The organism is Pseudomonas sp. B707, from assembly GCF_022496685.1.
Classification (GTDB): Bacteria; Pseudomonadota; Gammaproteobacteria; order Pseudomonadales; family Pseudomonadaceae; genus Aquipseudomonas; species Aquipseudomonas paraglycinae.
This window is the reverse complement of record NZ_WTVE01000026.1, coordinates 115,344-173,014: the sequence shown is the minus strand read 5'-3', so window position 1 is coordinate 173,014 and position 57,671 is coordinate 115,344. Positions and strand designations below refer to the sequence as shown.

At 60.8% G+C, this 57,671-nt stretch carries 48 protein-coding genes and 1 pseudogene (2 of these 49 cut by a window edge); 28 read left to right on the top strand and 21 right to left on the bottom strand.

Annotated elements, in window-relative coordinates:
* Positions 1–391: the 5' end (the start) of a rod shape-determining protein MreC gene (gene mreC, locus GQX66_RS15635; RefSeq protein ID WP_346769680.1), read on the bottom strand. Its footprint begins 740 nt before the window's first position; the window shows 391 of its 1,131 coding nt (coding positions 1–391); the start codon lies at positions 389–391; its stop codon lies off the left edge, out of view.
* Between the two features lie 140 nt (positions 392–531).
* The gene (gene mreB / locus GQX66_RS15630; RefSeq protein WP_002555108.1) at positions 532–1,569 is read right to left on the bottom strand and encodes a rod shape-determining protein MreB; all 1,038 of its coding nucleotides are present in this window, start codon (positions 1,567–1,569) and stop codon (positions 532–534) included.
* Between the two features lie 211 nt (positions 1,570–1,780).
* Between mreB and gatC the strand changes: the two genes are divergently transcribed.
* From gatC to GQX66_RS15600, 6 genes are all read left to right on the top strand, one after another.
* Complete coding sequence (gene gatC, locus GQX66_RS15625; protein ID WP_085698446.1) at positions 1,781–2,068, top strand: Asp-tRNA(Asn)/Glu-tRNA(Gln) amidotransferase subunit GatC; 288 nt, start codon at positions 1,781–1,783, stop codon at positions 2,066–2,068.
* 16 nt (positions 2,069–2,084) lie between these two features.
* Positions 2,085–3,536 carry an Asp-tRNA(Asn)/Glu-tRNA(Gln) amidotransferase subunit GatA gene (gene gatA, locus GQX66_RS15620; protein ID WP_129972347.1) on the top strand — a complete coding sequence of 484 codons (1,452 nt, stop codon included), beginning with the start codon at positions 2,085–2,087 and terminating at the stop codon, positions 3,534–3,536.
* Between the two features lie 10 nt (positions 3,537–3,546).
* Positions 3,547–4,992 (top strand): Asp-tRNA(Asn)/Glu-tRNA(Gln) amidotransferase subunit GatB, encoded by a 1,446-nt coding sequence (gatB, locus tag GQX66_RS15615; protein ID WP_102686864.1) that lies wholly within the window; start codon positions 3,547–3,549, stop codon positions 4,990–4,992.
* 146 nt (positions 4,993–5,138) lie between these two features.
* Complete coding sequence (locus GQX66_RS15610) at positions 5,139–5,513, top strand: septal ring lytic transglycosylase RlpA family protein (RefSeq protein WP_011332454.1); 375 nt, start codon at positions 5,139–5,141, stop codon at positions 5,511–5,513.
* A 46-nt stretch (positions 5,514–5,559) separates the two neighbouring features.
* Entirely contained in the window at positions 5,560–6,621 is a 1,062-nt protein-coding gene (locus GQX66_RS15605) for a calcium/sodium antiporter (protein ID WP_085746915.1), read from the top strand.
* Positions 6,618–6,998 (top strand): carboxymuconolactone decarboxylase family protein, encoded by a 381-nt coding sequence (locus tag GQX66_RS15600; protein WP_011332452.1) that lies wholly within the window; start codon positions 6,618–6,620, stop codon positions 6,996–6,998. The genes GQX66_RS15605 and GQX66_RS15600 overlap by 4 nt, the downstream gene beginning before the upstream one ends.
* Positions 6,999–7,007: 9 nt before the next feature.
* Here GQX66_RS15600 and GQX66_RS15595 read toward each other — a convergent pair whose 3' ends face one another.
* The 5 genes from GQX66_RS15595 to kdgD all read right to left on the bottom strand — a co-directional run bounded on the left by GQX66_RS15595 (position 7,008) and on the right by kdgD (position 13,570).
* Complete coding sequence (locus tag GQX66_RS15595; RefSeq protein ID WP_085702465.1) at positions 7,008–7,949, bottom strand: AEC family transporter; 942 nt, start codon at positions 7,947–7,949, stop codon at positions 7,008–7,010.
* A 179-nt stretch (positions 7,950–8,128) separates the two neighbouring features.
* A complete protein-coding gene (garD, locus tag GQX66_RS15590; RefSeq protein ID WP_007953621.1) occupies positions 8,129–9,682 on the bottom strand; it encodes a galactarate dehydratase in 1,554 nt (517 codons plus the stop codon).
* Positions 9,683–9,693: 11 nt separating this feature from the next.
* Positions 9,694–11,058: an MFS transporter gene (locus GQX66_RS15585; RefSeq protein WP_085608178.1), complete on the bottom strand. Its 1,365-nt coding sequence runs from the start codon at positions 11,056–11,058 to the stop codon at positions 9,694–9,696.
* Between the two features lie 99 nt (positions 11,059–11,157).
* Complete coding sequence (locus GQX66_RS15580) at positions 11,158–12,597, bottom strand: aldehyde dehydrogenase family protein (RefSeq protein WP_085746913.1); 1,440 nt, start codon at positions 12,595–12,597, stop codon at positions 11,158–11,160.
* 61 nt (positions 12,598–12,658) lie between these two features.
* Positions 12,659–13,570, bottom strand: a complete 912-nt coding sequence (gene kdgD, locus GQX66_RS15575; protein WP_011332448.1) for a 5-dehydro-4-deoxyglucarate dehydratase — start codon at positions 13,568–13,570, stop codon at positions 12,659–12,661.
* 236 nt (positions 13,571–13,806) lie between these two features.
* Here kdgD and GQX66_RS15570 point away from each other — a divergent pair, with 236 nt between their 5' ends.
* From GQX66_RS15570 to GQX66_RS15555, 4 genes are all read left to right on the top strand, one after another.
* Entirely contained in the window at positions 13,807–15,105 is a 1,299-nt protein-coding gene (locus GQX66_RS15570; RefSeq protein ID WP_240869966.1) for a phospholipase, read from the top strand.
* An 11-nt stretch (positions 15,106–15,116) separates the two neighbouring features.
* Positions 15,117–15,308, top strand: a complete 192-nt coding sequence (locus tag GQX66_RS15565; protein ID WP_085746911.1) for a hypothetical protein — start codon at positions 15,117–15,119, stop codon at positions 15,306–15,308.
* A 102-nt stretch (positions 15,309–15,410) separates the two neighbouring features.
* Positions 15,411–15,785: a hypothetical protein gene (locus GQX66_RS15560; RefSeq protein ID WP_085746910.1), complete on the top strand. Its 375-nt coding sequence runs from the start codon at positions 15,411–15,413 to the stop codon at positions 15,783–15,785.
* A 134-nt stretch (positions 15,786–15,919) separates the two neighbouring features.
* Positions 15,920–16,267, top strand: coding sequence for a hypothetical protein (locus tag GQX66_RS15555; protein ID WP_085746909.1), 348 nt, complete (start codon positions 15,920–15,922; stop codon positions 16,265–16,267).
* Positions 16,268–16,289: 22 nt separating this feature from the next.
* Here GQX66_RS15555 and GQX66_RS15550 read toward each other — a convergent pair.
* Positions 16,290–16,553, bottom strand: a pseudogene (locus tag GQX66_RS15550) (FCD domain-containing protein); the annotation flags it as partial.
* Between the two features lie 248 nt (positions 16,554–16,801).
* Between GQX66_RS15550 and GQX66_RS15545 the strand changes: the two are divergent.
* On the top strand, positions 16,802–17,152 hold the full coding sequence (locus GQX66_RS15545) for a hypothetical protein (RefSeq protein ID WP_085746908.1): 351 nt from the start codon (positions 16,802–16,804) through the stop codon (positions 17,150–17,152).
* A 7-nt stretch (positions 17,153–17,159) separates the two neighbouring features.
* Here the strand turns inward: GQX66_RS15545 and GQX66_RS15540 are convergent, their stop codons facing one another.
* The 4 genes from GQX66_RS15540 to GQX66_RS15525 form a co-directional block, all read right to left on the bottom strand.
* The gene (locus tag GQX66_RS15540) at positions 17,160–17,906 is read right to left on the bottom strand and encodes a FadR/GntR family transcriptional regulator (RefSeq protein ID WP_134021858.1); all 747 of its coding nucleotides are present in this window, start codon (positions 17,904–17,906) and stop codon (positions 17,160–17,162) included.
* Positions 17,907–18,026: 120 nt separating this feature from the next.
* Positions 18,027–19,754, bottom strand: a complete 1,728-nt coding sequence (locus GQX66_RS15535) for an ABC transporter ATP-binding protein/permease (RefSeq protein ID WP_236187965.1) — start codon at positions 19,752–19,754, stop codon at positions 18,027–18,029.
* 96 nt (positions 19,755–19,850) lie between these two features.
* The gene (locus GQX66_RS15530; RefSeq protein ID WP_003221630.1) at positions 19,851–20,411 is read right to left on the bottom strand and encodes a response regulator transcription factor; all 561 of its coding nucleotides are present in this window, start codon (positions 20,409–20,411) and stop codon (positions 19,851–19,853) included.
* Positions 20,404–21,666 (bottom strand): ATP-binding protein, encoded by a 1,263-nt coding sequence (locus tag GQX66_RS15525; protein ID WP_064593366.1) that lies wholly within the window; start codon positions 21,664–21,666, stop codon positions 20,404–20,406. Before GQX66_RS15525 ends, GQX66_RS15530 begins: the two co-directional genes overlap by 8 nt.
* A 278-nt stretch (positions 21,667–21,944) precedes the next feature.
* Between GQX66_RS15525 and GQX66_RS15520 the strand changes: the two genes are divergently transcribed.
* Positions 21,945–22,661: an SIMPL domain-containing protein gene (locus tag GQX66_RS15520; protein WP_102686856.1), complete on the top strand. Its 717-nt coding sequence runs from the start codon at positions 21,945–21,947 to the stop codon at positions 22,659–22,661.
* Positions 22,662–22,734: 73 nt separating this feature from the next.
* Here GQX66_RS15520 and GQX66_RS15515 read toward each other — a convergent pair whose 3' ends face one another.
* Entirely contained in the window at positions 22,735–23,094 is a 360-nt protein-coding gene (locus GQX66_RS15515) for a DUF6124 family protein (RefSeq protein WP_240869964.1), read from the bottom strand.
* Between the two features lie 954 nt (positions 23,095–24,048).
* Here GQX66_RS15515 and GQX66_RS15510 point away from each other — a divergent pair.
* From GQX66_RS15510 to GQX66_RS15470, 9 genes are all read left to right on the top strand, one after another.
* Positions 24,049–25,650: an ABC transporter substrate-binding protein gene (locus GQX66_RS15510; protein ID WP_240869962.1), complete on the top strand. Its 1,602-nt coding sequence runs from the start codon at positions 24,049–24,051 to the stop codon at positions 25,648–25,650.
* A 260-nt stretch (positions 25,651–25,910) separates the two neighbouring features.
* Positions 25,911–27,536 carry an ABC transporter substrate-binding protein gene (locus GQX66_RS15505; RefSeq protein ID WP_085746903.1) on the top strand — a complete coding sequence of 542 codons (1,626 nt, stop codon included), beginning with the start codon at positions 25,911–25,913 and terminating at the stop codon, positions 27,534–27,536.
* 300 nt (positions 27,537–27,836) lie between these two features.
* Complete coding sequence (locus tag GQX66_RS15500; RefSeq protein ID WP_085746902.1) at positions 27,837–29,435, top strand: ABC transporter substrate-binding protein; 1,599 nt, start codon at positions 27,837–27,839, stop codon at positions 29,433–29,435.
* Between the two features lie 177 nt (positions 29,436–29,612).
* Positions 29,613–31,034 carry an OprD family porin gene (locus tag GQX66_RS15495; protein WP_038357507.1) on the top strand — a complete coding sequence of 474 codons (1,422 nt, stop codon included), beginning with the start codon at positions 29,613–29,615 and terminating at the stop codon, positions 31,032–31,034.
* Positions 31,035–31,113: 79 nt separating this feature from the next.
* Positions 31,114–32,709 carry an ABC transporter substrate-binding protein gene (locus GQX66_RS15490; RefSeq protein ID WP_240869959.1) on the top strand — a complete coding sequence of 532 codons (1,596 nt, stop codon included), beginning with the start codon at positions 31,114–31,116 and terminating at the stop codon, positions 32,707–32,709.
* Positions 32,710–32,782: 73 nt separating this feature from the next.
* Positions 32,783–33,793, top strand: coding sequence for an ABC transporter permease subunit (locus GQX66_RS15485; protein ID WP_007953665.1), 1,011 nt, complete (start codon positions 32,783–32,785; stop codon positions 33,791–33,793).
* A gap of 11 nt (positions 33,794–33,804) precedes the next feature.
* Complete coding sequence (locus GQX66_RS15480; protein ID WP_039769224.1) at positions 33,805–34,731, top strand: ABC transporter permease subunit; 927 nt, start codon at positions 33,805–33,807, stop codon at positions 34,729–34,731.
* Positions 34,732–34,741: 10 nt separating this feature from the next.
* Complete coding sequence (locus GQX66_RS15475) at positions 34,742–35,710, top strand: ABC transporter ATP-binding protein (protein WP_011332433.1); 969 nt, start codon at positions 34,742–34,744, stop codon at positions 35,708–35,710.
* The gene (locus tag GQX66_RS15470; RefSeq protein ID WP_085746899.1) at positions 35,710–36,690 is read left to right on the top strand and encodes a peptide ABC transporter ATP-binding protein; all 981 of its coding nucleotides are present in this window, start codon (positions 35,710–35,712) and stop codon (positions 36,688–36,690) included. The genes GQX66_RS15475 and GQX66_RS15470 overlap by 1 nt, the downstream gene beginning before the upstream one ends.
* A 107-nt stretch (positions 36,691–36,797) precedes the next feature.
* Here the strand turns inward: GQX66_RS15470 and GQX66_RS15465 are convergent, their stop codons facing one another.
* Entirely contained in the window at positions 36,798–37,058 is a 261-nt protein-coding gene (locus tag GQX66_RS15465; protein ID WP_064384136.1) for a hypothetical protein, read from the bottom strand.
* A gap of 336 nt (positions 37,059–37,394) precedes the next feature.
* Positions 37,395–38,978, bottom strand: a complete 1,584-nt coding sequence (locus GQX66_RS15460; RefSeq protein ID WP_102717839.1) for a peptide chain release factor 3 — start codon at positions 38,976–38,978, stop codon at positions 37,395–37,397.
* A 356-nt stretch (positions 38,979–39,334) separates the two neighbouring features.
* Between GQX66_RS15460 and GQX66_RS15455 the strand changes: the two genes are divergently transcribed.
* From GQX66_RS15455 to GQX66_RS15435, 5 genes are all read left to right on the top strand, one after another.
* Positions 39,335–40,024, top strand: coding sequence for an ABC transporter permease (locus GQX66_RS15455; protein ID WP_172667905.1), 690 nt, complete (start codon positions 39,335–39,337; stop codon positions 40,022–40,024).
* A gap of 20 nt (positions 40,025–40,044) precedes the next feature.
* Entirely contained in the window at positions 40,045–40,938 is an 894-nt protein-coding gene (locus GQX66_RS15450) for a glycine betaine ABC transporter substrate-binding protein (RefSeq protein WP_240869957.1), read from the top strand.
* 13 nt (positions 40,939–40,951) lie between these two features.
* The gene (locus tag GQX66_RS15445) at positions 40,952–41,605 is read left to right on the top strand and encodes an ABC transporter permease (RefSeq protein WP_007953690.1); all 654 of its coding nucleotides are present in this window, start codon (positions 40,952–40,954) and stop codon (positions 41,603–41,605) included.
* The gene (locus GQX66_RS15440) at positions 41,602–42,756 is read left to right on the top strand and encodes an ABC transporter ATP-binding protein (RefSeq protein WP_039769215.1); all 1,155 of its coding nucleotides are present in this window, start codon (positions 41,602–41,604) and stop codon (positions 42,754–42,756) included. The genes GQX66_RS15445 and GQX66_RS15440 overlap by 4 nt, the downstream gene beginning before the upstream one ends.
* An 858-nt stretch (positions 42,757–43,614) precedes the next feature.
* Complete coding sequence (locus tag GQX66_RS15435) at positions 43,615–44,778, top strand: type III PLP-dependent enzyme (protein ID WP_007953693.1); 1,164 nt, start codon at positions 43,615–43,617, stop codon at positions 44,776–44,778.
* A gap of 60 nt (positions 44,779–44,838) precedes the next feature.
* Here the strand turns inward: GQX66_RS15435 and GQX66_RS15430 are convergent, their stop codons facing one another.
* Complete coding sequence (locus GQX66_RS15430) at positions 44,839–45,597, bottom strand: sel1 repeat family protein (protein WP_240869955.1); 759 nt, start codon at positions 45,595–45,597, stop codon at positions 44,839–44,841.
* Positions 45,598–46,278, bottom strand: a complete 681-nt coding sequence (locus tag GQX66_RS15425; protein WP_085746897.1) for a Fe2+-dependent dioxygenase — start codon at positions 46,276–46,278, stop codon at positions 45,598–45,600.
* A 207-nt stretch (positions 46,279–46,485) separates the two neighbouring features.
* On the opposite strand from GQX66_RS15425, the gene GQX66_RS15420 reads away from it, so the two are divergent.
* Entirely contained in the window at positions 46,486–48,807 is a 2,322-nt protein-coding gene (locus tag GQX66_RS15420; protein WP_134021843.1) for a TonB-dependent siderophore receptor, read from the top strand.
* 132 nt (positions 48,808–48,939) lie between these two features.
* Positions 48,940–51,468, top strand: coding sequence for a sulfite reductase flavoprotein subunit alpha (locus GQX66_RS15415; RefSeq protein ID WP_240869953.1), 2,529 nt, complete (start codon positions 48,940–48,942; stop codon positions 51,466–51,468).
* A gap of 54 nt (positions 51,469–51,522) precedes the next feature.
* On the opposite strand, the gene GQX66_RS15410 is transcribed toward GQX66_RS15415, so the two are convergent.
* The 4 genes in view from GQX66_RS15410 to ptsP are tightly spaced (at most 59 nt apart) and all read right to left on the bottom strand, a layout consistent with a single transcriptional unit that may run on beyond the window.
* On the bottom strand, positions 51,523–53,064 hold the full coding sequence (locus tag GQX66_RS15410) for an alkaline phosphatase D family protein (protein WP_240869952.1): 1,542 nt from the start codon (positions 53,062–53,064) through the stop codon (positions 51,523–51,525).
* Positions 53,065–53,123: 59 nt separating this feature from the next.
* Entirely contained in the window at positions 53,124–54,857 is a 1,734-nt protein-coding gene (locus GQX66_RS15405) for a PTS fructose-like transporter subunit IIB (RefSeq protein ID WP_240869950.1), read from the bottom strand.
* An 11-nt stretch (positions 54,858–54,868) separates the two neighbouring features.
* Positions 54,869–55,810: a 1-phosphofructokinase gene (gene pfkB / locus GQX66_RS15400; protein ID WP_240869948.1), complete on the bottom strand. Its 942-nt coding sequence runs from the start codon at positions 55,808–55,810 to the stop codon at positions 54,869–54,871.
* Positions 55,810–57,671 carry the 3' portion of a phosphoenolpyruvate--protein phosphotransferase gene (gene ptsP / locus GQX66_RS15395; protein ID WP_240869946.1) on the bottom strand. The gene runs 1,000 nt beyond the window's last position, so only the last 1,862 of its 2,862 coding nucleotides appear in the window; the start codon falls outside the window, past its right edge; its stop codon occupies positions 55,810–55,812. The genes pfkB and ptsP overlap by 1 nt, the downstream gene beginning before the upstream one ends.

Below are 57,671 nucleotides of genomic sequence, written 5' to 3'. Positions count from 1 at the left end.
AAGGGTTGGGATCCATGCCGATCAGCTCGGCCACTTCGACCTTCTCGTTGACCAGCGCGGAGGAATTGAGCAACTCGCGCAGACGGACGTTCTGCTCGGTAAGGGCGGCAAGCTTCTGCATGCGACCCTGCAACAGCAGGTTTTCCGACTTGAGTTTTTCATTTTCGGCGACGAGCTCTGTGCGACTGCCGAACTGGCTGGCGATACCTTCCCACAACCGTCCGGGCAGGTCGGTAATCCAGTAGGCGTCCATCAGCACCAGCGAGGCCTGGCTGCGTACGGGTTTAAGCAGGCTGAAGCGCGCGTCAACGACCATCAGCGCGACCGACAGTACGGCCAGCACCAACAAGCGCACGCCCAGTGAGGGGCCCTTGGCGAAAAGCGGTTTAATAAGCCGCTCCTCCCAGGCAAATGTTCTGTTTATTCATACGGCATCAAACCGGCCTGGATGAAGACTGACAGAAGATAAACGCCAACAGGCAGCACTGCAAAGTGCTGCCTGTGCGCTCACCCACGTATTGCATCCGGCGATTATTCGCTGGAGAGCAGGTCCATGGTGTGCTTGTCCATCATTTCCAATGCACGGCCACCGCCGCGAGCGACGCAGGTCAGCGGATCTTCGGCAACGATCACCGGCAGACCGGTTTCCTGGGCCAGCAGCTTGTCGAGGTCACGCAGCAGCGCGCCACCACCGGTCAGCACCAGGCCACGCTCGGCGATGTCGGAAGCCAGTTCCGGCGGTGATTGCTCCAGAGCACTTTTCACGGCCTGAACGATGGTTGCCAGCGACTCTTGCAGAGCTTCCAGCACTTCATTGGAGTTCAGGGTGAATGCGCGTGGAACACCTTCGGCCAGGTTACGACCGCGAACGTCGACTTCGCGAACTTCGCCGCCCGGGTAGGCCGTACCGATTTCCTGCTTGATGCGCTCGGCGGTGGATTCACCGATCAGACTGCCATAGTTGCGGCGCACGTAGGTGATGATCGCTTCGTCGAAGCGGTCGCCGCCAACGCGTACGGATTCGGCATAGACCACACCGTTCAGGGAGATCAGCGCGATTTCGGTAGTACCACCACCGATATCCACGACCATCGAACCGCGTGCTTCTTCAACCGGCAGACCGGCACCGATCGCAGCGGCCATCGGCTCTTCGATCAGGAACACTTCACGGGCACCGGCGCCAAGGGCCGATTCACGGATGGCACGACGCTCAACCTGGGTGGATTTGCATGGAACGCAGATCAGCACACGAGGGCTGGGCTGCAGAAAGCTGTTTTCGTGAACCTTGTTAATAAAGTATTGCAGCATCTTTTCGCAGACGCTGAAGTCGGCGATCACGCCGTCCTTCATCGGACGAATGGCAGCAATGTTGCCCGGCGTACGGCCGAGCATGCGCTTGGCCTCGGTGCCGACAGCGACGACACTTTTCTGGTTACCGTGTGTCCGAATGGCCACAACCGATGGCTCATTCAGGACGATACCGCGCTCGCGCACGTAAATAAGGGTGTTGGCAGTGCCCAGGTCAATGGAAAGATCGCTGGAAAACATGCCACGCAGTTTCTTGAACATGGGAAAGGGACCCTAGGCAACGCGTGGGTAAAAAAGTGCGGCAAACTCTAACAACGACAGGGATTTTGGGCAAGGCGCCAATATGTTAAATTGGCCGCTTTTCTGTGCACCAAGCCCCACAATCGCGGCCTTATGACCGTAGAAGTGCGGTAGTGTTCCGACAATCTAACACACGGACGCCGTCCGTCCTGTTTTCCACTGGAGAAACCCGATGGCGCTAGAACGCTCCGACGTGGAAAAAATCGCTCATCTGGCCAGCCTTGGCCTTAATGACGCCGATCTTCCACACATCACTTCGGCCCTCAACAGCATTCTCGGGCTGGTCGACGAAATGCAGGCGGTCGATACCGACGGTATCGAGCCGCTGGCCCACCCGCTGGAAGCCAGTCAGCGCCTGCGCGCCGACGTCGTGACCGAAAGCAATAACCGCGAGGCTTATCAGTCCATCGCACCAGCGGTCGAAAACGGCCTGTACCTGGTTCCGAAAGTCATCGACTAAAGGGAAAGAGCCTGCAATGCATCAATTGACTCTGGCCGAGATCGCCCGCGGTCTCGCCGATAAAAAGTTTTCTTCCGAAGAGCTGACCAAAGTCCTGCTGGCGCGCATTACCCAGCTCGATCCGCAGCTCAACAGTTTCATCAGCCTCACCGAAGAGCTGGCCCTCGAGCAGGCGAAAGCCGCCGACGCGCGCCGGGCCAATGGTGAGAGTGGCGCCCTGCTCGGTGCGCCGATCGCCCACAAGGATCTGTTCTGCACCCAGGGCATCCGCACCAGCTGCGGCTCGAAGATGCTCGACAACTTCAAGGCTCCATACGACGCCACCGTGGTGTCGAAGCTGGCCGCCGCCGGCACCGTGACTCTGGGCAAGACCAACATGGACGAATTCGCCATGGGTTCGGCCAACGAGTCGAGCTGGTACGGCGCGGTGAAAAACCCGTGGAACCTGGAACACGTACCGGGCGGTTCGTCCGGTGGTTCGGCGGCGGCGGTTGCCGCTCGTCTGTTGCCTGCTGCGACGGCCACCGACACCGGCGGTTCGATTCGTCAGCCAGCTGCATTCACCAACCTCACCGGCCTGAAACCGACCTACGGTCGCGTGTCGCGCTGGGGCATGATCGCTTACGCCTCCAGCCTCGATCAGGGCGGCCCATTGGCTCGCACTGCCGAAGACTGCGCGATTTTGTTGCAAGGTATGGCCGGCTTCGATCCGAACGACTCCACCAGCATCGATGAGCCAGTGCCAGACTACGCCGCTGGTCTGAACGGTTCGCTGCAAGGCCTGCGCATCGGCGTGCCAAAGGAATACTTCGGCGCCGGTCTCGACCCGCGCATCGCCGACCTGATCCAGAACAGCATCAAAGAGCTGCAGAAGCTCGGTGCCGTGATCAAGGAAATCAGCCTGCCGAACATGCAGCACGCGATTCCTGCGTACTACGTGATCGCCCCGGCAGAAGCCTCCTCCAACCTGTCGCGTTTCGACGGCGTGCGCTTCGGCCACCGCTGCGAAGATCCGAAGAACCTGGAAGACCTGTACAAGCGCTCCCGTGGCGAAGGCTTTGGTGCCGAAGTGCAGCGCCGGATCATGGTCGGTGCCTACGCACTGTCCGCCGGTTACTACGACGCCTACTACCTGAAAGCGCAGAAGATCCGTCGCCTGGTGAAGAACGACTTCATGGCTGCCTTTAATGAAGTCGACATCATCCTCGGCCCGACCACGCCAAACCCGGCCTGGAAACTCGGCGCCAAGAACAGCGACCCGGTCGCTGCCTACCTGGAAGACGTCTACACCATCACCGCCAACCTCGCGGGCCTGCCGGGCCTGTCGATGCCGGCCGGTTTTGTCGATGGTCTGCCGGTTGGCGTGCAACTGCTCGCTCCGTATTTCCAGGAAGGCCGTTTGCTCAACGTTGCGCACCAGTATCAGTTGAACACTGACTGGCACACCCGCACCCCAACCGGCTTCTGAGGAGACATACATGCAATGGGAAGTCGTGATCGGGCTGGAGATTCACACCCAGCTCACCACCCGGTCGAAAATCTTTTCCGGTAGTTCCACCACGTTCGGCTCCGAGCCGAACACCCAGGCCAGCCTGATCGACCTGGGCATGCCCGGCGTGCTGCCGGTGCTGAACCAGGAAGCTGTGCGCATGGCGGTGATGTTCGGTCTGGCGATTGACGCCGAGATCGGTCAGCACAACGTGTTCGCCCGTAAAAACTATTTCTACCCGGATCTGCCGAAGGGCTACCAGATCAGCCAGATGGAATTGCCGATCGTCGGCAAGGGTCACCTGGACATTGCGCTGGAAGACGGCACGGTCAAACGCGTCGGCATCACCCGCGCGCACCTGGAAGAAGACGCCGGCAAGAGCCTGCACGAAGAATTCAGCGGTGCCACCGGCATCGACCTGAACCGTGCCGGCACACCGCTGCTGGAAATCGTGTCCGAGCCGGACATGCGCAGCGCCAAGGAAGCCGTGGCCTACGTCAAGGCGATCCACGCGCTGGTACGTTACCTGGGCATCTGCGACGGCAACATGGCCGAAGGCTCGCTGCGTTGCGACTGCAACGTGTCGATCCGTCCGAAAGGCCAGGTTGAATTCGGCACCCGCTGCGAGATCAAGAACGTCAACTCGTTCCGCTTCATCGAGAAGGCGATCAACTCCGAGATCCAGCGTCAGATCGACCTGATCGAAGACGGCGGCAAAGTGATCCAGCAGACCCGTCTGTACGATCCGAACAAGGACGAAACCCGTCCGATGCGCAGCAAAGAGGAAGCCAACGACTACCGTTACTTCCCCGATCCGGACCTGCTGCCGGTGGTCATCGAGGACTCGTTCCTCAACGACGTGCGCGCCACCCTGCCGGAGCTGCCACCGCAGAAACGCGAGCGCTTCCAGAGTGCTTTCGGTCTGTCGGCCTACGACGCCAACGTGCTGGCCACCAGCCGTGAGCAGGCGGACTACTTCGAGAAAGTCGCAGCCATCGGCGGCGACGCCAAACTGGCGGCGAACTGGGTGATGGTCGAGTTGGGCAGCCTGCTCAACAAGCAGAACCTGGACATCGAGGATTCGCCGGTTTCGGCCGAGCAATTGGGCGGCATGCTGCAGCGCATCAAGGACAACACCATCTCCGGCAAGATTGCCAAGGTGGTGTTCGAAGCGATGGCCAACGGCGAAGGCAGCGCAGACGAGATCATCGAAAAACGCGGCCTGAAGCAAGTCACCGACACCGGCGCAATCTCGGCGGTGCTGGACGAAATGCTTGCGGCCAACGCCGAGCAGGTCGAGCAATACCGAGCGGCAGACGAAGCCAAGCGCGGCAAGATGTTCGGCTTCTTCGTCGGTCAGGCCATGAAAGCCTCCAAAGGCAAAGCCAACCCGCAGCAAGTGAACGAACTGCTGAAAAGCAAGCTCGAAGGCTGACGATGGTCCCGCGCCCGAGGATCGTTCCCACGCTCTGCGTGGGAATGCCGCCTCGGACGCTCCGCGTCCATTGCGGTGTGACGCAGAGCGTCACGGGGGGGCATTCCCACGCCGGAGCGTGGGAACGATCACTTGGGAGCTTTTGAATGAAACGTCTGCTCGGCGCCTGCGCCCTGCTCTCTTTGCTGGCCGGCTGCGCCAGCACCGATGTCATCGACCCGCACGGTTACGACCAGACCGGCGTCGCCTCCTATTACGGAGCCAAGCACCACGGTAAACGCACCGCCAGCGGCGAAGCGTTCAACCAGAATTCCCTGACCGCCGCCCACCGCCAGTTGCCCTTCGGCACGCGGGTGAAGGTCACCAACCTGAAAAACGATGAATCCGTCGTGGTCCGCATCAACGACCGCGGCCCGCACACCCGTGGCCGTCTGATCGATGTTTCACGTGCGGCGGCCGAACAGCTCGGTATGCTGCGCAGTGGAACCGCCCGGGTTCGGGTGCAGGCCCTCGACGACTGATGGAGCGTCCACCATTTTCGGACTGACCGACTTACCCCTGATCAGCGTGATCGAATTGCTCAGCGGGCTGTTCCTGCTGATCGCCGGCGCCGAGCTGATGGTGCGCGCCGCCGTGCGCCTGGCCGCGCGCCTGCATGTACGACCGCTGATCATCGGCCTGACGATCGTTGCCCTCGGCAGCAGCGCCCCGCAAATGGCCGTCAGCCTGCAAGCCGTGCAGGCGCACACGCCGGACATCGCCGTCAGCAGCGTGATCGGCAGCAGCATTTTCAACATTCTCGTCACCCTCGGCCTGTCGGCGCTGATCATCCCGCTGCGGGTGTCGCGGCAACTGGTGCGCCTGGACATCCCGTTGATGATCGGCGCGAGCCTGCTGGTGTTCGTGCTGGCATGGAATGAAGAACTCGGGCGCTTCGACGGCATTCTGTTGCTCGGCGCCCTCGCCCTGTATCTCGGATTACTGCTGCGCCAGTCGCGGCACTCTACCCGCCCGCATTCCGATCAACCGCACGATCCGCAGGCGCCGTGGTTCACCAGCCTGCTGATGATTGTCGGCGGTCTGGGCATGCTGGTGTTCGCCGGACACCTATTGCTGGGTGCGGCTGTGGTCGTCGCCACCGACCTGGGGTTCTCCGAGCGAGTGATCGGTCTGACCGTGGTCGCGGTCGGCACCTCGCTGCCGGAGCTCGCCACCTCGCTGATCGCCGCGCTGCGCGGTCAGCGTGACATCGCAGTGGGCAACGTGATCGGCGCCAACCTGTTCAACCTGCTTGGGGTGCTGGGCCTCACCGCGCTGATCGCGCCGACGCCGCTGTCGGTGTCACCCAACGCACTGGATTTCGACCTGCCGGTGATGCTCGGCGTCGCCGCGCTGTGCCTGCCGGTGTTCTATTCCGGTTATCGCGTGACACGGGCCGAAGGTTTGCTGCTGTTGGGTTTGTATCTGGCGTACGGGCTGCACGTGGTGTCGTTCACCACCGGCATGCCACTGGCCGGCAAGCTTGAACGATTGATGCTGTTTTATGTGCTGCCGACGCTGCTGACGTTTCTGTTTTTTACGTCCGTGCGCGCCTGGCGCCGCCAACACCACAAGAGGGATGTGCCATGACCGAATCGAAGAAATCCGGGGTTGAAGTCCGCCGCCAGGTAATGGGTGACGCGTTTGTCGACCGCGCGCTGGGCAACGCCACCGAGTTCACCCAACCGTTGCAGGATTTCGTCAACGAACACGCCTGGGGCGGCGTGTGGAATCGCGAAGGTTTGCCGCTGAAAACCCGCAGCCTGATCACCCTCGCCGCGCTGACCGCGTTGAAGTGCCCGCAGGAATTGAAGGGCCACGTGCGCGGTGCGTTGAACAATGGCTGCACGGTCGATGAGATCCGCGAAGCGCTGCTGCATTGCGCGGTGTACGCCGGCGTGCCGGCGGCGATCGATGCGTTCCGCGCGGCGCAGGAAGTAATCGACAGTTACCAGAAGCCTGAGTAACCGCCGGCCTCAGATCCACCCGCCCCACTGCAGAAAGAAGATCCCGATGTTGGTGGTGATCGCCGCCATCAACGTGGTCAGCACGATGATCGCTGCCGCCAGCTCATGGTTGCCCTGGGCCGCACGGGCCATGACAAAACTGGCGGCGGCGGTCGGGCTGCCGAAGTACAGGAACAGAATCCCCAGCTCCGCCCCGCGAAAGCCCCACAGCCATGCGCCCAGCGTGGCGATGACCGGCAGGCCGATCATCTTCACCAGACTCGAACTGAGCGCCATGTTGCCGCTCTTGCGCAGCGCCGCCAGCGACAGCGTGCCGCCAATACAGATCAGCGCCAGCGGCAATGTGGTTTGAGCCAGGTATTGGCCGGAGGTTTCCAGCCAGCCCGGCAGACCGATCTTGAAATAAGCGAACGGCGCTGCCGCGATCACGCTGATGATCAGCGGATTGCTGACCACGCTTTTGCAGATGCTCCACGGATCGGACTTGATCACCGGGCTGTAGACCGCCAGCACGATGGTCGACAGGGTGTTGTAGAAGAGGATCACCAGCGCTGCGAGAATCGCTCCGAGGGAAATCCCGTAGTCGCCGTACATACTCGCCGCCAGCGCCAGGCCGATCACCCCGTTGTTGCCGCGAAACGCGCCTTGCGTGTAGATGCCGCGATCTTCACGCGGACAACGGAAAATCGCCCAGCCCCAGGCCACGGCAAAACTGACCAGCGTGGCGAGGGCGAAATAGATCAGCAGCGCCGGTTGCAGCGCGGCGTGCAGGTCGGCATGCAGGATGCCGAGAAACAGCAGCGCCGGCATGGTGACGTTGAACACCAGCGACGATGCCGTGTGGATGAAGTTGTCGTTGATCCAGTCGATGCGCTTGAGTAGCACACCGAGAAACAGCATGGCAAACACCGGCGCGGTGATGTTCAGGGTTTCGAGGAAGATTGCCAGCATGCCGGGGAGCCTTGGAGGTGAGCGTCGTTAGGGGGCTAATGATAAGCCACTTTCACCCTGATCGTTCCCACGCTCTGCGTGGTAACGTCTCCTGTGACGCTCCGCGTCACGCTGTTGGGACGCGGAGCGTCCCCGGCTGCATTCCCACGCGGAGCGTGGGAACGATCAACGGGGTGGTCTCAGGTGATAGGCGCCGGATTGAACAACGTAATGTCGTTATGCAGCTTGTGCTTCTCCGCCCACGTCTGCTGCTTGCCGCTCGCCACATCCAGGTAGTAGTGGAACAACTCCCAGCCCAACTCCTCGATGGATGCGCGACCGGTAGCAATCCGCCCGGCATCGATATCGATCAGATCCGGCCAACGCTGAGCCAGCTCCGTACGGGTCGAGACCTTCACCACCGGCGCCATCGCCAACCCATAAGGCGTGCCACGACCGGTAGTGAACACATGCAGATTCATCCCCGCCGCCAGTTGCAACGTACCGCAGACAAAATCACTCGCCGGCGTTGCACAGAAAATCAAACCCTTCTGCTTGAAACGTTCCCCAGGGCCGAGCACGCCGCTGATCGCACTGCTGCCGGACTTCACGATCGAGCCCAAGGACTTCTCGACAATGTTCGACAGCCCGCCCTTCTTGTTGCCCGGCGTGGTGTTGGCGCTGCGATCCGCTTCGCCCTTGGCCAGGTAACGGTCGTACCAGTCCATCTCGCGCACCAGTTCCTCGGCAACGGTTTTGGTCTGGGCCCGTGAGGTCAGCAGGTAGATCGCATCGCGCACTTCGGTGACTTCGGAAAACATCACCGTCGCCCCCGCCCGCAGCAGCAAGTCCGAGGCATAACCCAGCGCCGGGTTGGCAGTGATGCCGGAAAACGCATCGCTGCCGCCGCACTGCATGCCGAGGATCAGCTCGGACGCCGGCACGGTTTCGCGGCGACGCTGGTCGAGTTTCTTCAGGCGGACTTCGGCCAGTTCCATGATCTGCTCGATCATCTCGGTGAAACCGTGACTGGAATCCTGCAAGCGATACAGCCACGGCTCGCTCAGATCCACCGACGCATCGTCCTCGTGCATCACCTGCCCCGCCTGCAATTTCTCGCAGCCCAGGCTGATCACCAGCGCCTCGCCACCGAGGTTCGGGTTGCGCGCCAGATTGCGCACGGTGCGGATCGGGATGTAAGCGTCAGTGGCCGTGATGGCCACGCCGCAACCGTAACTGTGGGTCAGCGCCACCACGTCATCGACGTGCGGGTACTTCGGCAACAGCTCGTCCTTGATCCGCTTCACCGCGTGATCCAGCACCCCGGTGACGCATTGCACGGTGGTGGTGATCCCGAGGATGTTGCGCGTGCCGACGGTGCCGTCGGCGTTGCGATAACCCTCGAACGTGAAGCCTTCCAGCGGTGCCTGCGCGGCCGGCACATCGGTGGACAGCGGCAGGCTGTCCAGCGGCGGCGCGGTCGGCATGCGCAGTTGATCTTCCTTGACCCAACTGCCACGGGGAATCGGCTGCAACGCGTAGCCAATGATCTGGCCGTAGCGAATCACCGTGCCGCCCTCGGGAATGTCCACGAGGCTGACCTTGTGACTCTGCGGTACAAAATCCACCGTCACCAGGCCATCGGCAAATGCGGTGCCGGCCGGCACGCCCTGGTCGTTCACCACTACCACTACGTTGTCCCGCTCGTGCAGGCGGATGTAGCGCGGCGAGTCGGAATGTTCAATCAACTGCATGACGCCGCTCCTCAGGAATGCGCTTGAGACAATTTACCAGCCGCTTCGGAACCACCGTTGGTTGGCGGCTCTTTCAGGACCACACGCTTGATCGGGCCGACGATCACCAGGTAGCTGAACACCGCCACCAGCGCGTTGGCGCCGACGAACACCAGCGCCCATTTGAACGAACCGGTGGAACTGATGATGTAGCCGATGACGATCGGAGTGGTGATCGAGGCGATGTTGCCGAAGGTGTTGAACAGGCCGCCACTCAGACCGGCGATCTGTTTTGGCGAAGTGTCGGACACCACCGCCCAGCCCAGCGCGCCCACGCCTTTGCCGAAGAATGCCAGGGCCATGAAACCGACCACCATCCATTCAACGTCGACATAGTTGCAGGCCACGATGCTGCTCGAAACCAGCAGACCGGCAATGATCGGCGCCTTGCGGGCGAAGGTCAGCGAATGGCCCTTGCGCAGCAGGTAATCGGAAATCACCCCGCCAAGGACGCCGCCGATAAAACCGCAGATCGCTGGCAACGAAGCAATGAAACCGGCCTTGAGGATGGTCATGCCGCGTTCCTGCACCAGGTACACCGGGAACCAGGTCAGGAAGAAATAGGTGATGCCGTTGATGCAGTACTGGCCCAGATACACGCCGAGCATCATGCGGTTGGTCAGCAGCTGGCGGATGTAATCCCATTTCGGGCCGTCTGCCTTTTTGCCTTGTTTCTGGTCCATGTCGACCATGCCGCCGTTGTCGGCGATGAACTTCACTTCCGCTTCGTTGGCCATCGGGTGTTGGCGCGGGCTGTGGATAACCTTCAGCCAGACCAGCGAGAACACGATACCGAGCAGGCCCATGACGATGAACACGTGCTCCCAGCCAAAGGAGAACACGATCCAGCCCATCAGCGGTGCGAACAGCACGGTCGCGAAGTATTGCGCCGAGTTGAAGATCGCCGAAGCGGTACCGCGTTCAGCGGTCGGGAACCAGGCCGCGACGATACGGGCGTTGCCGGGGAACGATGGCGCCTCGGCCAGACCGACCAGGAAGCGCAACATGAACAGCGCGACGATGGCCGTGGACATGCCGAACTCACCGACGAAGCCTTGCAGCACGGTGAACAGCGACCAGGTGAAGATGCTCAGGGCGTAGACTTTTTTCGAGCCGAAGCGATCGAGCAGCCAGCCGCCGGGAATTTGCCCGGCCACGTAGGCCCAACCGAATGCAGAGAAGATGTAGCCGAGGGTGACCGCGTCGATGCCGAGGTCTTTTTGCAAACTGGAACCGGCGATCGCGATGGTGGCGCGGTCGGCGTAGTTGATCGTGGTCACCAAAAACAGCATGAGCAGGATCAAATAGCGGACGTGAGTCGGCTTGGACGATTGCATGTAGATGTACTCCCACTGATTATTTTTATGCGGGTAAAACATTCTTTGGTCTTGTGCCGCGCAGGGCCTCAGGCGAAGGCCCGGCGCGGGTGCAGCGATTTACGAACCGATGTAGCTGGTCTTCACGACCGTGTAGAACTCTTGCGCATAGCGGCCTTGCTCACGTGAGCCATAGGATGAACCCTTACGGCCACCGAACGGAACGTGGTAATCCACACCGGCGGTCGGCAGGTTGACCATCACCATCCCGGCCTGGGAATGACGCTTGAAGTGGTTGGCGTACTTCAGCGACGTAGTAGCGATACCCGCCGACAGACCGAATTCGGTGTCGTTGGCCATGGCCAGTGCAGCCTCGTAATCGGCCACGCGGACGATGTTGGCCACCGGGCCGAAGATCTCTTCGCGGCTGATGCGCATCGACGCTTCGCTGTCGGCAAACAGAGTCGGCGCGAGGAAGTAGCCCTCGGTGTCGCAGGTCACCAGACCACCGCCACTGACTACGCGCGCACCTTCGGACTGACCGATGTCGATGTATTTCAGATCCTGCTCAAGCTGCGCTTGCGAGACCACCGGACCGATGTCGGTACCGGCCTTCAGCGCGTGGCCGACCTTGATCGACTTCATGCGCTCGGCCATGGCTTCGACGAACTTGTCGTGAATCCCGGCGGTAACGATCAGTCGGCTCGAAGCCGTGCAACGCTGGCCGGTCGAGTAGAACGCGCTCTGCACCGACAGCTCGACCGCCTGCTTGAGGTCGGCGTCGTCAAGGATGATCTGCGGGTTCTTGCCGCCCATTTCCAGCTGAACCTTGGCCTGGCGCGACACGCAGTTGACGGCGATCTGACGGCCCACACCGACGGAGCCAGTGAAGCTGATGCCATCGACTTTCGGGCTGTTGACCAGCGCTTCACCGACCACGCGACCGCTGCCCATCACCAGGTTGAACACGCCGGCCGGGAAGCCTGCGCGGGAGATGATTTCAGCCAGCGCCCAGGCGCAACCCGGCACCAGATCCGCCGGTTTCAACACCACGCAGTTGCCGTAGGCCAGGGCCGGTGCGATTTTCCACGAAGGGATGGCAATCGGGAAGTTCCACGGGGTGATCAGGCCGACCACACCGAGCGCTTCGCGAGTGACTTCTACGTTGACGCCCGGGCGCACCGACGGCACGTAGTCGCCGGACAGACGCAGGCATTCACCGGCGAAGAACTTGAAGATGTTGCCGGCGCGGGTCACTTCGCCGATGGCTTCGGGCAAGGTCTTGCCCTCTTCCCGGGCCAGCAGGGTGCCGAGCTCTTCGCGGCGGGCGAGGATTTCGGTGCCGACTTTGTCCAGCGAATCGTGACGGGCCTGAATGCCCGAGGTCGACCACGCCGGGAACGCGGCGCGGGCGGCGTCGATGGCGGCGTTGACCTGAGCCAGGTCAGCCTTGGCGTAATCGCCGATGGTGTCGCTCAGTTCGGACGGGTTGATGTTCGCCGAGTAATCGTTACCGGCGACCCATTCACCGTTGATGTAGTTGTCATAGCGCTTGGTCACGAATCATTCTCCTGACGCAAAAGGCCGCTGATCGCTCAGCGGCCTTGTTTATAGAGTTGTGTTACTGCGCACCTTGCTTGTCGATCAGCGCGGCGAGCATTTCGTACTCTTCGCCGGTCAGGTCGGTCAGCGGCGCACGCACCGGGCCTGCGTCATAGCCGGCGATCTTGGCGCCTGCCTTGACGATGCTCACGGCGTAACCGGCCTTGCGGTTGCGGATGTCCAGGTACGGCAGGAAGAAGTCGTCGATGATCTTGCCGACGGTGGCGTGATCTTCGCGGGCAATCGCGTGGTAGAAGTCCATCGCGGTTTTCGGGATGAAGTTGAACACCGCCGACGAGTAGACCGGCACGCCCAGGGCCTTGTAGGCAGCGGCATAGACTTCGGCGGTCGGCAGACCACCGAGATAGCTGAAGCGATCGCCAAGGCGACGACGGATCGACACCATCAGTTCGATATCGCCCAGACCGTCCTTGTAACCGATCAGGTTCGGGCAGCGTTCGGCCAGACGCTCCAGCAGCGGCGCGGTCAGGCGGCAGACGTTGCGGTTGTAGACGACCACACCGATGTTCACCGATTTGCACACTGCTTCAACGTGGGCGGCAACGCCGTCCTGGCTGGCTTCGGTCAGATAGTGCGGCAGCAGCAACAGGCCCTTGGCGCCCAGACGCTCGGCTTCCTGAGCGTATTCGATGGCCTGGCGGGTCGAACCACCGACACCGGCGAGGATCGGCACGCTGCTGGCGCAGGTGTCGACGGCAGTCTTGATGATTTCCGAGTATTCGCTGGCAGCCAGAGAGAAGAATTCACCGGTGCCACCGGCGGCGAACAGGGCTGAAGCACCGTACGGGGCCAGCCATTCCAGGCGTTTGATGTAGCCAGCGCGGTTGAAATCGCCCTGGGCATTGAAATCGGTCACCGGGAACGACAGCAGGCCGGCGGAGAGGATGGACTTCAGTTCTTGTGGATTCATTATTCGAACACCCTGGTAGCAACGTTTTTTTGTGAGTGGACCGTTCAGCCTTCGCCGAAGTTGTAGGTCATCGTACAACTTAAAAGATAACCGTCAACTGCATTTCATCGCTGGAGGGCATTTTTTGTCGGACAAGATTTCTTTTTGACGTAGGAGATTTCTCGACTAGGCTCGATTTAACTGTATATGCATACAGTTAAATAGGAACCCACCGACGACATATCAAGGAGAAAGAAATGTCCGGTCAACTAACAAAATGCCTTGAAAAACCCACACCGGTCATCGCCCGTTTCGATGACCTTTTCACCCCCGGCGGCATCGCCTTCAGTGCCGAAAATCCGCATCTGTTGCTGCACATCGCCGACTCGCACAGCGATGTCGAACCCGTGACCGCCCTGACCGCTCAAGCCTTGAAAGGCAAACCGCAGTTACGCTTCGAAGGCGCAGAACACACGGCTATCGGCGACAACACCCGGCTGCGCTTTATTGAAAGCGCCGAGCCGGTGCTCGCGCAAAATGTGCCGCTGCATCTGCCGAACGGGTTGGCGCTGACCTACGGCCAGGTGCTGGCGCTGGGTGGTGATTTCTATGGAATCGTCGACCGTCCGATCAATGAAGGGTCGACTTCGGCCGATCGCCTTCAGCGCTTCACGGCGGCCTTCGACAGCCTCGCCGCGCTGACGGCCTCGAAGACCGAGGCGACGCAAATTCTCGCGATCATGCAAAAAGAGATCGACGCGGTTAAACAGGCGATCAAGGACGGCAAGCAACCCCATGAGGCTTATGACGCTTTGGGAGATACGTTGTCGGAAGAGTGGAACAAGATCACCGGCGGCGGCAGTTTCGTTTCGGCGCTGTTCCCGCTCGGTCGCTACCTGAAACTGGCCGCGAACAACGCCGACCACTTCGGCGAATGGGCTCGCCAAGCCTACATCGCCGGCCACACCGCCGCCCTGCAAACCGCTGCAGCCGCCCACGCCAGTCAGGACGAACTGCGACTGGAACGGGCCTACGCGATGAACGCGTTCGCCGACCACTACCTCACCGACCTTTTTTCTTCCGGGCATTTGCGGGTGCCGCGCAAGGCCATGGCCGCCGCCGTGACACCTAGCGACCTGGGTTCACTCATCACTCGCTTCATGCACGACGAAGACAGCAAGTTTGGCCTCAAGGTGCGTAATGGCCATGGCGAGCAATGGCGGGCGTTCGGCGACAAGCGCTACTTCGACGCCACGGACGCCGACAACCGCAATCAGGTGACTCTCGCGGTGCAGGATTCGGCAGACGAGGTGTATGCCGCGTATTCCAGCGGTAATGTGCCAACCACCTTCAACGCGCTGCAACGGCTGCCGGATCTGACGGCCGTGCTGGATCCGGCCAACAACTTCTCGCCACTGTTCCGCCTTCAGGACAACAAAGTGCTGCGGCGCAAGGACGTCAACAACCTCAACGACAATGCCACCGTCGACGACTGGTGGGGCTGGAGCACTTACCTGCTGCTCAAGGACTATCACCCAAGCGGCAACACGAATTAAGGAGCGATTCGATGACGATTAAATTGAAACTGGAACTGGCCTCGGGCCAATCGATGAAAGGTGCGCCGCTGCAACTGCTGCGCGACGGCGTGGCCATCGCCCGCACGTCGGTGGATGCTCAGGGCCAGGCGACCTTCGACGTCAGGCCCGGCCCAGGCAAACTCGCGGTCAGGGTGGATCGTTCGATTCTGCCCCGCAGTTGAAATGCCCGGACAAGATTGCCCCGGCGCGCCTCACCGATTCGCCGGGTAAAGTGCGACGACTGCCGCGAAGGATCGCGGCAGATCTTTCAAGGAGAACAAAGCATGACGTTTGCCGCTGCACACCTTCCGCAATTCCCCGACCATGCCAGCGACTCGATCATCCTGCGGCTGTCGACGCTGGATGACGACCTGATCGTTCAGGTACCCGATGGCCAGAACACACCGCCGAACTGGGATGTGTACCCGATCCTCGGCGATGATCCGGAAGAGCCTGAATGGCAGGGTTTGTCGGAGCCGACCGGCGTCTGGGATGACGCACTGGATGACATGGTCGGCCTGACCGGGATTGAACTGAGCATCCCCAGATTCGAACTGGAAAAGTACCTGAACAGTACCGTTGAGCTGCGCTACAAGTTTGCTGATGAGTCCAGTCTGGAGCCGTGTTCGGAGCCGTTGAAACTCTACATCGAAGCCTGATCGTGACGCGCGGCGGAATCAATTACGACCGCTTGTCGCCACTGTCATTTCTGACAGTGGCGCTCCGCCCCTCAAGAACGCTCAACTTACGGAGTAAAAAACGATTGCACTTACCCCTACCAGGAGAGTTTGTCATGCAAAAACTTGCCGCAGCAGAAGCACCTCAGGCGCCGAATGGAGTGCTGGACACCCAGAAACTGAGTGGTGCTTTTCTCCTCGATTTCTTTTATGAAGAGAAAGCAGCAAACCAACAGATCGACATAACAATTGAAGTTAAGCCTGACCGTTTTAGCATCCCTATAGAAAAGCACGCTAGATTTACGACGTTCATAGCCGAAAAGGAACAGTTCTCTCTGGGTTCAAAAAGCCTGTTCGACTATCAATTCAAAAATGGGTCCGCAGTTATCCACTTCATCGCAACAATAAACGGAACTCCACAACAGTCAGACACGTTAGAGCTGTCTATCGTCGACACCATATGACGTTTTCCCGCCCCTTCGGAGTTCAACCCTGCGCCTGCGCCTCTTCATGGGCCTGACGCAGCCGTTCGCGGCTGTTGGTCAGGTGCAGGCGCATGGCCGCGCGGGCGGCATCGGAATCCTGACGGGCGATGGCGTCGTAGATTTCCTCGTGCTCGCGGCTCAGGCGATTCATGTAGTGCTGCTGATCGTCATGGGCCAGGCGCGCCGAGTTCAGCCGCGTGCGCGGAATGATGCTGGTGCCCAGGTGGGTCATGATGTCGGTGAAGTAGCGGTTGCCGGTGGACAATTACCTGAACCGTACCGTTGAGCTGCGCTACAAGTTTGCAGACGAGGCCAGTCTTGAGCCTTGCTCGGAACCACTGCTTCTGCACATCGAAAGCTGAATCACCATCAACCACTCGTCGAAACTGTTATTTCTTACAGGTGCGGCCACCAACCAATCCAGCCCTAATACTCTTGGCGTCATCACCCGACGCCAACGGCCAAGAGCCGGAACATACACTTTTCGATTGCAATGACAAAAGGACTTACATCATGACCGCACAACAAAGTGTCGTAGCCGCACCTGACTTGGAAGAGGCAGTTAAAGGAGTCGCTTACATTGAGAAGCTGAGTGATCCAACTCCCGCTTCAGTGTCCCAATACTTTGAAGCAGCAATCGGCGACGTGATCGAGATGCTCGTCAGCACCTCGACCGGAAGCAATTGGAGTTCTAAATACACACTGAGCCAGCCATTATTCCCTGTCACCTTTGACATTCCAAAAAGCACGTTTGCCAATAACCTGGTGTCGGGAGCTACGGCTAATTTGCGCTACACGATTGCTAAAACCGGCAGCCCGGATGTAGTCACCTCCCCGACTTTGACAGTACGCCTCGAACCGTAATCAACCCTCAACCCTGAGCCTGCGCCTCTTCATGGGCCTGACGCAGCCGTTCGCGGCTGTTGGTCAGGTGCAGGCGCATGGCCGCGCGGGCGGCATCGGAATCCTGACGGGCGATGGCGTCGTAGATTTCCTCGTGCTCGCGGCTCAGGCGATTCATGTAGTGCTGCTGATCGTCATGGGCCAGTCGCGCCGAATTCAGCCGCGTGCGCGGAATGATGCTGGTGCCCAGGTGGGTCATGATGTCGGTGAAATAGCGGTTGCCGGTGGACAGCGCGATTTGCAGATGGAACTGGAAGTCCGACGCCACTGCATCGCTGGCGTGGGCCACGCTGTCATTCAGCGCATCAAGGGCCGCGCGCATCGCAGCAAGTTGCTCGGTGCTGCGGCGCTGCGCGGCAAGGCCGGCGGATTCGACTTCGAGGCTGATACGCAATTCGAGAATGGCCAACACGTCACGCAGGGTGACCACGGTGGCCGGGTCGATCCGGAAGCCGCTCGGGCTCGGGGTGTCGAGCACGAAGGTGCCGATGCCATGACGGGTTTCCACCTGCCCCGCCGCCTGCAAACGGGAAATCGCCTCGCGCACCACGGTGCGGCTGACGCCATGGGCTTCCATGATCGCCGACTCGGTGGGCAACTTGTCGCCGCGCTTGAGCAGACCGTCGCGGATCTGCTCGGTCAGCACCGTCACCAGTTCCTGAGCCAGGCTGCGACGCTTGCGGGGGAAGCGCGGGGTGTCGATCGGGTTTTCCATGATCTGCGTTTGTCTCGAAAAATCGGCTTGAGGGGCATCATAGCGCAAGCGGGTTGTACGATCACTTAGTGCATCATCCTGTGAGAGCGAGCTTGCTCGCTCCCACAGGATGATGTGTTATCAGGCCGTGACGGTCTGTTCCACCAAGTGCCCGCCATCGATCCGCACATGCCGTGGATGGAAACGCTTGAGGCTGCTGCGATGGCCGACGCTGACGATGCTCAGGCCCGGCAACTGGTCAATCAACGCCTGATACAGCGTGGCTTCGTCTTCTTCATCCATCGCCGACGTCGCTTCGTCCATGTACAGCCATTGCGGTGCATAGAGCAGCGCGCGGGCGAAGGCCAGACGTTGCTGTTCACCCGGCGAGAGCATGCGCTGCCAGTGATTGGCCTCGTCCAGTCGAGCCACCAGATGCGGCAAACGGCAGGTTTCCAGCACTTGTGCATAACGCTCGGGCGCGTAGGTGTCGCCCGGTTGTGGATAACTCAAGGCGTCGCGCAGGGTGCCGATCGGCAGATACGGTTTCTGTGGCAAGAACAGATAACGCGAAGCCGGCAATCGAATACTGCCGTGCCCGGCCGGCCACAAATGGCCCATCGCCCGCAGCAGCGTGGATTTACCGCTGCCGGAGCGGCCACTGAGCATCACCCGCTCGCCCTGCTCCACGGTCATGTCTGCACTGGTCAGCAGGTGACGACCGTCAGCCAGATCGAGGCCCAGGTTATGAACCTTCAGCTCATTGCCCTGATTCTGCACATCAATGGCCGGTGCGCGTTCTTCGTTGTCGGTCATCGCCTGACGGAAGCTCAGCAGACGATCACACGTGGCGCGCCATGCGGCGAGATCCGAATACGCGTTGATGAACCAGCTGAAGTTCTCCTGCACGTTGCCGAATGCCGAGTTGATCTGCATCAGCTCACCGAGCTCGATCTTGCCGGTCAGGTAACGCGGGGCCGCGACGATGAACGGGAAGATGATTGCGATCTGGCCGTAACCGGAGGTGAAGAACGTCAGGCGCTTGGACACGCGCATGATGTCCCAGAAGTTGTGCCAGACCAGACCGAAGCGATTGCTCAAACGCCGATTCTCGTTCGGTTCGCCGTTGTACAGCGCAATGCTCTCGGCATTCTCACGTACTCGCACCATGGAGAAACGCAGGTCGGCCTCGAAGCGTTGTTGTTGGTTGTTCAGGCCGATCAGGCGTCGACCGATCAGGTGCGTCAGCCAGCTGCCGACCGCCGCGTACAGCAGCGCACACCAGAACATGTAGCCGGGAATCTCGATGCCGAACACCTCGATGCTGCCGGACACGCCCCACAGAATGATAGAGAACGACACCAGGCTGACCACCGTGCGGATCAGGCCCAACGCGAGACTCAAGGTGTTGCTGGTGAAGGTGTTGAGGTCTTCGGAAATCCGCTGGTCAGGGTTGTCGGTGTAACCGCCCTGCTCCAGCTGGTAATAGTTTTTGTGCCCGAGCCAGCGCTTGAAATGGTTCTCGGTGAGCCATGCCCGCCAACGGATGGTCAGCATCTGCGTCAGGTACAGGCGATACACGGCGCCGAGGATTGCCACCGCCGCAATGCCGCAGAAATACAGGATCAACTGCCAGAATGCCGCCTCATCCTTCTTTTGCAGGGCGTTATAGAAATCCTTGTACCAACTGTTGATCCACACCGAGATCGCCACGCTGAACAACGTCAGCGCGATCACGGCGATCAGCAACGTCCAGGCCTTGCCCTTCTCTTCGCTGCGCCAGTAAGGCGTGGTCATGGCCCACACCTTGCGAAAAAACTGCCCGCGCACAGTATCGTTGACCGCGGAATATTCAGCGTTCTGATTCATGGAAAAGGCTCGATAAAGAAAAGAACAGACACGCACCGATCATAGATGATCGGTGCGCTTTATCGCGAGGGCTGGCGATGGTCGTTCAGCGCAGGTTCAGCGACGAACCGGGCGCTTCTGCAATTTGCGCTGCAGGGTGCGGCGGTGCATGCCCAGGGCGCGGGCCGTGGCGGAGATGTTGCCTTCGTGCTCGGTCAGCACACGCTGGATGTGCTCCCATTGCAGGCGATCCACCGACATCGGGTTTTCCGGCACCAGGCTGTCGAGGTCAGCGTGTTCGGACAGCAGCGCTGCCAGCACATCGTCGGCGTCGGCCGGTTTGCACAGGTAATTGCAGGCGCCGCGCTTGATCGCTTCAACCGCGGTGGCAATGCTCGAGTAACCGGTGAGGATCACCACGCGCATTTCCGGGTCCAGCTCCAGCAGCTTCGGCAGCAGGACCAGACCGGAGTCGCCGTCCATTTTCAGGTCCAGCGCGGCGTAGTCCGGCAGATCGGCCTGAGCGATGGTCAGGCCTTCCTCGGCGGAACCGGCGGTGCTGACGCGGAAACCACGGCGGGCCATGGCACGGGCCATCACCCGGGTGAAGGTCGCGTCGTCATCGACCAGCAGCAAATGCGGCAGTTCTTCGCCTTCGACTTGGATTTCGTCACTCATGTTGCTCTCCTCGGGCGCCGTGGGGCAGGCGCAGCTCGGTGAGCGTGCCGCCTTCCTCATGACTATAGAGTTTCACTGAGCCGCCGGCGCGTGTCACGCTGGCCTTGCTCAAAAACAGGCCCAGGCCGAAACCTTTGCCCTTGGTGGTAAAAAACGGTTTGCCGATCTGCTCGGCGATGGCCAGCGGCACACCGGCGCCATGGTCGCGGATGCTGATGGTCAGGTCTTCGGCGGTCCAGTCCAGGGTCACCTGAAGGTTTTCCGGGCAGGCGTCGGCGGCGTTGTTCAACAGATTCAACAAGGCCTGGGTCAGATCCGGCGGCGGCGCTACACGCGGCAACGGGCCCTGGCCAAGACGCTGGAAGCGATAACTGGCCTCCGGGCGCATCAGGTGCCAGCGATTGAGCGCCTCGTCGAGCCACTCGGTAACGTCCTGCATCTCCACCGCCATCCGGCGATTGGCCTCGGCGGCGCGCACCAGTTGTTGCAGAGTCTCCTTGCAGAGCTTCACCTGATCCTTCAACACCTTCAGGTCTTCCTGCAGCATTGGATCGGGGTGATCCTGCTGCATTTCGTTGAGCAACACGCTCATGGTCGCCAGCGGCGTGCCCAATTCATGGGCGGCGCCAGCGGCCTGAGTCGCGACGGCCAGCAATTGCTGATCGCGCAGGCCTTCTTCCCGGCGGATCGCGCGCAACTCTTCCTGCCGCCGCAGCTCTTCAGCCATCCGCGCGGCGAAAAACGTAATCACCGCTGCTGCAAGAGCGAAGCTCAGCCACATGCCGTAGATCTGCAGGTTCTCCCGGGCCACCGGCAGGGTTTCCAGCGGATAGAAGTGCGTCAGCATCAATGTGTACAAGGCCAGCGCAATACCGGACAGCACCACCGAATACCGCCATGGCAGCGTCACCGCAGCGATGGTCAGCGGCACCAGATAATACGAAACGAACGGGTTGGTCGAACCACCGGAGAAATATAGCAAGGCACTGTGGATAACCAGGTCGCAGGCCAGTTGCAACGCATATTCGAGCTCGGTGACCGGCCACGAAGTGCGCAGGCGCACGGCGGTGAACACACACAGCAGAATCGAACAGCCGAGGGTCATCACCAGTTGCACCCACGGCAACGGCAACAGATCCAGCCAGTAGGCCAGGCCCACGGAGCCGGCCTGCGCGGCGAGCACCAGGGTGCGGATGAAAGTCAGCCGCCAGAGGTTCTGGCGAGTGGCGGAAGTCAGTTGTACGGGGGCGAGCATGAGCTCTCCTGATGAGCGCTCCAGGCGGATCGCACGGAGTATAACCAAGGCGCGGGCTTGAGAGGCGAAAGTGCGGCAAACAACCACACCCAAAAGCAGTTGCAAGTTGCGAGCTTCAAGCTACGAGCAAAAGCTTGCGGCTTGCAGTTTGAATCTCGTCGCTGGCCTTGTCATCTGTATAGAAGTTGTAACTGGGCGAACCGGATCATAAAAGCTAGAGTCTGATGGTTTCACGCAGGCCCCCGAACCACCACCTGCGCCCTCATCAAGGAGCTTTCATGCACACATTTCGCCGCAGCGCCGCCCTTCTCGCCCTGACCGTCGGCAGCATCGCCAGCCTTCCGGCCCTGGCCGCCGATGAGCTGCACTACAACCAGATTTCCCTGCGCGCCGAAGTCAGCCAGGAAGTGGCCCGCGACCTGATGATCGTGACCCTCTACACCGAAGAACAGAACACCGACCCAGCCAAACTCGCCGCCGACGTCAGCACCACCATGAACAAGGCCCTGGCCCAGGCCAAGCAGGTCAAAGACATCACCCTGCGCCAGGGCAGCCGCAACAGCTACCCGATCTACGACACCAAGGGCCAGAAAATCACCGGCTGGCGCGAACGCGCCGAACTGCGCCTGGAAAGCGCCGACTTCGCCGCCCTGTCCAAACTCACTGGCGAGCTGCTGACCGACCTGAAAATGGGCGGCATGGACTTCGCCATCGCCGACCCGACCCGCAAGGCCAGCGAGGACCAACTGCTGAAAGAAGCCGTCACCGCCTTCAAGGCCCGCGCCCAACTGGCCACCGACGCCCTGGGCGGCAAGGGTTACAAAATCGTCAGCCTGAACCTCAACAGCAACGGCTTCCCACAACCGTACATGCGCGCCCCGATGATGATGAAAGCCGCCGGCATGGACGCAGCACCGGTCACGCCTGAAGTCGAAGCCGGCACCAGCCAGGTCAGCCTGACCGCTGATGGCTCGATTGAAGTGTTGATGCAGTGATTGAATGACGACTGAATGAAAAACCGGCGATCAGTGATGATCGCCGGTTTTTTTATACCTGGGATTTGTGTTGTCAGGTTTGCGGATCAACCCGGTCCAGCGCGCAGTTCACTGCAAGCTCGGCCAGCATGACGATCTGCTGGATACCGAGCGCCGTACTGCGCTGCGGGCCCGAAAGCTCATTGGCGAAATTGCTCGCGATGGTACTGGCCGAGGCCAGGGATTCGCAGGCATTGGCCAGCAGGCTTTCGGTGTCGACGTTGGGCGTGACCATGTACATCGTGCTCGGGCGCGGTTTGGAAGGGTTGGGGCACAGGTAATAGTCGAGGGCGCGTTTGATGGCTTCGCGGTTGCGGGCGAGGTCTTCGGCGCGTATGGCTTCTTCGAGTGGGGTGGGTGATTCGAGGGGTGGGTCGGGGACAACCTTGTTCATTGATTAACTCCTTGCTGACTTGAAGCCACCAAATGCCGTTCTCACGCGGCGAAGAGGTGGCAGCTATGTGCGGGGTGAGAAACCGGGCAAGGAGATTCCGGCCAGACCGAAGTCTGCCCGCACACGGCCGCCATAAATCAATTACAGGCAGCAGAAAAGCTGGCGGCAATTATGGTCGGACTGGCGTTCGAATAACACTCGCTTGCCTGGGTTCTCACACCCAATCACAGAGTTTTCTGCGACAACCAAAGACTAGGGATCGTGGTTCCGACGGACAACCTGAAAAACTTGTGGGAAGGTTCGGTGAATCCCACACATCTTTAAACATCCGAAAATGGAACGCGGAGCGTCCCGGGCTACATTCCCACGCGGAGCGTGGGAACGATCAAAAGCTGCCCTCTCCCGGAGGGAGAGGGAACTGACCGCGTCGTTTAAATGAAATACGCCGACGTGAGATATCGAAGGTGAATTCAAAATCCGAAAAGCACACAAACCGCTCTAGCTGTTGCCCCACCACCACTCAACAGGATGAGCGTTAGCTCGGCTGCAGCTTTTGATCTTGATCCACGGGCGACGTCGGAAGGCTGAGTGGAGGGATTTATCCGGGGGTGGGAGCGCAGCGACCGTGCGGCGAAGCCGCATGCATCGAGAGGAGGTGCAGCGAAGCAAACCGGAGGCGATGCCCCCGGATGAATCCCGTAACGAAGGAACCCCGAGCCCCAGCGAGGGGCCGAACGCAGGAGCAAGCGTTTTTGGTTACTTTTTAGGCGTTTGTAAAAAGTGACCCGCCGTAAGGGCGGAACCATAAGAAGCCGTTACCGCAGCAACGGATATACACCCAATCACCCCAGATATACCGAGATAGACGCATCCCTTCAAAAAACGATATTTCCGATCCCCCTCAAATCCCCGCTAACCTCAAACAACAACCACCTCAAAACCCACGGGCCAGACATGCAAAGATCCACCCTAAAACCACTCCTGATCACCCTGGCCCTGACCGCCATAACCCCAATCGCCAACGCCGCAACAACCCTGGTCTACTGCTCCGAAGCCAGCCCCGCCGGCTTCGACCCCAGCCAATACACCAGCGGCACCGACTTCGACGCCTCCGCCGAAACAGTCTTCAACCGCCTCACCCAATTCAAACGCGGCGGCACCGAAATCGAACCCGGCCTGGCGACCAATTGGGACGTAAGCCCGGATGGCCTCCAATACACCTTCCACCTGCGCCAAAACGTAAAATTCCACACCACCGACTACTTCACCCCCACCCGCACCTTCAACGCCGACGACGTCCTGTTCACCTTCCAGCGCCTGCTCGATCCGGAGAACGCCTTCCGCAAGGCCTACCCCGCCGAATCCCCGTACTTCACCGACATGGGCCTGAACACCACGATTAAATCCGTGGAAAAGCTCGACGAAAACACCGTGCGCTTCAACCTGAACAACGTCGACGCCGCCTTCGTGCAAAACCTCGCCATGAGCTTCGCCTCGGTGCAATCGGCCGAATACGCCGCCCAATTGCTGAAGGAAGGCAAAGCAGCAGACCTCAACCAGAAACCGGTCGGCACCGGCCCGTTCGTGTTCAAGCGCTATCAGAAGGACGCGCAGATCCGCTACGCGGCGAACAAGGACTACTGGAAACCCGAGGACGTGAAGCTCGACAACCTGGTGTTCTCGATCACCCCGGATGCCGCCGTTCGCCTGCAAAAGCTCAAGACCGGCGAATGCCAGGTCAGCGGCTACCCGCGCCCGGCCGACATCGAAGTGATGGAAAAAGACCCGAATCTGCGGGTGCTGAAACAGGCCGGTTTCAACCTCGGCTTCCTCGCCTACAACACCACCCATCCGCCGCTGGATCAGCTCAAAGTGCGCCAGGCACTCGATATGGCCATCGACAAACCGGCGATCATCAAAGCGGTTTATCAGAGTGCCGGGCAGCTCGCGCAGAACGCCTTGCCGCCAGCGCAATGGTCGTTCGACCCGAACATAAAAGACGCGCCGCACGACCCTGCAAAAGCCAAGGCGCTACTCAAGGAAGCCGGGGTTGCACCCGGTACAACCATCAACCTCTGGGCCATGACCGTGCAACGCGCCTCGAACCCGAATGCGCGGATGTCGGCACAGATGATCCAGCAGGATTGGGAGAAGATCGGTATCAAGGCCAACATCGTCAGCTATGAATGGGGCGAGTACATCAAGCGCGCCAAGAACGGCGAACACGACGCGATGATCTACGGCTGGACCGGTGACAACGGCGACCCGGACAACTGGCTGGGCGTGCTTTACAGCTGCGCGGCGGTGAACGGCAGCAACTACGCCAAATGGTGCGATCCGGCCTACGACAAGCTGGTACAGCAGGCCAAGGTATCCAGCGATAAATCGCAACGGGTAAAACTGTATCAACAGGCGCAACTGATCCTTAAACAGCAGGTGCCAATCACGCCGATCGCCAACTCCAAGGTGTTCCAGCCGCTGCGCAAGGAAGTCACTGACTTCAAGATCAGCCCGTTCGGTCTAACCCCCTTCTATGGCGTGGGTATAAATAAGTAACACCCGGCCCCAATCCGGCGCGCACAACGTGACCAACGCACCGTTTTGGGGCTTCGTTTGCACCGTAAAAACCGTCCGCAAACGGTCAAATGCGTCAGAAGTTATACGGATGCGACATTAAGGTACGTTCGTGCCACGCTTTGACGCCGCCGAGCGCTCTGGATCTTGCATTGGGTATGGGCCCTGCATAAGTATCCGCAGGCACGACTCACGAGGTCGTACCTCACAACTAAAAAATGACAACAAATCATGAGGCCAACATGCTTAAACACGCGGTCATTCCGTTTTTAGTCGGCGCAGGCTTGTTAGCCTCCGCACCTTTCGCCACCGCTGCGACTAACCTGGTGTTCTGCTCCGAAGGCAGCCCGGCCGGTTTCGATCCAGGCCAATACACCACCGGAACCGACTTCGACGCCTCAGCCGAAACCATGTTCAACCGTCTGACCCAGTTCGAGCGTGGCGGTACCGCCGTGATTCCTGGTCTGGCGACCAAGTGGGACATTTCTGATGACGGCCTGACTTACACCTTCCACCTGCGTGAAGGCGTCAAGTTCCACACCACCCCGTATTTCAAGCCGACTCGTGAGTTCAACGCCGACGACGTGCTGTTCACCTTCAATCGCATGATTAACAAGGATGACCCGTTCCGTAAGGCGTACCCGACCGAATTCCCGTACTTCACCGACATGGGGATGGACACCAACATCACCAAGATCGATAAAGTCGACGACCACACCGTCAAGTTCACTCTGAAAGAAGTCGACGCCGCGTTCATCCAGAACATGGCCATGAGCTTCGCGTCGATCCAGTCCGCCGAGTACGCAGCCCAGCTGCTGAAAGAAGGCAAGGCTGCCGACATCAACCAGAAGCCGATCGGCACTGGTCCGTTCGTGTTCAAGAGCTACCAGAAAGACTCCAACATCCGCTACACCGGGAACAAGGACTACTGGAAGCCTGAAGACGTGAAGATCGACAACCTGATCTTCGCCATCACCACCGACCCGTCGGTACGTATCCAGAAGCTGAAAAAGAACGAGTGCCAAGTCACCCTGTTCCCTCGTCCGGCCGACCTCGCGGCACTGAAAGCCGATCCTACGCTGAAGATGCCTGACCAGGCTGGTTTCAACCTGGGCTACATCGCCTACAACGTGATGGACAAGGTCAAGGGTAGCAACGAGCCGAACCCGCTGGCTGACCTGCGCGTGCGTCAGGCACTTGACATGTCGGTGAACAAGCCACAGATCATCGACTCGGTTTACCAGGGTGCGGGCCAACTGGCCGTCAACGCCATGCCGCCGACCCAGTGGTCCTACGACACCACCATCAAGGACGCCAAGTACGATCCTGAGAAAGCCAAACAGCTGCTCAAGGAAGCCGGCGTCAAGGAAGGTACCGAGATCGTCCTGTGGGCGATGCCGGTTCAGCGTCCGTACAACCCGAATGCCAAACTGATGGCCGAAATGCTCCAGTCCGACTGGAAGAAAATCGGTCTGAACGTGAAGATTCAGAGCTACGAGTGGGGCGAGTACATCAAGCGTTCCAAAGGTGGCGAGAACCAGGGCATGCTGATTGGCTGGAGCGGTGACAATGGTGATCCGGACAACTGGCTCAACGTGTTGTTTGGTTGCGACTCCCTGAGTGGCAACAACTTCTCCAAATGGTGCGACAAGAAATTCGACGGCCTCGTGAAAGAAGCCAAGCGCACCACTGACCAGGCCAAGCGCACCGAACTCTACAAAGAGGCGCAGCACGTCCTCAAAGATGCAGTCCCTATGACACCTATCGCTCACTCGACGGTGTATCAACCCATGCGCGCCAACGTGCAGGACTTCAAGATCAGCCCATTCGGCTTGAACTCCTTCTACGGCGTCAGCGTCAGCAAATAAAAGAAGCAGCGGCGACGTGTTCAGCGTCGCCGCTGTTTTTTTTGCCGAGAAGTCAGGAATTTGCCTACAACCTTTTCCGCCCCGTCTTACTGGGTTGGTTCAGGACGTGTTGCCTTTTCCTACGAGTCTTTAGGACTCAGCGCATTTACTGCCAGACCCACGGCCCCTACCGTCGGGTTCTGACCAGTGACTGCGTGGGCTATCGGTTTTGCTGCCGTATTGGTTTGAGCTCAATGCCGCCACCACATCCCTGGACGGGATCGCGGCGCATTGAAAAACACTAAAAAAAGAGGGAGCGTCATGCGCCATACCTTGGTTTTTTCCGCATTGCTGGGCGCCGGCCTGTTGGCCGCCACGTCCGCCAGTGACGCCGCCAGCAACAGTCTGGTGTTCTGCTCCGAAGGCAGTCCGGCCGGTTTCGATACCGCGCAGTACACGACAGCGACCGATAACGACGCCGCCGAACCGCTGTACAACCGACTGGCCGAGTTCGAAAAAGGCGCGACCAATGTCGTACCGGGCCTGGCAACCAGCTGGGATATTTCCGAGGATGGTCTCAAGTACACCTTTCACCTGCGTGAAGGTGTGAAGTTTCATACAACGCCATACTTCAAACCTACACGCGATCTAAACGCCGACGACGTGCTGTTCACGTTTAACCGCATGCTCGATCCGCAACAGCCATTCCGTAAGGCTTATCCGACCGAGTTCCCGTATTTCAACGGGATGAGCCTCAACAAGAACATCGCCAAGGTCGAAAAGACCGGGCCGCTGACCGTGCAGTTCACGCTCAACAGCGTCGACGCCGCGTTCATCCAGAACATCGCCATGAGCTTCGCCGCCATCCTGTCTGCCGAATACGCCGACAAGCTGCTGGCCGAGGGCAAGCCGAGCGACATCAACCAGAAGCCGATCGGCACTGGGCCGTTCGTGTTCAAGAGCTACCAGAAAGACTCGAACATCCGCTACACCGGCAACCCGCATTACTGGGATCAGAGCCGGGTGAAGCTGAAGAACCTGATTTTCGCGATCAATACCGACGCTTCGGTACGTGTGCAGAAGCTCAAGGCCGGTGAATGTCAGGTCACCCTGCACCCGCGTCCGGCCGATGTGCCGGCACTGAAGAACGACCCGAAACTGCAATTGATCGAGAAACCAGGCTTCAACCTCGGCTATATCGCCTACAACGTGCGTCACAAGCCGTTCGACCAGCTCGAAGTACGCCAGGCGCTGGACATGGCAGTGAATAAACAGGGGATTCTCAACGCTGTTTATCAAGGCGCCGGCCAACTGGCCGTCAACGCCATGCCGCCGACCCAATGGTCCTACGACGACACCATCAAGGACGCCGCCTACAACCCGGAAAAAGCCAAAGAGCTGCTCAAGGCTGCCGGCGTCAAGGAAGGCACCGAGATCACCCTCTGGGCGATGCCGGTACAACGTCCGTACAACCCGAACGCCAAACTGATGGCCGAGATGCTCCAGGCCGACTGGGCCAAGATCGGTCTGAAAGTGAAAATCGTCAGCTACGAATGGGGCGAGTACATCAAGCGCACCAAGAATGGCGAGCACGACATCAGCCTGATCGGCTGGACCGGTGACAACGGGGATCCGGACAACTGGCTCGGCACGCTCTACAGCTGCGACGCCATCGGCGGCAACAACTACTCCATGTGGTGCGATCCGGCTTACGACAAGCTGATCAAACAGGCGAAGGTCGTCACCGACCGCGACCAGCGCACCGTGCTCTACAAACAGGCCCAGCAACTGCTCAAGCAGCAGGTGCCGATCACGCCTGTCGCTCACTCGACGGTCAACCAGCCACTGAGCACCAAAGTCGAAGGGTTCAAGGTGAGCCCGTTCGGTCGCAACGTTTTTTCGGGTGTCAGCATCGATTAAACAAAAAACCGATTAGCCGCAATGCTGAGGGGGCCGTCTACCCCCTCACGCAAGCGCTTTGCCGAAACTCGCCTATCAGGCCTTTTGCAAACGTTTGCGATGTGTGAATGAGTTCTAAACCAATAACCGGCCAACCCAAAAAAGCCGGCATAAAAAGAAAGTAAAGGAGCTTCACCCATGAAACTGAGCAGCACCGCGATACTGGCCCTGGCCATCAGCAGCATCACCGCCACGGCGTACGCAGAACCTGCAAGTCAGGAGTTCGTCCCTACCACATTGGCCGGCAGCAGCGCCCAAAGCGAGGCCAAAGGCTTTATCGATGGACAAAGCCTGGGCGGCACAACGCGTAACTGGTATGCCAACGAACTGCGTCGTCGTGACGACAGTTTCAGTTACGTGAAAAACAGCGACAAAGACACCTCGCCAGTGGTCAGAACAAAGACCCCGCGTCGTATCAACTGGGTTCAGGGCACCATCGTCAACTACACCTCGGGCTTCACCCAAGGCACCGTTGGCGTGAGCACTGAAGTGGCCGCTTACAACGCCATCGTTCTCGACCGTGACCGCAAGGATATCGCCGGCGGCTCCAACCGCACCCTCGCCCATTCCGACGGTGATGCGGTCGACCAGTGGAGCAAACTGGGTCTGGCTAACGTCAAGTTCCGCGTGTCGAACACCACGTTGACCGCAGGTCGCCAGAACTTCAGCACGCCGATTGTCGATGTTATCGGCAACCGTCCGCTGCCTTCGAGCTTTGAAGGGATCAGTCTGCATAGCGAGGAGTTGAACAACCTGTCGTTCGACCTCGCCGGTTTCGACCGCGTCTCGCCACGTACCGAGCAGAGCCTGTCGAAATTCCGTTCCGAATACGGCGCCAACGGCGAAGAAACCGACAAGGTCTACACCGCGGGCGTGAACTATCAGCCGCTCAAAAGCCTGAAAACCAGCCTGTACGTCGCCAACGTCGAAGACTTCTGGAATCAGTACTACTTCGGCGGTACCCACGAACTGGGTGACAGCCAGGTCCTGAGCCTGACCACCGGTCTGAACTACTACAAGACCGTCGACGAAGGCAAAAAACTGATGGGCAACATCGACAACGATACCTACTCGTTGTCCCTCGGCCTGACTCACCAGGCCCACAGCCTGACCTTCTCGTACCAGCAAGTGAACGGTAACGAGTACTTCGACTACCTGCATGAAACCAACGGCATCTACCTGGCCAACTCCCTGCTGTCGGACTTCAACGGCCCGAACGAGAAATCCTTCCAGATCGCCTACGGCATCAACATGGCCGAATACGGCGTACCAGGCCTGAAGTTCAACATCTATCAGGCTCGCGGCTGGGGCATTGACGGTACTCACTACCGTGGCACGGCTTACACCATTCCAGATGACAAGCGCGGCGACCTGAGCCTGATGGACGGCGAATCGCACTACGAATACGGCATCGGTGCTTCCTACGCCGTGCAGAGCGGCCCGCTCAAGGCCACTGCGATTCGCGCGACGTACACCACTCACCGCGCCAGCGAACACCAGGCTGACGGCAACATCAACGAGTTCCGTCTCGTGACCACCATTCCATTCAACATCCTGTAAAAACCGCCAGCCGACGGCTGACTCAGTGACGAGTCGGCCGTTCGGCTTTTTGTCTTCAACCGATTGCAGAGGGTTCTTGATGAAAATGCTTCCCCTACGTGCGGCCATCGCGGCTGCGTTGCTGAGTGTCGCTGTCGGCGTCTCGGCCAAACCCTTGGTGGTCTGCACCGAAGCCAGCCCGGAAGGCTTCGATATGGTCCAGTACACGACTGCAGTCACTGCCGACGCGGTGGCCGAAACCATCTTCAACCGTCTGGCGGACTTCAAGCCCGGCACCACCGAAGTGATTCCGGCGCTGGCCGAGTCCTGGGACATCAGCGAAGACGGCCTGACCTACACGTTCCACCTGCGCAAAGGCGTCAAGTTTCACACCACCGAATATTTCAAGCCGACCCGCGACATGAACGCCGACGACGTGGTCTGGAGTTTCCAGCGTCAGCTGGATCCGAATCACCCGTGGCACAAGCTGTCGAGCGTGGGCTTCCCGTACTTTGAAAGCATGGGCTTCAAGGAACTGCTGAAAGGCGTCGAGAAAGTCGACGACAACACCGTCAGGTTCACCCTGACCCGCCGCGAAGCGCCGTTCCTGGCCGACATCGCCATGGCATTCTCCTCGATCTATTCGGCCGAATACGCCGACCAGTTGCTCAAGGCCAACAAGACCGGCGACCTGAACAGCAAACCGGTCGGCACCGGCCCGTTCATCTTCCAGCGTTACGCGAAAGACGCCCAGGTACGCTTCAAGGCCAACCCGGACTACTTCCGCGGCAAGGCGCCGGCTGACGCGCTGATCCTGGCGATTGCCACCGACAACAACGTGCGTTTGCAGAAGCTCAAGGCCAATGAGTGCCAGATCGCGCTGTATCCGAAACCGGATGACATCCCGAGCATCAAGAAAGACAGCAACCTGAAAGTCGATGAAATGGACGCGATGACCGTCTCGTACATCGCCATGAACACCCAGCACAAGTACATCAGCGACGTGCGGGTGCGCAAAGCGATCGACATCGCCTTCGACAAGGAAGCCTACGTCAACGCCCTGTTCGGCAAAGGCAACGCCAGCGTGGCGGTCAACCCGTACCCGCCGACCCTGCTGGGCTACAACCACGAGCTGAAAAACCCGCCACGAGACCTCGACAAGGCCCGCGCCCTGCTCAAGGAAGCCGGTGTACCGGAAGGCACCACGTTCACTCTGTTCACCCGCAACGGCGGCGGCCCGACCAACCCGAACCCGATGCTCGGCGCGCAGATGATGCAGGCCGACCTGGCGAAAGTCGGGATCAAGATCGACATCCGCGTGATGGAATGGGGCGAGATGCTCAAACGCGCCAAGGCCGGCGAGCACGACATGGTTTCGGCCGGATGGGCGGGCGACAACGGCGACCCGGATAACTTCCTGACGCCTATGCTCAGTTGCGAAGCGGCCAAGAACGGCGAAAACTACGCTCGCTGGTGCAACGAGAAATTCCAGGCCCTGCTCGACGAAGCACGGGCTAAAGTAGATCCGGCCGAACGCGCCAGGCTGTATGAAGAGGCGCAAGTCATCTTCAATCAGGACCAACCGTGGATCAGCATGGCCCACACCCGCATGTTCACCGCAATGCGCAACAACGTAGAGGGTTATCACATCAGCCCTCTGACAACCAATAACTTCGCCACCACCCAGGTGAAGTAGATAAGAAACTCCCGAAGTCCCTGACCCCAGGGACTTCGGGCACGCCTAACCGGCTGATGAGGTACCACACACGATGTTTAGTTTTATTGCCCGCCGACTGGGGTTGTTGATCCCCACGTTTTTCGGCATCACCTTGCTGACTTTCGCGTTGATTCGCATGATTCCCGGCGACCCCGTGGAAGTGATGATGGGCGAACGTCGGGTCGACCCCGAAATGCACGCTCAGGCAATGGAACGCCTCGGTCTGAACAAACCGCTGTACGCCCAGTACCTGGACTACATCGGCAAACTGGCCCACGGCGATCTCGGCGAATCCCTGCGCACCCGTGAGAGCGTATGGACCGAGTTCACCTCCCTCTTCCCGGCGACCCTGGAACTGTCCATGGCCGCCCTGCTGTTCGCCGGCATCCTGGGCCTCCTGGCCGGGGTGATCGCGGCCCTCAAGCGAGGATCCCTGTTCGACCACGGGGTGATGGGCATCTCCCTCGCGGGCTACTCGATGCCGATTTTCTGGTGGGGTCTGATCCTCATCATGTTCTTCTCGGTGAGCCTGGGCTGGACCCCGGTGTCCGGGCGGATCGACCTGCTTTACGACATCGAGCCGCGCACCGGTTTCATGCTGATCGACACCCTGCTGGCCGATGACATGGGCGCCTTCCTCGATGCCCTGCACCACCTGATCCTGCCGGCCATCGTGCTGGGTACCATTCCGCTGGCGGTGATCGCGCGGATGACCCGTTCGTCGATGCTCGAAGTACTGCGTGAAGACTACATCCGCACCGCCAAGGCCAAAGGCCTGTCGCCGTCGCGCGTGGTGTTCGTGCACGGCCTGCGCAACGCGCTGATCCCTGTACTGACCGTGGTCGGCCTGCAAGTCGGCACCCTGCTGGCCGGTGCGGTCCTGACCGAAACCATCTTCTCCTGGCCCGGCATCGGTAAATGGCTGATCGAAGCCATCGGCGCCCGAGACTACCCGGTTGTGCAAAACGGCATCCTGTTAATCGCCTGCCTGGTGATTCTGGTCAACTTCGTGGTGGACATCCTCTACGGCTTTGCCAACCCACGCATCCGTCATCAGCGCTGAGGTCAATACCCATGAGCACTCCAACTTCCTCAGTAGTCACCGCCGCCACCGCCGTGGATCAAAGTCTGCTGTACCCGTCCCCGTACAAAGAGTTCTGGCAGGCCTTCGCCAAGAACAAGGGCGCCGTCGCCGGCCTGCTGTTCATGCTGCTGGTGATTTTCTGCGCGATCTTCGCGCCGTGGGTCGCCCCGCATAACCCGAGCGAGCAATACCGCGACTTCCTGCTGACGCCGCCGGCGTGGCTCGAAGGCGGGCAGATGCAGTTCCTGCTCGGCACCGATGAACTGGGTCGCGACCTGCTGTCGCGCCTGATCCAGGGTTCGCGCCTGTCGCTGCTGATCGGTCTGTCGTCGGTGGTGATGTCGCTGATCCCGGGGATCCTGCTGGGTCTGTTCGCCGGTTTCTTCCCGAAAGTGGTCGGCCCGACCATCATGCGTCTGATGGACATCATGCTGGCCCTGCCGTCGCTGCTGCTGGCCGTGGCGATCGTCGCCATCCTCGGCCCAGGCCTGATCAACACCGTGATCGCGATTGCCGTGGTGTCCTTGCCGTCCTACGTGCGTCTGACCCGTGCCGCCGTGATGGGTGAGCTGAACCGCGACTACGTGACCGCCGCGCGCCTGGCCGGTGCCGGTCTGCCACGCCTGATGTTTATCACCGTGCTGCCGAACTGCATGGCACCGCTGATCGTTCAGGCGACCCTGAGCTTCTCCTCGGCGATCCTCGATGCCGCCGCCCTGGGCTTCCTCGGCCTCGGCGTCCAGCCGCCAACCCCCGAGTGGGGCACCATGCTGGCTTCGGCCCGCGACTACATCGAACGCGCCTGGTGGGTGGTGAGTCTGCCTGGTTTGACCATTTTGCTCAGCGTGCTGGCAATCAACTTGATGGGCGACGGCCTGCGCGATGCGCTGGACCCGAAACTCAAGAACGCCGCCTGAGGAGATTCCCATGTCACTGTTAGAAATCAAGAATCTCAACGTTCGCTTCGGCGACAAGAACGCCACCCCGGTCGTCGACGGCCTCGACCTGAAAGTCGACAAGGGCGAAGTCCTGGCGATCGTGGGCGAGTCGGGTTCCGGCAAGTCCGTGACCATGATGGCGCTGATGGGCCTGATCGAGCACCCAGGCATCGTCACCGCCGACTCGCTGAGCTTCGACGGCAAGAACATGCTCAAGCTGAACAACCGCCAGCGTCGGCAGATCGTCGGCAAAGACCTGGCGATGGTGTTCCAGGACCCGATGACCGCGCTGAACCCGAGCTACACCGTCGGTTTCCAGATCGAAGAAGTGCTGCGCCTGCACCTGAAAATGTCCGGCAAGCAAGCGCGTAAACGTGCGATCGAACTGCTGGAAAAAGTCGAAATCCCGGGTGCCGCCAGCCGTATGGACGCCTATCCGCACCAACTGTCAGGCGGCATGAGCCAGCGTGTGGCGATTGCCATGGCGATTGCCGGCGAGCCGAAACTGCTGATCGCGGACGAGCCGACCACTGCACTCGACGTGACGATTCAGGCGCAGATCATGGACCTGCTGCTGGCGTTGCAGAAAGAGCAGAACATGGGCCTGGTGCTGATCACCCACGACCTCGCCGTGGTAGCCGAAACCGCCCAGCGCGTGTGCGTGATGTACGCCGGTCAAGCCGTTGAAGTCGGCCAGGTGCCGCAGCTGTTCGACATCCCGGCCCACCCGTACAGCGAAGCGCTGCTCAAGGCGATTCCGGAACACAGCCAAGGGGCCGAGCGTCTGGCCACACTGCCGGGCATCGTTCCCGGCCGTTACGACCGCCCGCAAGGCTGCCTGCTGTCGCCGCGCTGCCCGTACGTCCAGGACAGCTGCCGCGCGCAGCGTCCGACCCTTGACCCGAAAAGCCACAGCCTCGCCCGCTGCTTCTATCCGTTGAACCAGGAGGTGGCGTAATGGCCGTCGTACTTACCGCCCGCGACCTGACCCGTCACTACGAAGTCTCCCGTGGCCTGTTCAAGGGCCACGCCACCGTGCGCGCCCTCAACGGCGTGTCGTTCGAGCTGGAAGCCGGCAAGACCCTCGCCGTCGTCGGTGAATCGGGCTGCGGCAAATCCACCCTCGCCCGCGCCCTGACCCTGATCGAGGAGCCGTCATCCGGCTCGCTGAAAATCGCCGGGCAGGAAGTGGCCGGCGCCGACAAGGCCCAGCGCAAGCAACTGCGCAAAGACGTGCAGATGGTGTTCCAGAGCCCATACGCATCGTTGAACCCACGGCAGAAAATCGGTGATCAACTGGCCGAGCCGCTGTTGATCAACACCAACCTGTCAGCTGCCGAGCGTCGCGAGAAAGTCCAGGCGATGATGAAGCAGGTCGGCTTGCGTCCCGAGCACTACCAGCGTTATCCGCACATGTTCTCCGGCGGTCAGCGTCAGCGTATCGCGCTGGCCCGCGCCATGATGCTGCAACCGAAAGTGCTGGTGGCGGACGAACCGACCTCGGCGCTGGACGTGTCGATCCAGGCGCAGGTGCTGAACCTGTTCATGGACATGCAGCAGGAGTTCAACACCGGCTACGTGTTCATCTCGCACAACCTGGCGGTGGTGCAGCACGTGGCCGATGACGTGATGGTGATGTACCTCGGTCGCCCGGTGGAAATCGGTCCGAAACACGACATCTATGCCCGTCCTCTGCACCCGTACACCCAGGCGCTGTTGTCGGCGACCCCGACCATCCACCCGGATCCGGACAAGCCGAAAATCAAGATCGTCGGCGAGCTGCCCAACCCGCTGAACCCGCCGCCTGGCTGCGCGTTCCACAAGCGCTGCCCGTACGCCACCGCGCGTTGCAGCAGCGAAGAGCCGGTCCTGCGCCAGCTCGACACGCGTCAGGTTGCCTGTCACTACGCCGAGCAATTCCTCGACGGCGCGGCCTGAAAAAACCCGCCCCGTTTCCCGGGGCGGGTTGTTGATGAGTTGACCAAACCCCTTCTGCCCCGATTGCGCATCGATCGGGAAAGAAGGGGTTTTCTTTTGCGCGGAATCTACGTCTGGCTGTCGCCTTCGTCCGGATCGTCGGTGTCCGGCTCATCGGTGGTCGAGTCGTCATCGTCGGCGCTGCCACCCTGGCCCTGATCGCCCGGCTCGGACTCGGACTTGGCCAGCATCAGCGCGCTGTGCCCCACCTGCCCGCTGGAGGCCTGGGTATCGTGATCCTCGCACTCGGCCCAGGCCGTCGCAGTGCCGAGGGACAGCATCACCATCACTTTCAACAACAGCAGAACGCGTAGCAACCTGTTTTTCATAGTCGATTCCATCCCTTCGCAGGTGAAACACAAATGCCTGGCTGATGCCCTCTGTGAAATCTAGTTCCGAACAGCCGGGTTCACCAGATAGGACGTTGTGGAGCAGCTGGAAATGCCGTGGCTGTAGAGACTGGTTGGAAATAACGCCTATACCCAATCCATCTAATGTGGAAGGTCTCCTGTGGGAGCGAGCCTGCTCGCGATGGCGATTTATGAGCCCGTTCAACTTCGGCTGACCATCCGCTATCGCGAGCAGGCTCGCTCCCACAGGTATTTTCCGGCAATAAAAAACCCCGCAGCTTTCGCGACGGGGTTTTGGGTGCAGCCAATCAGCACTTAGTGGTGCTCGCGCGTCGCACGGAATTTCACGTCCGGCCAGCGCTCTTCCATCAGGGCCAGGTTGACGCGGGTCGGCGCGAGGTAGGTCAGGTGACCGCCGCCGTCCAGTGCCAGGTTTTCCACAGCCTTGTTGGAGAATTCCTCCAGCTTCTTCTTGTCGCTGCATTCGATCCAGCGCGCGGAGTACACGGTGATCGGCTCGTAGGAGCACTCGACCTTGTATTCCTCTTTCAGGCGGCTGGCGACCACATCGAACTGCAGCACACCGACGGCGCCGAGGATGATGTCGTTGCTGCGTTCCGGGAAGAACACCTGGGTCGCGCCTTCTTCGGCGAGCTGTTGCAGGCCCTGGCGCAGTTGCTTGGATTTCAGCGGGTCGCGCAGGCGTACGCGGCGGAACAGTTCCGGGGCGAAGTGCGGGATACCGGTGAAGCCCAGGGTTTCGCCTTCGCTGAAGGTGTCGCCGATCTGGATCGTGCCGTGGTTGTGCAGACCGATGATGTCGCCGGCGTACGCTTCTTCCAGCTGTTCACGCTCGGAGGAGAAGAACGTCAGGGCGTCGCCGATGCGCACGTCCTTGCCGGTTCGCACGTGGCGCATCTTCATGCCTTTCTCGTACTTACCGGAGCAGATACGCATGAAGGCGATGCGGTCGCGGTGCTTCGGGTCCATGTTCGCCTGGATCTTGAAGATGAAGCCCGAGAACTTCTCTTCCACCGGCTCCACGGTGCGCTCGTTGGCCACACGTGGCAGCGGGCGCGGGGCCCAGTCGACCACGGCGTCGAGTACGTGGTCGACACCGAAGTTGCCCAGTGCGGTACCGAAGAACACCGGGGTCAGTTGACCGTCGAGGAACTCCTGCTGGTTGAACTCGTGGCAGGCGCCCTGCACCAGCTCCAGCTGCTCGAGGAAACGATCGTACTCATCGCCCAGGTGTGCGCGGGCTTCGTCGGAATCGAGCTTCTCGATGATCTTGGTTTCGGTGCGTTCGTGACCGTGACCGGCGGTGTAGACAATGATGTAGTCGTCCGCCAGGTGGTACACGCCCTTGAAGTCGCGGTAGCAACCGATCGGCCAGGTGATCGGCGCAGCCTTGATCTTCAGGACGGCTTCGATCTCGTCGAGCAGTTCGATCGGGTCGCGGATGTCACGGTCGAGTTTGTTGATGAAGCTGACGATCGGCGTGTCACGCAGACGGCAGACGTCCATCAGCGCGATGGTACGTGGCTCTACGCCTTTACCGCCGTCGAGGACCATCAATGCCGAGTCCACCGCGGTCAGGGTGCGGTAGGTGTCTTCGGAGAAGTCTTCGTGGCCCGGGGTGTCGAGCAGGTTGATCATGTGTTCGCGATACGGGAACTGCATGACCGACGTAGTAATCGAGATGCCCCGCTGCTTTTCCATCTCCATCCAGTCGGATGTCGCGTGGCGGTCGGATTTACGGGATTTCACCGTACCGGCCACAGCAATCGCCTTGCCCATCAGCAAGAGCTTTTCGGTGATGGTGGTTTTACCGGCATCGGGGTGGGAAATAATGGCGAAAGTGCGGCGTTTCGCGACTTCGGCGGCCTGTCTGGTCATGGGAAATCGCCTGGCGGTGATTCAAAAAAGGGCGGCGATTATAGCCCAACTCGATTCAATAACCGAACCGTTGAGCACATTAAGGGTGGCCAAATGCTGCCTCAGATGGGAACCTTTTAAAGCACGGAGACGTCCATCCCCTGTAACGACATTTCGTCAGGGGCTGAAAAATCAGCAAGTTAGCCTGACGAGGCTGCGCTCATGGCTGGCTTTCAGACCGCTTTTGCCGGGCTGAAAAAAAGCTGCTTCTCGCGAACACTGACTCCGGCAGCCAGGCATGGCATGCCACACGGAGCAGCGGTCGCCGACTAAAAAAAAGGAGTCCGCCTGTGGCTATCCGCTATGGCAAAGGGCTGATGGGAGGTGCGGTGGTGATCGCGCTCCTGGCCCTGCTGGTCCACTGGATCGGCATCAACACGATCGAACACTACCGCGACGATTTGTTGTTTTACCTGCAAGCTCACCTGATTCTCGTCCTCGCTTCAATGCTGGCCGCCCTGGTCGTGGGCATTCCCGCCGGTATATTCCTGAGCCGCCCGACCATGGTCGGCCGCGCCGAACGCTTCATGCAGATCTTCAACATCGGCAACACCGTGCCGCCGCTGGCCGTGCTCGCGATTGCCCTGGGGATTCTCGGCATCGGCAGCGGTCCGGCGATCTTCGCTTTGTTCCTCGCCTCGCTTTTGCCGATTGTGCGCAACACCTATGAAGGCCTGAAAAACGTCCAGGGCTCACTGAAAGAGGCCGCTGTCGGGATCGGCATGACGCCGCGTCAGGTGCTGTGGAAAGTCGAATTGCCCAACGCCGTGCCGATCATCGTCGGCGGTGTGCGGGTCGCGCTGGCGATCAACGTCGGTACCGCGCCGCTGGCCTTCCTGATCGGCGCCAACAGCCTCGGCAGCCTGATCTTCCCCGGCATCGCCCTGAACAATCAGCCGCAACTGCTGCTCGGCGCCGCGTGCACCGCGCTGCTGGCCCTGCTGCTCGATGGCGTGGTCACCCTCGCCAGCCGTCTCTGGCTGGAACGCGGTTTGCGCCCGTCTTGAGGCTTTGCGAAGGAATATTTATGAAAAGACTTAGTTTGATTCTGGGCTGCGTGCTGCTCTTCGCAGGCATCGCCCAAGCCGCTGACAAACCGGTGATTCGCCTTGGCGCCCGGGTATTCACCGAGCAGACCCTGCTCGCGGAAATCACCGCGCAATACCTGCGCAGCAAAGGCTACGACGCGCAGATCACCGGTGGCCTGGGCAGTAACCTGGCCCGCAGCGCCCACGAAACCGGGCAACTGGACATGCTCTGGGAATACACCGGTGTGTCGCTGGTGGCCTACAACCATGTCACTGAAAAACTCGACAGCGCACAGTCCTACGCCCGGGTGAAAGAACTCGATGCAAAGAAAGGCCTGGTCTGGCTCACGCCGTCGAAATTCAGCAACACCTACGCCCTCGCCCTGCCGAAAAAAGTGGCCGAGCAATACCCGCAAATCCACACCATCAGCCAGTTGAACGACGTGTTGAAGGCTGAAGCCAAGACCAACCACCTGGTGGCGCTGGACACCGAGTTCGCCAACCGCTCCGACGGTCTGGACGGCATGGTCAAGCTCTACGACATGAACCTGACCCGCAAGAACATCCGGCAGATGGACGCCGGACTGGTCTACACCGCGCTGCGTAACGGCCAGGTGTTCGCCGGTCTGGTCTACACCACCGACGGTCGCCTCAATGCTTTCGGCCTGAAGCTTTTGGAAGACGACAAGCATTACTTCCCGGACTACACCGCCGCGCCAGTGGTGCGTCAGGCCTACCTCGACGCCCACCCGCAACTGGCCGAGCAACTCAAGCCGCTGGCCGAACTGTTCGACGACGAAACCATGCGCCAGCTCAACGCGCGGGTCGATGTCGATCACGAGAGCCCGTCGAAAGTCGCTGCCGATTTCCTGCGCCAGCATCCACTGAACTAAAGGAGGAAAAGTCATGGAATTTTTGAACGCCTTTTCCCACCTCGACTGGCAGCAGGTGATGCACCTGACCTGGCAGCACATCACCCTGGTCGGCATCGCCGTCAGCCTGGCAATCCTCATCGGCGTGCCGCTGGGCATTTTGATGACGCGCTTCCCGAGCCTCGCCGGCCCCTTGCAGGCCAGCGCCACGGTATTGCTCACCGTGCCGTCGATTGCCCTGTTCGGCCTGCTGCTGCCGTTCTACTCGAAGTTCGGCCAGGGCCTCGGCCCGATGCCGGCGATCACCGCTGTGTTCCTTTATTCACTGCTGCCGATCATGCGTAACACCTACCTTGCCCTGACCGGTGTCGAACCGGGCATCCGCGAAGCCGCGCGCGGCATCGGCATGACCTTCGGCCAGCGCCTGCGCATGGTCGAGTTGCCGATCGCCGTGCCGGTGATCCTCGCCGGCGTACGCACTGCCGTGGTGATGAACATCGGTGTGATGACCATTGCCGCGACCATCGGCGCCGGCGGCCTCGGCGTGCTGATCCTCGCCTCCATCAGCCGCAGCGACATGTCGATGCTCATCGTCGGCGCGCTGCTGGTCAGTCTTCTGGCGATCTTCGCCGACCTCATTTTGCAGTGGCTGCAACGTTCGCTGACTCCAAAAGGACTCCTCAAATGATCGAACTTCAAAACCTCAGCAAGACCTTCCAAAGCAACGGCAAAGATGTGAAAGCCGTGGACTCGGTAAGCCTGACCGTCAATGAAGGCGAAATCTGTGTGTTCCTCGGGCCATCGGGTTGCGGCAAAAGCACCACGCTGAAAATGATCAACCGCCTGATCAAGCCGACCTCGGGCAAGATCCTGATCAACGGCGAAGACACCACCGACCTCGACGAAGTGACCCTGCGCCGCAACATCGGCTACGTGATCCAGCAGATCGGTCTGTTCCCGAACATGACCATCGAAGAGAACATTGTCGTGGTGCCGAAACTGCTCGGCTGGGACAAACAGAAATGCCACGACCGCGCCCGCGAACTGATGAGCATGATCAAGCTTGAACCCAAGCAGTATCTGCATCGCTACCCGCGCGAACTGTCCGGTGGCCAGCAGCAACGGATCGGCGTGATCCGTGCGCTGGCGGCGGATGCACCGCTGCTGCTGATGGACGAACCGTTCGGCGCGGTCGACCCGATCAACCGCGAGATGATCCAGAACGAATTCTTCGAGATGCAGCGGGCGCTGAACAAGACCGTGATCATGGTCAGCCACGACATCGACGAAGCGATCAAGCTCGGCGACAAGATCGCGATCTTCCGCGCCGGCAAGTTGCTGCAGATCGATCATCCGGACACCCTGCTCGCTCATCCGGCGGACGACTTTGTCAGCAACTTCGTCGGTCAGGACAGCACCCTCAAACGTCTGCTGCTGGTCAAAGCCGAAGACGCCGCGGACAACGCGCCGTCGGTGAGCCCGGAAACCCCGGTGGCCGATGCGCTGGAGTTGATGGACGAGCATGACCGTCGTTATGTCGTCGTCACTGACGCGGAGAACAAGGCTCTGGGTTATGTGCGCCGTCGCGACCTGCACCGTCAGACCGGCACCTGTGCGCAATTCCTCCGCGAGTTCAACGCCACCGCTGCCTACGACGAGCATTTGCGCATCCTGTTGTCGCGCATGTACGAGTTCAATCGCTCATGGCTGCCAGTGATGGATGCCGAGCGTGTGTTCCTTGGCGAGGTCACCCAGGAGTCGATTGCGGCTTACCTGAGTTCGGGCCGTTCGCGCGGAATGAAGACCAATATCGTGTCACCGGCCGAAGCGGTGGCCTGATCAAATGCAAAAGGGCTGTTCGACAGCCCTTTTTTTCGACCGCCGGAATCTGAAAGCCGTGATTATTTTGCCGACTATGAGCCGGCAAGAAATATCAACACGTCAGAAGGTTGAACCCGCCCGAAGATCTCTGCCTCAACCAGCAACTTCCCTCGCACCTCCCCTTCTCGCCGCCAACGTCGCCGATGTTGAAGTGAACGCACTTATCTGAGACTTGGCACACATCAGCGTCGAACGTGCAGGTATTTTTAACACCTGAAAATTATTGCGGAACATCTGGCCGTCATCTCGGTCGGGTACAAAGAGTGATATCCGCGACGTACGTCAGAAGCGTGCAAAAACGCGACATTTTTAGTTGATCTCAGGCCCCTCACGCCCTAAAGTTCGCGCCGAACGTCCATGCTGGAAACGATCCATCCGGCTCAAGTACTGACGACGAGACAGCAAGGCCAAGGGAAAGAAAGCTTCATTTCCCATGGCCTTTTTGCTTTCGGCGACATGCCTTGGGAAGTAGGCGAACCAAAGTGGGGATACGGAGGACGTTCAGGAGGGTGTGTCATCAATGAATTCACGAGTGCGCCGGGCATGCTTTTGCGCAGGGCAAGGCGCGAGGCCCGCAGTTTGGTTGTTCCAAATAAGGGACGAGCAACGGAGCCCTGCGCAAAAGCAGGCCCGGCCCTTCGGGTTGTGCCTGAGCGCGCGCCATGCTGCGTTGCAGGCCTTGCGAAGGGAGCAACCATTAGCTGCGGCCTGCGCCTTGCCTGGCACGCGCTCAGGCACAACGCACTCGCGAATTCATTGATGACACACCCTCGCACCCATTGATTAACTTTGTTTGCCAGTAGGAGAGTTCCCAGCATGTCGATCCAGGTCGAAGACTATTTCGCGCGCGAAACCTTTCAGAAAATGAAGGCGTTCGCCGACAAACAGGAAACCCCGTTCGTGGTGATCGACACCGCGATGATCGCCCAGGCCTACGATGACCTGCGCGCCGGTTTCGAATTCGCCAAGGTCTACTACGCGGTCAAGGCCAACCCGGCCGTCGAGATCATCGACCTGCTCAAAGAGAAAGGTTCGAGCTTCGACATCGCCTCGATCTATGAGCTGGACAAAGTGCTGAGCCGCGGCGTGAGCGCGGACCAGATCAGCTACGGCAACACCATCAAGAAATCCAAGGACATTCGCTACTTCTATGAGAAGGGCGTGCGTCTGTTCGCCACCGACTCGGAAGCCGACCTGCGCAACATCGCCAAGGCCGCACCGGGCGCCAAAGTCTATGTGCGCATTTTGACCGAAGGCTCGACCACGGCCGACTGGCCACTGTCGCGCAAGTTCGGCTGCCAGACCGACATGGCCATGGACCTGCTGATCCTCGCCCGCGATCTGGGCCTGGTGCCGTACGGCATCTCGTTCCACGTCGGTTCGCAACAGCGTGACATCAGCGTCTGGGACGCGGCGATCGCCAAGGTCAAAGTGATCTTCGAACGCCTGAAAGAAGAAGACGGCATCCACCTGAAGCTGATCAACATGGGCGGTGGCTTCCCGGCCAACTACATCACCCGCACCAACAGCCTGGAAACCTACGCCGAAGAAATCATCCGCTTCCTGAAGGAAGACTTCGGTGATGACCTGCCGGAAATCATCCTGGAGCCAGGTCGTTCGCTGATTGCCAACGCCGGCATCCTGGTCAGTGAAGTGGTGCTGGTCGCGCGTAAATCCCGCACCGCCGTCGAGCGTTGGGTTTATACCGATGTGGGCAAATTCTCCGGCCTGATCGAAACCATGGACGAAGCAATCAAGTTCCCGATCTGGACCGAGAAGAAAGGCGAGATGGAAGAAGTCGTGATCGCCGGCCCGACCTGCGACAGCGCCGACATCATGTACGAAAACTACAAGTACGGCCTGCCGCTGAACCTGGCGATCGGTGATCGCCTGTACTGGCTGTCGACCGGTGCGTACACCACCAGTTATAGCGCCGTAGAGTTCAATGGTTTCCCACCGCTGAAATCGTTCTACGTGTAAGCGATGCTGGCGTAATGCAAAAAGCCCATGACGTGTCATGGGCTTTTTTACGGCTGCGATTCAGGCACTCTGTAACTCGGTGCAACGGTGAGCGTAGGCCTGCGCAAGCGCCTGGATTCGCGGATCGGTTGCGCTCGCCAGCGTCTGGCTGGCCACGCGCAGGAAATTCAGGTTGCCGCCGGCCAGCGCTTTCTCCAGCCAGGTGAGCGCGTCATCGATCCGCCCCTCATCTGCCAACACCGCTGCATAGCTGAATTGCCCGCGAAAGTCCCCGCCTTCGGCCGAACGTCGATACCAGTCACGAGCCGCTGCGGGATCCGCCGCACACACCTGCCCTTCCTCCAGATAACGCCCAAGCAGGTTCATCGACTTGGCATGCCCGACCTCGGCCGCGCTTTGATACAGCGCGATGGCCTGAAGATGATCGACCGCTACACCGCGCCCGGTCGCCAGAAGATTGGCGAGGTTATACATCGCCCAATCCAACCCGGCATCCGCTGCAACGCGATATTGCTGGGCGGCAACCGCTGCGTCCGCCACGCAACCCCAACCGTGTTCATGACAGCGGCCGAGCATGTTGCGCGCCATCAGATGACCTTGCCCGGCGGCAATCTCAAACCAGCGCAAGGCCAGCGGCTGGTCCTGAGCGATCCCGTGACCATCGAGCAGGATCTGCCCGAGCAGCGCCTGCGCTTCCAGCACGCCCTCACCCGCCGCGATCAGAATCGCCTGAGCCGCGCGAGCCGGGCTTTCTTCGAGCATGGCCGTGAGGCGTTCGCCGTCGAGGACTTCTTCGCGACGTAACCGAAAGTCCGCCACTTACACCTCGACCCAGCGACGCAGCAGGTTGTGGTAAGTGCCGGTGAGGCGGATCAGCGAAGGGTGATCGGGCATGTCCTGGGTCAGTTGCTGGATCGCGCCGTCCATCTCGAACAGCAAGGCACGCTGGCTGTCTTCGCGCACCAGACTTTGAGTCCAGAAGAACGAGGCATAACGCGCGCCGCGAGTGACTGCATTGACCTTGTGCAGGCTGGTGCCGGGATACAAGACCATGTCGCCGGCGGGAAGCTTCACTCGCTGGGTGCCGAAGGTGTCCTGGATCTCCAGCTCGCCGCCGTCGTAATCCTCTGGCTCGCTGAAGAACAGCGTGGCCGACAGATCAGTGCGCACCCGCTCGATGCTGCCCTTGGGCTGGCGCACCGCGTTGTCGATGTGGAAATCGAAACTGCCGCCCGCCGAGTAGCAGTTGAGTAACGGCGGGAATACTTTGTGCGGCAGCGCGGCCGACATGAACAGCGGGTTTTTCCACAGGCGTTCGAGCATCGCCGCGCCGATTTCCTTCGCCAGCGGATGGCCTTCCGGAAGCTGCAGATTGTGCTTGGCCTTGGCCGATTGATAGCCGGCGGTGATCTTGCCATCGGCCCAGTCGGCCTGTTCCAGCGCCTCGCGAATACGCTGCACTTCGTCTTTCGCGAACAGCCCGGGGATGTGCAGCAGCATGGCAATGTCACCTGATGGCAAAGAGGCGGCAATGGTATTGATTCTTATTGACTGTGTAAAACCCGCTAGACGAATGAACTGGTAAAAACCGTAAGGTTAAATTGTAAAGAATGTAAATTTGTCGCGAATAGTAATGTTTCGCAATTGATACGAATACCTGTTTACCCTATATTCCGCCGCCTCAAATCCTTGGGGAGGGGAATAAAAATGGCACGTCAACTCGCACAATTACCGGTCAGTTCACCGCGTCTGCTCGCTTCCGCCATCGGCGTGGCAATTACCGCCGGCTCCGCAGGCCACATGGTGTTCGCCGCCGAAAAAACCGACAGCAAAGCCACCGGCAATGCCATCGCCCTGGACGCCACCGCCATCACCGGCGAAGCCCAGGACTCGACGTCCTACCAGGTCGAGAAAGCCTCCTCGCCCAAGTACACCGCGCCACTGGTTGATACCCCGCGCTCGGTCACCGTTATCCCGCAACAAGTCCTGAAGGACACCGGCGCCCTGAACATGCAGGATGCGCTGCGCACCGTACCGGGCATCACCTTCGGTGCCGGTGAAGGCGGCAACCCGCAGGGAGACCGTCCGTTCATCCGTGGTTTCGACGCCCAAGGCGACACCTACCTAGACGGCGTGCGCGACACCGGTTCCCAGAGCCGCGAAATCTTCGCCGTGGAAAACATCGAAGTCAGCAAGGGCCCGAACTCCGCCATCGGCGGTCGCGGCGCAGCTGGCGGCAGCATCAACCTGGTGAGCAAGAAAGCGCACCTGGGCAACTCGTTCGACGGTGGCTTCACCTGGGGCTCCGACCAGACCCAACGCTACACGATGGATGGCAACTACCAGTTCAGCGACACCGCTGCCGGCCGTCTGAACCTGATGAGCCACGAGAGCAACGTCGCCGGTCGCGACAAAGTCGACTACGACCGTTGGGGCATCGCGCCGTCCCTGGCCTTCGGCCTGGGCACCGACACCCGCGTCAACCTCGACTACTACCATCTCGAAAGCAACGACACGCCGGACTCGGGCATCCCTTACACGATTCCGGCCGGTGGCTCGGCGGCGCGCACCAAGTCCAACCCGGACAAGCCGTACGCCGGCGGCGATCACAGCAACTTCTACGGTCTGGATCGCGACTTCCGCAAGGGCCGCACCGACACCGCGACCTTCGCCATCGAGCATGACCTGAGCGACTCGCTGACGATCAAGAACACCCTGCGTCACGGCACCAGCATGCAGGATTACATCCTGACCCAGCCCGACGACAGCAAAGGCAACGTGAACAACGGCAGCGTCTGGCGTCGTGCGAACACTCGCGTGAGCAACACCGAGACCACCACCAACCAGACCGACCTGTTCGGCAACTTCTACGTTGCCGGCTTCAAGAACAGCTTCTCCACCGGTGTCGAATACACCCGTGAGGAAAGCAGCAAATCCTCGTACAACGTCAACACCGACACCACGCCGCGCACCTCGGCCGTGACCACCAACTGCAACCCGAGCCTGATCGGTGCTGCCAGCGGCTACAATTGCACCTCGCTGTCGAACCCGAACCCGAACGATCCGTGGAACGGCGCAATCTCGCGCAACTACGCCGGCACCGACACCCAGTCCGATACCTACGCGCTGTATGCGTTCGACACCCTGGAGCTGTCCGAGCAATGGCTGGTAAACATGGGTCTGCGTTACGACCACTTCGAAACCGGCTACAAGACCTACACCGCCGCCGGCAACACCACCTCCAAAGGTTCTGACACCAGCGAGTTCGTCACCGGCCAGTTCGGCGTCGTTTACAAACCGGCAGAGAACGGCAGCATCTATGCGTCCTACGCCACCTCCGCCACACCCCCGGGCAACACCCTGGGTGAAGGTCAGGAAGGCAACCCGCTGGGCGGCACGCCGGATCGCAACGGCAACCTGCTCAAGAGCGACATGGAGCCGGAAACCACCAAGAACTACGAAATCGGCACCAAGTGGGATCTGCTGAACGATCGCCTGTCGCTGACCGCCGACATCTTCCGCACCGAGAAAGAAAACGCGCGTGTCCAGGTGGATACCACCTCGTACGAAAACGCCGGCAAGACCCGCGTTCAAGGTATCGAGCTGTCCGCCAGCGGCAAGATCACCGACAAGTGGCAAGTGTTCGCCGGTTACGCCTACATGGACAGCGAACAGATTGACGGTGGCGACCTGCCGGCCAACAAGGCCAACAACGGTAACGAGCTGCCTAACACGCCGAAAAACAGCGCCAGCCTGTGGACCACTTACCAGGTCACGCCGAAGCTGACTATCGGTGGCGGTGCGTTCTACGTGGATGACGTGTTCGGCAGCGTGGCCAACACCACCATGGTCGATTCCTACGTTCGCTACGACGCGATGGCTGCGTACAAGCTGAGCAAGAACGTCGACCTGCAACTGAACGTGCAGAACCTGACCAACGAAACCTACTACGACAAGGCCTTCTCGACTCACTTCGCCAACCAGGCGGCGGGCCGTACGGCATTGCTGAGCACCAACTTCCACTTCTGATCGAAGAGGGAAGTACCGGGCCCCGTTCATTCATTTGAGCGGGGCTTTTGTGCGTAATAAAGAACGTTTCTCGATAGGCCACGGCATAATGCACGCCGTGAACACAATTTCCGAACGGACAAGGCAAGCGACGTGTTGAAGAAAACCCTGTTCCAGTTGCACTGGTTTTTTGGCATCACTGCCGGGCTGGTGCTGGCCCTGATGGGCATCACCGGTGCTGCCTATTCGTTTCAGGACGAAATCCTCAAAGCCCTCAACCCTTCCGTGTTGCAGGTCGAGAAGCAGGTCGCTGGCGTCCTGCCGCCCGCCGACCTGGTGGCGCAGATCGAAGCGGCCTCGGGCAAGAAAGTCTCGATGCTCTCGGTCGAGACCGAAAGCGGCAGCGCCGGCCGCGTCTGGTTCACCCCGCCCAAAGGCGAGCGCCGGGGCGAGATGCGCTACTTCGATCCCTACACCGCCGAGTTCAAGGGCGATGCCACCGGCCAGGACTTCTTCGGCCTGATGCTGCAACTGCACCGGTTTCTCGCCATGGGCGATACCGGTCGCAACATCACCGGCGCCTGCACCCTGATGCTGCTGTTCTTCTGCCTGTCCGGCCTGTACCTGCGCTGGCCGCGCCAGTGGAACAGCTGGCGCGTGTGGCTGACCCTCGACTGGAAGAAAAAGGGCCGCAGCTTCAACTGGGATCTGCACTCGGTGTTCGGCACCTGGTGCATGCTGGTTTACCTGCTGCTGGCACTGACCGGACTGTCCTGGTCCTACGAGTGGTACAACAAGGGCCTGACCAAATTGCTTTCCGATGCGCCGCAAAACGAGCGCGTGCGCGGCGGTCGTGGCCCGGCCCCCGAAGGTCCGGCGCCGACTGCCGATTACGCCGCGATGTGGGTCAGCATCTACAGCGCCGCAGGCCCGGGCCTCGCCTCCTACAACATCCGCATGCCGCCGGTGGCCGGCCAACCGGCGACCGTGTTCTATCTGCTCGACAGCTCGCCCCATGACCGCGCGCTGAACCAGATCACCCTCGACCCGGCCACCGGCGTCGTCAAACGCGTCGACCGCTACGCCGACAAGAGCTTCAAGGCGCAATTGCTGACCAGCATTTACGCGCTGCATGTCGGCAGCTATTTCGGATTGGTCGGACGGATCATCGTCACCGTCGCGGCGGTGTTGATGCCGCTGTTCTTCATCACCGGCTGGTTGCTGTATCTGGATCGCCGCCGCAAGAAAAAGCAGATCAAGGATGCCCGCAAGGGTCTCGACCAACCGGCCGGCGATACACCGGCGTGGCTGATCGGTTTCGCCAGCCAGAGCGGTTTTGCCGAGCAACTGGCGTGGCAGACCGCCGGCCAGTTACAGGCGGCCGGATTGCCGGTGAAGGTGCAGCCGCTGGCGAATGTCAGCGAGCAGGATCTGCGCGAATCGAACAACGCGCTGTTCGTGGTCAGCACCTTCGGCGACGGCGAAGCGCCGGACAGCGCTCGCGGTTTCGAGCGCGAAGTGCTGAAGAACGCCTCGACCCTCGACAGCCTCAATTACGCGGTGCTCGGCCTCGGCGACCGTCAGTATCAGCACTTCTGCGGTTTCGCCCGACGCCTGCATCAATGGCTGGGCGAACACGGCGGCAAGACCCTGTTCGCCCCGGTGGAAGTCGACAGCGGCGATCCTTACGCCCTGCGTCACTGGCAGACCCAGCTTGGCCTGCTCACCGGGCAAGCGCCGGTCGACACCTGGCAGGCGCCGAGCTACGAGAACTGGACGCTGGTGCGCCGCGACCTGATGAACCCGGACAGCAGCGGATCCCCCGTCTTCCTGCTCGGCCTGACCGCGCCGACCTCCCGCAGCTGGCTGGCCGGCGATCTGGTGGAAGTACTGCCACGCAACTGCCCGTGGGCGATCGAGCATTTCCTCGACGGCCTCGGCATCCGTGGTGAAACCAGCGTCAAGGTCAACGGCCTGGAAGAGTCGCTGGAGGTCGCCCTCGCCACCCGCCAGCTGCCCGAGCATCGCGCACATCTGGTGGGCCTGCACGCTCAGGCGCTGGTCGATGCGATGGTGCCGCTGGCGATGCGCGAGTACTCGATCGCCTCGATTGCCGCCGACGGCGTGCTGGAGCTGATCGTGCGTCAGGAACAACACGCCGACGGCAGCCTCGGCATCGGTTCCGGCTGGCTGACCGAGCATGCTCCGGTCGGCGGCAGCATCAGCCTGCGGGTCCGCCGCAACAGCGGTTTCCATCTGCCGAACGCTCCGGTGCCAATGATCCTGCTGGGCAACGGCACTGGCCTCGCCGGGCTGCGCAGCTTGCTCAAGGCGCGGATCGCCGACAATCAGCAGCGTCATTGGCTGCTGTTTGGCGAGCGCAATCGCGAGCACGATTTCCTCTGCCGTGCGGAGCTGGAAGAGTGGTTGATCAATGGCGATCTGGAACGCCTGGATCTGGCGTTCTCGCGGGATCAGTCCGAGAAGATTTACGTGCAGGATCGTCTGCGCGAATCGGCCGGCGAGTTGAAGAAATGGCTGGCGGACGGTGCGGTGATTTACATCTGCGGCAGCCTTCAAGGCATGGCGTCGGGCGTGGATCAGGTGCTCAATGAAGTGCTGGGCGCCGCTGAAGTCGAACGCCTGATCGAACAGGGTCGCTATCGCCGCGACGTTTACTGATTCACCTTGGGTCACTGTGGGAGCAACCTTGCTCCCACAGGTTCAGCGCTGCATTCAGACCGGCTGCAGCTTCTGCTCGAACACCGCAACACCCTCCAGATCCCGCAACACCACGCTCATCTCCCCGCTCTGCCCATCAATATTCACCTCTCCGAAAAACTGAAAACCGGCAAACGGTGAAGCGTTTTGCGTCGGGGGCGCTTTCTGAAACACCACTTGCGGGCCAAAGGTCTTGTCCAGCGGATTGGGTCCGAAACTGCCGGCGTTCAACGGTCCTGCGACAAACTCCCAGAACGGTTCGAAATCCTGGAACGCCGCGCGATCAGGGTGATAGTGATGCGCCGCGCAGTAATGCACGTCCGCCGTCAGGAACACGAAATTGCGCACCTGCTGCGCGCGCAAAAAGCCCAGCAGTTCGGCGATTTCCAGCTCACGTCCCTGCGCCGGGCCAGGGTCGCCGTTGGCGACCGCTTCCCAGCGCGCAACACCGGGACTGACCTCGCCATCCGGCACGCCAAGACCAATCGGCATGTCGGCGGCGATGACTTTCCACTGGGCTTTAGAGGCCTTCAATCCGCGCTTGAGCCAGTTCAGTTGATCACGCCCGAGGAATGGTTTTTCCGCCCCGAGATTGTCATCGTTGGCCCCGCGATAACTGCGCATGTCGAGCACGAACACATCGAGCATCGGCCCGTAACTGAGCTTGCGATAGATCCGCCCGCCGCCATCTGCGGCCTGCAAACGCATCGGCGAATATTCGAGCCAGGCCTGGCGCGCACGACCGACCAGGGTGTGGATATTTTTTTCCTGATAACGCTCGTCGAGCTGTTTGCCCGGCGACCAATTGTTGACCACCTCATGGTCGTCCCACTGCCAGATCTGCGGCACTTCGGCATTGAAGCGGCGGACGTTTTCGTCCATCAGGTTGTAGCGGTAATTGCCGCGATAATCGTCGAGGGTTTGGGCGACCTTGCTCTTGGCTTCGGTGGTGAGGTTGCGCCAGATCCGGCCACCTTCCGTGGTCAGTTGCGCCGGCACCGGGCCGTCGGCGTAGATGGTGTCGCCGCTGTGGATAAAGAAGTCCGGCAGGCGCATGCGCATGGCTTCATAGATGCGCATGCCGCCGATATCGGGGTTGATGCCGAAGCCCTGGCCGACGGTGTCGCCGCTCCACACGAAGCGGATATTGCGCCGCGCGGTCGGTGCACTGCGCAAGTGACCGAGCCACGGTTCGCTGGCGACGCCGGTGCGGGCGTCCTTGAAATACACGCGGTAGAAAATCGCCTGATCGGCGGGCAGCCCGGTGAGTTCGACGCGAGCGGTGAAATCGCTGCGGGCATCAGCCAGCGCGGAAACGACACGACGTGGATGGCGGAACTGGCTGCGGGTGTCCCACTCCACCACCATCTGCGCCGGGCGGTCGGCGCGGCTCCAGATCATCGCGCGGTCGCCCTGCAAGTCGCCGGATTGCACGCCGTCAGTGAGTTGCGGTCGATCCTTGACCGACGCGATCACGGCCGGCGCCAGCCCCGGCATCAGCAGTCCGGCGCCGACGGCTTGCATCACGCGCCGGCGACCGGGATTGAAATCGCTCATGGTGTTCTCCCTGAAAAAAGGAAAACTTAAGCACTGCTAGATGAAAGGGGTGTGACACCTCACGCCTTCGCGGGCTCCAGCGCCAGCTCCACGGCTTCCGGCCGCTTGACCAGCGCATACACCACCGCCGTCAGCAGGCTCCCCGCGACGATTGCCAGCAGGTACAACAGCGCATGGTTGATCGCATTCGGAATCGCCAGCACGAACAGCCCACCGTGCGGCGCCATCAGCTTGCAGCCGAAATACATCGACAACGCACCGGTCAACGCACCGCCGGCAATGCTCGCCGGGATCACCCGCAACGGGTCTTTCGCGGCAAACGGAATCGCCCCTTCGGAGATGAAGCACAACCCGAGCACCAGCGCCGCTTTACCGGCTTCGCGTTCAGTCTGGGCGAACTTGCGCCGGGCGATGAACGTGGCGATGCCGAGACCAATCGGCGGCACCATGCCGGCGGCCATGGTCGCGGCCATCGGTGCGTAACTTTGCGAGGCCAGCAGCCCCACCGAGAATGCATACGCGGCCTTGTTGATCGGCCCGCCGAGGTCGACGCACATCATGCCGCCCAGCAGCACACCCAGCAGGATCGCGTTGGTGGTGCCCATGCTGTCGAGGAAATGCGTCAGCGCCGCGAGCATCCCGGCCACCGGTTTGCCGACCACGTAAATCATCACCAGCCCGGTGAACAGGCTGGCGAACAACGGAATGATCAGAATCGGTTTCAGCGCTTCGAGACTTTGCGGGAGCGCCACATACCGACTGATCGCCTTGGCCGCGTAGCCTGCGATAAAACCGGCAACGATCCCGCCAATGAAGCCGGCGCCCAGGGTGCTCGCCAGCAAACCACCGATCATGCCCGGCGCGAGTCCGGGGCGGTCGGCAATCGACCAGGCGATGTAACCGGCCAGCAGCGGCACCATCAACTTGAACGCGGTCTCGCCGCCGATCTGCATCAGCGCCGCCGCCAGCGTGCCTTCTTCCTTGAATGCAGTGATGCCGAACACGAACGACAAGGCGATCATCAGACCACCCGCCACCACCATTGGCAGCATGAACGACACACCGGTCAGCAGGTGTTTGTAGACGCCGCTTTTCTCTTGTTTGGCCGGGGCCTTGCCTTCGCCGGCAGCGCTTTCCACGACACCTTCGGCCAAGGCTTTTTTCAGCGTGGCTTCGGACTGCTTCAACGCAATCCCGGTGCCGCAGCGATAGATTTTCTTACCGGCGAAACGCTCGGTCGCGACTTCGATATCGGCCGCCAGCAGCACCACGTCAGCCTCGGCGATGGCTGTCGCGCTCAGCGGATTTCGCGCGCCGACCGAGCCTTGGGTTTCGACTTGCAGGTCGTAGCCCAGACGCTTGGCAGCCTGCTGCAAGGCTTCGGCGGCCATGAAGGTGTGGGCGACGCCGGTCGGGCACGCAGTGACCGCGACCAGTCGCGGCGCTTGCGCGCTGGCAACCACCGGCGGCGCTTCGGCAGCGACGTAAACCTCGGCCTCGACGGCGCCACGCCGCAGTACTTCTTCGACATCCTGCAGGGCTTGCGCCGGTGCAATCCGAAAGACTTTCTTGCCGATGAACCGGGTCATGTCCACCGGTCCCGTGGCCACCAGCAACACCCACTCGGCAGCCTCGATGGTGGCCGCCGACAATTCACGTTCCGGGTGCGCCGCGTCCACCACTTCGACGCTGGTGCTCCAGCCCTGACGCTGGGCCGCGGCATCCAGCAGCCGGGCGCACAGCACACTGGTGACCATGCCGTTCGGGCAGGCCGTGACAATGGCTAACTTCATGACAAACCCTCTTATTGTTCTGTCAGGGGGCGCACGCGCACGCCCTGTTCGAGCTGCGCCAGTTGCGCGGCATCGTGAATACCGAAACCGATCTGGGTCACCGCCTGCGCCGCAATCGCGGTGGCCGTGCGCAGGGTTTGCTCCGGCGTGTCGGCGCTGAGCAGACCGTGGAGCATGCCGGCCAGCAACGAATCGCCGGCACCGACCGTGCTGGCGACGCTGACTTTCGGCGGCGTCGCGTGCAGCGCCGAGCCGACGCTGAACCAGTTCACACCGTCGGCGCCGTGGGAAATCACCACATGCTCGATGCCCTGGGCGTGCAACCGATTGGCCGCTTCAGCCTGAGACGCGTGGGACACCACTTCACAACCCAGCGCATCGGCCAGTTCTTCGGTGTTCGGCTTGATCAGCCACGGACCGGCCTTGAGCGCCGCACGCAAGGCATCGCCGCTGGTGTCCAGGGCGACTTTCAGGCCCAACGCCTTCAAACGCTCGACCAACTCGCGCAGCCACTGTGCAGTCACGCCGCGCGGCAAACTGCCGGCCACCACCACCGCGTCATGCCCCGGCGCGATCTGCACCAGACGCTCCAGCAACGCCTGTTGCGCCACCACGCCCACAACCGGGCCCGGGCCATTGATGTCGGTGATGCGTCCATCCTGTTCCGCCACCTTGATGTTGCTGCGGGTCTCGCCGGGCACCCGGATAAACGCATCGGTGAAGCCACGTTTGGCGAACAGGGTTTCGAAGGCTTGCAGATTGTCTTCGCCGAGAAAGCCGCTGACCGTCAGTTCATGACCGAGGTCGGCCAGCACTTGTGCGACGTTGACGCCCTTTCCGGCGGCGTGGGTGTGCATCTCGTCGCTGCGGTTGACCTGACCGGCCTCCAGACGTGGCAACTGCACCGTAAGGTCCAGCGCCGGGTTGAGGGTCAGGGTGAGAATCTTGGCCATTACAGGGCCTCCACTAATGCGCGCACTTCGTTGGCGCTGCCTACGGCCAGGGCTTGTTGAGCAAGGGTTTGCGATTGCGTCAGGCTGAGTTCGCGGATGCGTGCCTTGACCTCGGCGATGCTGCGCCCGGAGACGCTCAGTTCATCCACACCGAGGCCGACCAGCACCGGCACCGCCAGCGGATCCGCCGCCAGCTCGCCGCACACACCGACCCATTTGCCATGGGCATGGGCCGCGCGCACGGTGATGTCGATCAGTTGCAGCACCGCCGGGTGCAGGCCGTCAGCCTGGGCGGACAGGGTCGGATGACCACGGTCGATGGCCAGGGTGTATTGGGTCAGGTCGTTGGTGCCGACGCTGAAGAAATCCACTTCTTTGGCCAGCACCGGTGCCAGCAACGCGGCAGACGGCACCTCGATCATGATCCCCAGTTGCAGGTCAGCAACCGGGATTTCCAGGCGCAGCCGTTCGGTCATGTCGCGGGCCTGACGCCACTCTTCGACGCTGCCGACCATCGGGAACATGATCCGCAATGGTCGGTTGTCCGCCGAACGCAGCAAGGCGCGCAACTGCGCTTCCATGATCTGCGGACGCTGCAAGGTCAGGCGAATCCCGCGTACGCCGAGGAACGGGTTTTCTTCCTTGGCGATCGGCCAGTACGGCAGCGGTTTGTCGCCGCCGACATCGAGGGTGCGCACCACCAGCGGCCGACCGGCGAGGCCGTCGAGGACGCGGCGGTATTCGGCTTCCTGAGTCGCCTCGTCCGGCGCTTGCGGGTGGGCCATGAAAATCAGTTCGGTGCGCAGCAGGCCGATGCCTTCGGCGCCCTGCTCCACCGCGCTGATCACACCGGCGCTCTCACCGATGTTGGCAAACACTTCCACGGCGTGGCCGTCGGTGGTGTGCGCCGGTTGATGACGTTGTTCGGCGGCGGCTTTCAGGCGTTGTTCGCGGGTGTCGCGTTCTTCGCTGGCGCGTTGCAGGGTCGCGGCGTCCGCGTCCACATGCAGGCGACCGCGCTGGCCGTCGAGCAGCAACGGCGTGCCGGGCTTCAGCAGCAACACCGCTGAGCCCGCACCGACCAGCGCCGGAATGCCCAGCGCGCGAGCCACGATGGCGCTGTGCGCGGTGGCGCCACCACGGGCGGTAAGAATCCCCGCGACCCGCGCCGGATCCAGACGCGCCACGTCGGACGGACCGACCTCATCCATCACCAGAATGTACGGTTGCTCAGGCTCGGCGGGCGTCTGCACGCCACACAGTTGCGCCAGCACCCGACGACCGATGTCGCGCAGGTCGGCGGCACGTTCAGCGAGCAACGCGTCCTGCAACGCTTCCTGTTGTTTCGCGGCGGCCTCGATCACGGCCATCCAGGCTGCTTCGGCGCTTTCGCCTTGCTTGAGGCGAGTGTCGACTTCGTCGGTGAGTTCCGGGTCGTCGAGCATTTCCTGGTGGGTGATGAAAATCTCGCGGATTGCCTTGGCCTTGCTGCGTTCGATCAGGCCCTGAATGTCCTGACGCACGTCGGCCAGCGCTTGCTTGAGACGCTCGCGCTCGATGGCAGCGGACTCGCCGCGCAACGGGTAATCGATGGTTTGCTGGACCTGAATGTGCGCCGGGCCGATGGCGATGCCGGGGGCGGCAGGAATCGCTTGCAGCAGACTGCCGGAGGCCGGGGCGGTCAGCACTTCTGCAATATCCGTAATCACTTCGCGCTGCTGACTGACTGCAGGCAACGGTTCGACTTCTTCGCCGAGGCCTTCTTCGATGGCGGCCAGCAACGCAGGCAAGGCATCGGCAGCGATGCTCGGTTCGGCGATAATTTCCAGCACCTGCCCGCGACGAGCGCCAAGGCTCAGCA

What these genes read in the sequence shown, in the direction of transcription:
- GQX66_RS15465 (WP_064384136.1), bottom strand. Translation starts at nt 37,058, where the DNA reads ATGAAAAACAGGTTGCTACGCGTTCTGCTGTTGTTGAAAGTGATGGTG.
- GQX66_RS15510 (WP_240869962.1), top strand. Translation starts at nt 24,049, where the DNA reads ATGCAAAGATCCACCCTAAAACCACTCCTGATCACCCTGGCCCTGACC.
- GQX66_RS15445 (WP_007953690.1), top strand. Translation starts at nt 40,952, where the DNA reads ATGGAATTTTTGAACGCCTTTTCCCACCTCGACTGGCAGCAGGTGATG.
- GQX66_RS15475 (WP_011332433.1), top strand. Translation starts at nt 34,742, where the DNA reads ATGTCACTGTTAGAAATCAAGAATCTCAACGTTCGCTTCGGCGACAAG.
- GQX66_RS15565 (WP_085746911.1), top strand. Translation starts at nt 15,117, where the DNA reads ATGACGATTAAATTGAAACTGGAACTGGCCTCGGGCCAATCGATGAAA.
- GQX66_RS15480 (WP_039769224.1), top strand. Translation starts at nt 33,805, where the DNA reads ATGAGCACTCCAACTTCCTCAGTAGTCACCGCCGCCACCGCCGTGGAT.
- kdgD (WP_011332448.1), bottom strand. Translation starts at nt 13,570, where the DNA reads ATGAATCCACAAGAACTGAAGTCCATCCTCTCCGCCGGCCTGCTGTCG.
- GQX66_RS15490 (WP_240869959.1), top strand. Translation starts at nt 31,114, where the DNA reads ATGAAAATGCTTCCCCTACGTGCGGCCATCGCGGCTGCGTTGCTGAGT.
- GQX66_RS15570 (WP_240869966.1), top strand. Translation starts at nt 13,807, where the DNA reads ATGTCCGGTCAACTAACAAAATGCCTTGAAAAACCCACACCGGTCATC.
- GQX66_RS15520 (WP_102686856.1), top strand. Translation starts at nt 21,945, where the DNA reads ATGCACACATTTCGCCGCAGCGCCGCCCTTCTCGCCCTGACCGTCGGC.
- gatB (WP_102686864.1), top strand. Translation starts at nt 3,547, where the DNA reads ATGCAATGGGAAGTCGTGATCGGGCTGGAGATTCACACCCAGCTCACC.
- GQX66_RS15500 (WP_085746902.1), top strand. Translation starts at nt 27,837, where the DNA reads ATGCGCCATACCTTGGTTTTTTCCGCATTGCTGGGCGCCGGCCTGTTG.
- garD (WP_007953621.1), bottom strand. Translation starts at nt 9,682, where the DNA reads ATGCAGTTGATTGAACATTCCGACTCGCCGCGCTACATCCGCCTGCAC.
- GQX66_RS15560 (WP_085746910.1), top strand. Translation starts at nt 15,411, where the DNA reads ATGACGTTTGCCGCTGCACACCTTCCGCAATTCCCCGACCATGCCAGC.
- GQX66_RS15420 (WP_134021843.1), top strand. Translation starts at nt 46,486, where the DNA reads ATGGCACGTCAACTCGCACAATTACCGGTCAGTTCACCGCGTCTGCTC.
- GQX66_RS15535 (WP_236187965.1), bottom strand. Translation starts at nt 19,754, where the DNA reads ATGAATCAGAACGCTGAATATTCCGCGGTCAACGATACTGTGCGCGGG.
- GQX66_RS15410 (WP_240869952.1), bottom strand. Translation starts at nt 53,064, where the DNA reads ATGAGCGATTTCAATCCCGGTCGCCGGCGCGTGATGCAAGCCGTCGGC.
- GQX66_RS15610 (WP_011332454.1), top strand. Translation starts at nt 5,139, where the DNA reads ATGAAACGTCTGCTCGGCGCCTGCGCCCTGCTCTCTTTGCTGGCCGGC.
- GQX66_RS15450 (WP_240869957.1), top strand. Translation starts at nt 40,045, where the DNA reads ATGAAAAGACTTAGTTTGATTCTGGGCTGCGTGCTGCTCTTCGCAGGC.
- GQX66_RS15405 (WP_240869950.1), bottom strand. Translation starts at nt 54,857, where the DNA reads ATGAAGTTAGCCATTGTCACGGCCTGCCCGAACGGCATGGTCACCAGT.
- GQX66_RS15515 (WP_240869964.1), bottom strand. Translation starts at nt 23,094, where the DNA reads ATGAACAAGGTTGTCCCCGACCCACCCCTCGAATCACCCACCCCACTC.
- mreB (WP_002555108.1), bottom strand. Translation starts at nt 1,569, where the DNA reads ATGTTCAAGAAACTGCGTGGCATGTTTTCCAGCGATCTTTCCATTGAC.
- GQX66_RS15460 (WP_102717839.1), bottom strand. Translation starts at nt 38,978, where the DNA reads ATGACCAGACAGGCCGCCGAAGTCGCGAAACGCCGCACTTTCGCCATT.
- GQX66_RS15545 (WP_085746908.1), top strand. Translation starts at nt 16,802, where the DNA reads ATGACCGCACAACAAAGTGTCGTAGCCGCACCTGACTTGGAAGAGGCA.
- GQX66_RS15440 (WP_039769215.1), top strand. Translation starts at nt 41,602, where the DNA reads ATGATCGAACTTCAAAACCTCAGCAAGACCTTCCAAAGCAACGGCAAA.
- GQX66_RS15540 (WP_134021858.1), bottom strand. Translation starts at nt 17,906, where the DNA reads ATGGAAAACCCGATCGACACCCCGCGCTTCCCCCGCAAGCGTCGCAGC.
- GQX66_RS15530 (WP_003221630.1), bottom strand. Translation starts at nt 20,411, where the DNA reads ATGAGTGACGAAATCCAAGTCGAAGGCGAAGAACTGCCGCATTTGCTG.
- GQX66_RS15585 (WP_085608178.1), bottom strand. Translation starts at nt 11,058, where the DNA reads ATGCAATCGTCCAAGCCGACTCACGTCCGCTATTTGATCCTGCTCATG.
- GQX66_RS15595 (WP_085702465.1), bottom strand. Translation starts at nt 7,949, where the DNA reads ATGCTGGCAATCTTCCTCGAAACCCTGAACATCACCGCGCCGGTGTTT.
- GQX66_RS15455 (WP_172667905.1), top strand. Translation starts at nt 39,335, where the DNA reads ATGGGAGGTGCGGTGGTGATCGCGCTCCTGGCCCTGCTGGTCCACTGG.
- GQX66_RS15525 (WP_064593366.1), bottom strand. Translation starts at nt 21,666, where the DNA reads ATGCTCGCCCCCGTACAACTGACTTCCGCCACTCGCCAGAACCTCTGG.
- gatA (WP_129972347.1), top strand. Translation starts at nt 2,085, where the DNA reads ATGCATCAATTGACTCTGGCCGAGATCGCCCGCGGTCTCGCCGATAAA.
- GQX66_RS15435 (WP_007953693.1), top strand. Translation starts at nt 43,615, where the DNA reads ATGTCGATCCAGGTCGAAGACTATTTCGCGCGCGAAACCTTTCAGAAA.
- GQX66_RS15600 (WP_011332452.1), top strand. Translation starts at nt 6,618, where the DNA reads ATGACCGAATCGAAGAAATCCGGGGTTGAAGTCCGCCGCCAGGTAATG.
- gatC (WP_085698446.1), top strand. Translation starts at nt 1,781, where the DNA reads ATGGCGCTAGAACGCTCCGACGTGGAAAAAATCGCTCATCTGGCCAGC.
- GQX66_RS15505 (WP_085746903.1), top strand. Translation starts at nt 25,911, where the DNA reads ATGCTTAAACACGCGGTCATTCCGTTTTTAGTCGGCGCAGGCTTGTTA.
- pfkB (WP_240869948.1), bottom strand. Translation starts at nt 55,810, where the DNA reads ATGGCCAAGATTCTCACCCTGACCCTCAACCCGGCGCTGGACCTTACG.
- GQX66_RS15555 (WP_085746909.1), top strand. Translation starts at nt 15,920, where the DNA reads ATGCAAAAACTTGCCGCAGCAGAAGCACCTCAGGCGCCGAATGGAGTG.
- GQX66_RS15470 (WP_085746899.1), top strand. Translation starts at nt 35,710, where the DNA reads ATGGCCGTCGTACTTACCGCCCGCGACCTGACCCGTCACTACGAAGTC.
- GQX66_RS15425 (WP_085746897.1), bottom strand. Translation starts at nt 46,278, where the DNA reads ATGCTGCTGCACATCCCCGGGCTGTTCGCGAAAGACGAAGTGCAGCGT.
- GQX66_RS15485 (WP_007953665.1), top strand. Translation starts at nt 32,783, where the DNA reads ATGTTTAGTTTTATTGCCCGCCGACTGGGGTTGTTGATCCCCACGTTT.
- GQX66_RS15495 (WP_038357507.1), top strand. Translation starts at nt 29,613, where the DNA reads ATGAAACTGAGCAGCACCGCGATACTGGCCCTGGCCATCAGCAGCATC.